Below are 40,480 nucleotides of genomic sequence, written 5' to 3'. Positions count from 1 at the left end.
CCGGTTCGACAAGCGCGACTACATCTTCCGCGGCACCATCGACGTCGCCTCGATCCGCATCTGGCTCCGAGACCCAGTCACATGATCCACGGGACAGGCTCTAGTCGCCGGGCGTGTTCCCCGGCTTCTGCGGGGCGATGGCGAACCGCAGCTCCTCATGGCCCTCGGACGTCGTGACCGGCTGGACGTCGAGGACCATGTCGTCGAGTACCTGGGCGGCGGTCGCCTCCAGGAAGACCGAGACGCCGTCCCCGGAGAGCACCGTGTCCTGCGCCACCGGCTCGGGCGCCAACGACAGCTCCAGACCTTGGTCGGGGCTTGTCGCCGCGATGCGCAGTCCACCACCCTCCGGAAGATCGGCGTTCGCGGTGAGGGACCTGATGGCTTCGGCCGCGGTACTGGTGATTGCCAACATGCCGCTCCACGGTAGGCGCCCCGCCGCGCCCCCGCTGGGTCACGCGGCATCGAACGGTCCAGCTCATCCCGACCCGTGAGTGCCGAACGGTGTTCTCACACCGTTACGCGCTCACAGGGGTTGCAGGCCCAGGGTGCGGGCGGCGAGCTGGGCGAGGTGCATGGGTTCGCGAGTGCCCGCCTGCCGCAGTTGGGTGCGGCAGCTGAAGCCGTCGGCGACCACGACGACCGCGGCGTCCGCGGCTCGCACGGCCGGGAGCAGGACGCGCTCGGCACACGCCATCGAGACCTCGTAGTGGCCCTTCTCGAACCCGAAGTTGCCGGCCAGTCCGCAGCAACCCGAGTCGAGCACCTCGACGTCCGCCCCGAGCGCGGCGAGCACCGCGCCGTCGGCCTCGGTGCCCAGCTCCGCATGCTGGTGGCAGTGCACCTGGACCAGCGCCTTCACCCCGGGCACCGCGACAGCGTGCGACAGCTCGCCGACGTGCTCGGCGAGCAGTTCCGCGAACGTCCGCACCCCGTCAGCCAGCCGCCCGGCCCGGGGTTCGCCGGGCAGCAGCTCCGCTCCGTCGGCCCGCAGCGCCGCCGTGCACGAGGGTTCCAGCCCGACTACCGGCACCCCCGCAGTGAGCCACGGCTCGATGGTGTGCAGGCTCCGGCGCAGCACCGAACGCGCCGCGTCCACCTGACCGGTGGACGTCCAGGTCAACCCGCAGCACACCGCGCGCGGCGGGATCTCGACCCGGTAGCCGAGCGACTCCAGAACCAGCACGGCGTCGACCGCGATCGCCGGGTCGAAGTGGTCGGTGAACGTGTCCGGCCACAGCAACAGCCGACCACGCCGGCCGGAACCGCGACGGCGATGTCGCGCCGCGCGAAAGGCCGCGGTGAACGTGCGCGGCGCGATCGGCGGGATCGACCGCCTCTCGTCGATCCCGCTCAGCTTCTTCACCATCCCGGCCAACGGACCCCGCGCGGCCGCGTTGAGCGCCTCGACCACGCCCGCCGGAAGCCCACCGACCATCCGCAGCCACCGCGGCAGCGCACCCATCGAGTAGTGCGACGCCGGCCGCCGCCGGTTCTGGTAGCGCTGAGCGAGGTATTCGGTCTTGTATGCCGCCATGTCGACCCCGACGGGGCAGTCGCGCTTACAACCTTTGCAGGACAAGCACAGATCCAGCGCCTCCGCGACCTCGGGCGACTCCCAGCCGCCGGTGATCACCTGTCCGTTCGCCATCTCGAACAGCAACCGTGCCCGGCCGCGGGTGGAGTGCATCTCCTCACCGGTCGCCCGGTAGCTGGGGCACATCACCCCGCCCGTCGCCGTCACGCATTTGCCGACGCCGAGGCAGCGCCGGGTCGCCCGCGCGAAGCTGCCCTGGTCGTGGCCGAACGCCAACTGCGGTGCGTCGGTGATGTTCGGCGTCCCGACGAAGATCCGCAGGTCCTCGTCCAGCCTGGCGGGCCGCACGACCCGCCCCGGATTCATCCGGTCGTCGGGATCCCAGATGCCCTTGAACTCGGCGAAGCCCTCGATGATCCGCGATGGATACATCCGCGGCAGCAGTTCGGCGCGAGCCTGGCCGTCGCCGTGCTCGCCCGACAGCGACCCCCCATGCGCGACGACGAGGTCGGCGGCGTCGATGAGGAAACGGCGGAAGGCGGCGATACCGCCGCGGGTGAGCAGGTCGAAGTCGATCCTGACGTGCACACAGCCGTCACCGAAATGCCCGTAGTAGACCCCGCGGCGCCCGTGCGCCGCGAGCAACTCGTCGAACGCGCGCAGGTAGGCGCCGAGCTTCTCCGGCGGCACCGCGGCGTCCTCCCAGCCCGGCCAGGCCTCCCCGCCGTCGGGCAGGCGGGTCACGATGCCCGCACCGTCCTCCCGGATGCGCCACAGCGCCTTCATCACGGCCGGCTCGCTCACCACGACGCTGGTGGCGCCATGCGGTTTCAGCGCCGCGGCGACGGCATGTGCGCCGGCCTCGGCTTCGGCCACCGTCGCGCCGCCGGTCTCGACGTAGAGCCAGCCGCCGCCGGGCGGCAGCGCCCGCGACGCCCGCTCGAGCGGATTGGCGGCGCGCAGCGCCGCGATGAGCCCCGCGTCCATCCCCTCGATCGTCAGCGGCCGGTGCTCACGCACGGTAAGGACATGATCCGCGGCGCAGTAGGCGTCGGGGAAACCCAGCACCGCCAACGCCCGCGCCGGGGGCGACTCGACCAAGCGCACCGTGGCCGCGAGCACCGTCGCGCAGGTGCCCTCGGTTCCGACCAGCGCCTTGGCCAGATCGACCCGTCCGGGCAGCAACTGGTCGAGGTTGTAGCCGGAAACCCGACGCGTCAGGTCGGGGAACCCGGCGCGGACGGCGGGTGCGTACCGTTCGCCCAGCGCCCGCAGCTGGTCCGGGATCGCACCGGTGGATGGGCCTGAGCCCACGGTGAGCCGCTCGCCGCGGTAGGTCAGCACGTCGAGCGCGACGACGTTGTCCACGGTCTTGCCCCAGGCCACCGAATGCGAGCCGCAGGCGTTGTTGCCGATCATCCCGCCGAGCGTGCAGCGATTGTGGGTCGAGGGGTCGGGGCCGAAGGTCAGGCCGTGCGGTCGGACCGCGTCGCGCAGGGCGTCGAGCACGAGACCGGGCTGGACCCGCGCGGTCCGGGCCACCGGGTCGATCTCGAGAATGCCGTGCATATGCCGGACGAAGTCGAGCACGACGGCGGTGTTGACGGCCTGGCCCGCGATCGACGTCCCGGCCCCCCTCGGCAGCACCGGAACGCCGTGTGCCCGGCAGACGGCGAGGGCCGCCTCGACATCGGCGTCGTCGCGGGGGGACACGACGCCGATCGGGACCCGGCGGTAGTTCGACGCGTCCGCCGACCACATCGCGCGGTGGGCGGCGTCGAAACGGACCTCGCCGGCGACGGTGGCGGTGAGGTCTGCGGCCAGGGCTCGGGGGTCGGTGTCAGGCACACTCACGAGATCAGTGTGGTCCGGTCCCCGGCTCGGGGGTGGCGGGCTCGGCGGCCGGCTGCGGGTGGCCGTGCCCATGACCGTGCCCCGCCGCTACCGCACCGGCGCCCGGCATCGGGTCGCCCGCGCGCAGCGGCGCGTCGTGATAGCGGCCCTCATGGGCGAGGATCGGGCGCTGGTCCCCTGCCAGCTCCGGGTACCTGGCCTCGAGCCGCTGTCTGCGTTCCCACTGCCGCTGCATCCCGGTGACGTACTCGCGGTCGCCGTCATAGACCCCGCGCCAGGTCTGCGGCATCTGTTCCTTCGCCAGCCCGGGGTCGGCCTGGCCACCGAGGCTGATCCCCCCGGGGATCTTGCGGGTCTCCCCGCCGCAGTCCGGGCACGGCGGCGCGGCGGCGTCGCGGGAGGTCAGTCGCTCGAAGCGGATCCCGCAGGCACATCGATAGACATAGATCGGCATCGTCGCAGGTCCTTCGACCCTGTGAGTGCGTAACAGTGTTCTAACACTGTTACGCACTCACAGGGGGGTGTCACCAGTTGGAGATGGACTTCGTGAGGATGTCGGCGATGTCGTCCTCGGTCGGGACCTTCGGACAGGTGGCCAGGAGCCGCTGCTGCTTCATCGTCCCGGGGACCAGATCGGGCACGTCGGCCTCGGTGTAGCCGACCGCACCGATCCCGCTGGGGATCCCGATGTCGCGCATCAGCGAGATGAGCACCGACGGCAGCTGCTCGCGCGGGTCGTTCACCTTGTCCGCGCGGGGGTCCATCAGCTCCGCGGCCCGCAGATGCCGCTGCGGGGCGCTGTCGAAGGAGAACCGGAACGCCTCGGGTGCCGTCAGCGAGACCGACTGTCCGTGCGGGACCATCGGCTCGTCCTGCGGATAGCCGGAGGGCCGGTAGTCGCGCACCATCCCGGCGATCGGATAGCCGTTCGCGTGCGGGATGTGCACCCCCGAGTTGCCGAAGCCCATCCCGGCGAACGTCGCGGCCATCATCATGTTCGACCGGGCCTCGACGTCCTCCGACCCGCGGTGCACCGCATCGCGGAAGGACTGCGCGAGCAGCCGCATCGCCTTCTCGCACCACAGGTCCGACACCGGGTTGGAGCCGCAGTAGGTCACCCGCTCCTCGGGCTTCTTGCGGTCGAAGTCCCGGTACCACCTCGCGGTGTAGGACTCCACGGCATGGCAGACGATGTCCATCCCGGCCGACGCGGTGACCTCCGGCGGCAACGACATCGTCAGCAGCGGATCGATCACGGCGAGTGTCGGGCGCAGCCGCCAGTGGCTGATCCCGGTCTTGACCTTCATCGACAGGATGTCGAGCACGCACATCGCGGTGGACTCCGAACCGGTGCCCGCCGTCGTCGGGATCGCGATCAACGGCCTGAGCTGCCCCGGCGGGGTCTTGGCCGCCCCGATCGGCTTGTTGACATAGTCCATCAGGTCGCCGGGGTAGGTCGTGAGCAGGTTGATCGCCTTGGCGGTGTCGATCGAGGACCCGCCGCCGACCGCGACGAACCCGTCCCACGGCCCCTGCGCGCGGGCGTACTCCGTCGCCTTGTTCATCGAGTCGTCGGTCGGCTCGACGTGCACCCCGTCGAAGATCTCCGACTCGATCTCGTAGCGTTTGAGGTTGTCCGCGATGCGCTGCGGCGCCCCGATCGCGTTGATCCCCGGGTCGGTGACGATCAGGACGCGCTTGACCCCGTAGAGGGACATCTCGAACCCGACCTCATCGGCCGCTCCGGCACCGAACTTCAGCGGCGGCGCGCCCCAGGTGAAGATCGTCTCCTCGGTCAGCTCGGCGATGCTCATGTGTAGGAACCCTCCGACAGCGTCCGGATCGTGTGGATCTGGACCGGGTCGTGCCCGAAGATCATCTGCGCGTCCGTCTTCTCCTGAATGCCGCGCAGCTTCTCCACGGAACGGAACCAGTCCTCGAGGTTGTTCACGATCGCGGCGGGGGCGGCGGGCGGGCCGTAGCTGTCCCCCATGTAGACGGCGTCGGAGGTGAAGATCAACGTTCCGGTGTCGGGCAGGTCGACCTGCATCGACAGACAGCCAGGAGTGTGCCCGGGGGTCTCGATCAGCGAGACGCCCGGGAGGAACTCGGCGTCGCCGGAGACCGTCTCGAACTTCAGGCCCTCGTAGTCGGTTTTGAGGTGGGCTCCGTTGAAGAGCCCGTCGAAGCTGGTGGCGAATGCGAGCTCTTTGTCGTTGACCACCAGTCTCGCGGTGGTGTTGTCGAACATCCGCACGTTGCCCGCATGGTCGAAGTGCAGATGCGACAGGACCACATAGTCGATCTCGTCGAGCCCGACGCCCATCGCCGTGAGCCGGGAGTCGAGGTACTCCTCGTCACTGACCGCGTCGTAGGGGAAGAAGTCCTGGAACCCGGTGGGAGCCCAGCGTTGCTCCCAGTCCCGAGGACAGCTGGTGTCCCAGAGGAGCTTTCCCTCGTCGGTCTCCACCAGGACGCAGTGCGTGGGCACCTCCGACCAGACGACCTTGGCGTCCTTCTCCTGCCGTGGCCGGATGGTTCTCCCCGCCTTGAGCAACAACCAGGTCAAGTCTGCGTGCATCGCCCCGCACGGGATGACGGTCACTTTGTTCGCAGTTGCCATCGTGGTCCCTTCAGCGCTGAGGGGTATCCGCGTGTCCGGCACGCGCACCTCGACGGTGGCATGTGGCATGCCACAGGTCAATCGGTAGCAATGCGTAGTTTCAGCAGGAACTCGTCCAGCCAAGATCGACGTCGACGCAGCCGCCCTCGATGCCGGCCTCCTGCGCGATGAGCAGTTCCGCGGTGTGCTGCAGATGCGCCCGCATCGCCTCGGCGGCACCGTCCGCGTCACCCGCCTCGATCGGTCCGAGGATCTTGCCGTGCTCGGCGACGATGTCCTCGAGGCTGCGCGAGGCGCGGGCCGTGGAGACGCCACGACGCAGCACCATGTCACGCAGCCCGTCGACGAAGTCGGCGAGCCGCTGGTTGCCCGACGCCTCCAGCACGACCCGGTGGAACCGCCGATCGTGCTCCATCAGGCGGAACTCGTCGTCGGCCTTCGCGGCACGCTCCATGGCCTGGTGGAGCCGACCCAACTCACGGCGCCCCGCCGCGTCGAGCTGCCCGACCGCCCGCCGGGTGGCCGGCACCTCCAGCAGCAGCCGCAATGCGAAGACCTCCTCGAGGTCGTGCAGCGAGGTCTGCAGGATCCGCACGCCACGGTTGCGCTCGAAGCGCACCATGCCCTGCTGGGCGAGCTTGATCAGCGCCTCGCGGACCGGCGTGCGGGAGACCCCGAGCTGGTTCGCAAGATTGGCGACGGAGTGCAGGCTGCCCGGCGGCAGCTCACCGGTGATCACCGCGGCCCGCAGCGCGTCGAGCACCTGGGCATTGACGGTCGACGACTGCCTGACCTGCTTCATGCTGAACGCCCCGACACGCGGGGAGATTGGCATGCCACATGTCACCGGTCAACCCGCGGTGTCCGGCCCGCTCGCGGGGGCACGCCGACGGCGGAAAGTAGGGTCGGCGCCGTGAGCAACGCTGTTTCCGAGCTGTTCGACCCCGAAGCCTGGAAGGCCGTGCCGGGGTTCGCGTTCACCGACATCACCTACCATCGCGCCGTGTCGACCGGGGCCGTGCGGATCGCCTTCGACCGTCCCGAGGTCCGCAACGCGTTCCGCCCGCACACCGTCGACGAGCTGTACACCGCGCTCGACCACGCCCGGCAGACCTCGGACGTCGGCTGCGTGCTGCTCACCGGCAACGGCCCGTCACCGCGCGACGGCGGCTGGGCGTTCTGCTCCGGCGGCGACCAACGCATCCGTGGCCGCACCGGTTACCAGTACGCGTCCGGGGAGACCGCCGAAACCGTCGATCCGGCGCGCGCCGGGCGACTGCACATCCTCGACTGCCAGCGTCTGATCCGGTTCATGCCCAAGGTCGTCATCGCCGTCGTACCGGGCTGGGCGGCGGGCGGGGGGCACTCCCTGCACGCGGTCGCCGACCTCACCCTGGCCAGCGCGGAGCACGCCCGGTTCAAGCAGACCGACGCCGACGTGGGTTCCTTCGACGGCGGCTACGGCTCGGCCTATCTCGCGCGGCAGGTCGGGCAGAAGTTCGCCCGCGAGATCTTCTTCCTCGGCCGGGCGTACACCGCCGAGCAGATGCACCGGATGGGCGCGGTCAACGCCGTCGTCGCGCACGAGGACCTGGAGAAGGTCGCGCTGGAATGGGCGACGGAGATCAACGGCAAGTCGCCGACCGCGCAGCGGATGCTCAAGTACGCGTTCAACCTGGCCGACGACGGCCTCGTCGGGCAGCAACTGTTCGCCGGCGAGGCGACCCGGCTGGCCTACATGACCGACGAGGCCGTGGAGGGCCGCGACGCGTTCCTGCAGAAGCGCGAGCCGGACTGGTCGCCCTACCCCTGGCACTACTGAGCCGGCGCCACCGTGATCGGCATTCCGGCTCACCAGCACCGGGTCACCGTGATCGACGGTTGGGCGGCCACCGCCGCGCGCGCCGCGGTCGCAGCCGCCGAACCGGTGATCATGGCCCACAGAGGCCGGTCGTGACGGCCCTGAGGCCGGTACCGGTCGATGGCTCACCGCGGGCCACGGCCCGGCTGGCCGACGCCCTGGCCGCCGCGCTGGACGGCACCGGTCCCGCGGTGGTGCCCGTGGCCCGGGGGACGGCTGCGCCGGCGGCGGGACCCGGGCCCGCCGGAGAACCCGCGCCCGGCACGGCGGTGGTGATCGCCACCTCGGGATCCACCGGCCGGCCCAAGCACGTCATGCTCCCCGCCTCGGCACTGGTCGCCTCGGCCCGGGCCACCGAGCACCGCCTCGGCGGCCCGGCACGCTGGCTGCTGGCCCTGCCCGCCGAACACGTCGCGGGCGTGCAGGTGATCGTGCGCGCGGTGCTGGCCGGAGCGCCACCGCTCACACAGGACCTGCGCGACGGCTTCCGGCCGGCCGATTTCGCCGCCGCCACCGCCCGGTTGCCCGGCCCCGCCGCTCGACGCTGCACCAGCCTGGTACCCACCCAGCTGCTCCGGCTGCTCGACGCGGACGGCGCGCCGCTGGAGGCGCTGCGCAGCTACGACGCCGTCCTGGTCGGCGGGGCGGCACTGGACGCCGAACTGCGCGCGCGGGCCGCGGACGCGGGTGTCTCCGTCGTCGCGACCTACGGAATGAGCGAGACCTCGGGCGGCTGCGTGTACGACGGGGTCCCGCTCGACGGCGTCCGGGTGCGGCTCGAAACGGACGGCCGGATCCTGCTCGGCGGCCCCACGCTCGCGAGCGGCTATCTCGGCGACGTGGACGAGACCGCAGCCGCGTTCGTCAACGGCTGGTTCCGCACCGGCGACCTGGGACGCTGGGACGACACGCGGCTCACCGTCCTCGGCCGGGCCGACGACATGATCGTCACCGGCGGGAGCAACATCGCCCCGGCCGCGGTGGAGCGGGTGCTCACCGCTCAACCCGGGGTCGTCGCGGCCTGCGTGGTCGGGCTGCCCGACCCGCAGTGGGGCGAGATCGTCGGTGCGGCGCTGGTGCTGACGGGGCCCGCCGAGCCGGAACGCCTCCGCGCGGCCGTCCGCGCGGACCTGGGACGGGCCGCGGTGCCCCGCAGGATCCGCGTGCTGCCCGAACTGCCGCTGCGCGGCATCGGCAAGCCCGACCGGGCGATCGTCCGGGCGCTGCTGGGCGCCGCGACCGGCGCAAGCGACACCGGCAGCGAGGACGCAACAGACCCGAATCGGTGACCACAAGCGCCACCTCATGGGTGCGCTCACTCTCTGTTGCTTGACCACGACACCGACATGCGGTGTTGTTCGCATCGAGAATCACAGCAATCACTGTGGTCACCTCGGCAACAGATCGCGGGTCATGGGGGGTCCCGAGCATGTGGACAAGACTGCGCACGGCGTTGCTGCTCGCCGTCACAGCCGTTCTGGTCGCCGGTGTCGCGCCGGCCCATGCGGCCGCTCCGGCGCTCACCACCTGGGTGTCGGACCTGCGATCCGGTGAGGCCGCCGGAGTGCGGACCCGCGCGGATGCCGTCGTGCTCGACCAGCGCACGGCCCGGCGCACACCGCCCGGCGCGCTACGCGGGATGGCCGGGCCGACGCGGCTCACCGAGGGCGCCGCGGATCCCGATCCCGCTGCGCTCGCCTCGACCGGTTTCCTCACCCTCGCCCCGCACGCCCTCGTCCGGCCCACCGACCGCGTCGATTCCCTGGTCGCCGCCGACCTGCCGCCGGGCAGCGCGGTGACCGTCGATGTGCGCGGCAGGACCGCGGGCGGGAACTGGACCGAATGGGTTCCCTCGACGGCGACGGCCACCACCTACCGCAACACCGCGGCCACCGCTCAACTCCCGGAACCGGCCAGCGAGGTGCAGAGCAGGCTCGTACTGACCGGAACACCGGATGCCCGGCCGCTGGTGCGCGACCTGCGGCAGACCGCACACCCGACCTCGGAGACCACCGCGCGCCGCGTCCCGCGCACGGCGCTGAGCTACCGGGTCTTCGCCACCCGGGAGGGGCTGGTCGGCGGCACCACGGCCAACGGACACGTGATCACCGAGCGAGACCACTTCGTCGCGCTGCCCTCGCGGCGGGCCCTGTCCCCACGCGGAACCAGCGACTACTCGGTCAAGGTCTGCGCAGCCAACGGCCGCTGCGCGTTCGCCCCGGTCTGGGACGTCGGACCGTGGAACACCCGCGACGACTACTGGAACCCCCCCGACGTCCGGCAGAACTGGGCCGACCTCCCACAGGGGCTCCCCGAGGCGCAGGCCGCCTACCGCAACGGCTACAACGGCGGCAAGGATCAGTTCGGCCGCACGGTTGTCAACCCCGCGGGCATCGACCTCGCGGACGGGCTGTTCTGGGACGCACTCGGCCTCCGCGACAACGCCTGGGTGACTGTGGACTATCTGTGGACCGGCCCGGCCCGGACCTCGGCGGTCACCGCCACGCAGAACGTCCCGGTCCGCGCCGCGCCCAGCCCGGACGCCGAGATCGTCGGGACCGCGGTGCCCAACGCCGGGGTGCCCGTCCACTGCATCCTGGGCACCGGGTCGAAGGCCTGGCTGCGGATCGGCATCGCCCAGTTCGTCCCCGCGAGCGCGGTACCGGGAGCCGGGGCCGCGAGGGCGTGCCCGGCCGCCCGATAGGTTGCGCGGGTGGCCACCCTGGCGCAGTGGGTCGAAGGTGCCCGCCCACGCACCCTTCCGACCGCGATCTCTCCGGTCCTCGTCGGCACCGGCGCCGCCATCGGTAGCGGCACCGTCGCACCGGGACGAGCGCTGCTCGCGCTGGTCGTGGCGGTGTCGCTGGTGATCGCGGTCAACTTCGCCAACGACTACTCCGACGGCATCCGCGGCACCGACGACACCCGAATCGGGCCGCAGCGGCTCGTCGGCTCCAAGGCGGCGGCCCCGGCGCAGGTTCGCTCGGCCGCCTTCGTCGGCTTCGCGGTCGCCGGGCTCGCCGGGCTCACCCTGGTCTCGCTGAGCCGACAGTGGTGGCTGTTGGGCGTCGGGGTCCTCTGCGTCGTCGGCGCCTGGTACTACACCGGCGGCAAACGGCCCTACGGCTACGCGGGACTCGGCGAGGTCGCGGTGTTCGTGTTCTTCGGGCCCGTCGCGGTGCTCGGCACGGTCATCACCCAAAGCGGCGCGCCCGGACCGCTCGCACTCGTCGGCGCCGTCGGCGTCGGGGTGCTGACCTGCGCGGTGCTGGTGGCCAACAACCTGCGCGACATCCCGACCGACGAGATGGCGGGCAAGCGCACTCTCGCCGTCCTGCTCGGTGACACCGATACCCGCAGACTCTATGCGGCGCTCGTCGTCCTTGCGTTCGTCCTGTCGCTGCTGTCGGCACTGCGCAGCCTGCCGATGGCGCTCGGCCTGCTCGCGCTGCCGCTCGCCCTCACCCAGGTGCGCCGTGTTCTCGGCGGGGCGGACGGGCGCACGCTGATCCGGGTGCTGCGCGACACCGGCATCCTGCTGCTGGTGTGGTCAGCCGCGACCGCCGTCGGGCTGGCTTTGGGCTCCGTCGTCGGCGGCCTCGTCTGAGGTCGGCGGCACCTCCCCGCGCAGCCGGGCCCGCAGCGCCGAACGCTCGGCCGAGCGCCGCGCACCGGCGGCGGCGATCGCGGCCTCGAGCCGGTCGCGCAGCCCGCGGAACAGGAACATCGATAGTGGCAGCGCGACGATCAGCGCGATCAGCAGGGCCAGCAGCAGCGGGACGCCCGCGAAGATCAGCAAACTGGCGATGGCGGCGACGAGCGCGAGCCGGGCCAACGTGTAGAGCGCGACGGTCGCGGCCAGCCCTGGCTGGCGCTCCGGCCGGGCACCCGGCGGCTCGGACGCGGGGGGAGACATACCCCGAGGGTACGACCGCGTCCGAATCGGCGCGGCAGGAACCGGTACCACACCCGTCCGATTCGTCCTTTAAAAGCCCTTTACCTTCAGACAACCGTTCGAGTACCTGGGGTCCGAGGTGTCACGATAGCCCGGAAATCAACATATGGAGGCCCGCATGTCGACTCCGACCCAGAACCAGAACGAGCGGCTGCTCACCCCCGGTGAGGTGGCGACGCTGTTCCGCGTCGACCCGAAGACCGTGACCCGTTGGGCCTCGGCCGGGCGGATCGGCTCGATCCGCACGCCCGGTGGACACCGCCGCTTCCGTGAGTCCGAGGTGCGCGGGATGCTCGCCGAACTCACCAGCGAAGCGACCATACCGACGCGGAGCTGATCATCGGTCGAACCGGGGGAAGGGCCCGGAACCGGCCGGGTTCTTGACTCTGCACGTGCCACGCCTGGGCTAACCTCAAGCCCGGAGGTGGTTGTGTTGCTGTTCGTCGTGACGCTTGCCGGTGCTCTGGTCATCGGGTTCTTGTTGTGGAAGGCGATGAACGTCGAACGGCAGAGCAGCCGTCCCGACCTGCGGCACGTGCTGCGGCGGCCGTCCGCGGGCACCGTCCGGTCACGGGCCAGCGGACCGGACGACGACCCCGAGTTCCTGCGTCACCTCGACGAGACCGTCCGGCGCCGGAAGGACCCGCCCACGAGCTGACGTCAGGACGGGAAGCCATCGGCGATCGACGCCGCCAGTTCGAGCAGCGCGATCCGGGTCGCCGGTTCGAGCCGGTCCAGATCGACCTCCGCGCCCTCCTCCAGATGAGCATCGAACGGAATGCGCACGACCGCGCGACAGCGCAACGCGAAGTGTTCGGCCACTCGGTCCAGATCGACCCCGCCCGCCCTCCGGTGCACGCAGTTGATCACCGCGACCGCGTTGGCCACCTGATCGGCGTGCCCGTGGGCGTCCAACCAGTCCATCGTGGCTGACGCGCTGCGGGCGCCGTCGATCGAGCCGGACGACACGATGATCAACTGATCGGCCACGCCGAGCACGCCGTACATGGCCGAATGCATCAGCCCGGTACCGCAGTCAGTGAGCACGATGTTGTAGAAGTGTTCGAGCAGGTTGACGGTGCGCCGGTAGTCGTCCTCGCTGAACGCCTCGGACACCGCGGGATCCTGGTCGCTCGCGAGCACCTCCAGCCGCGAGGGGCCCTGCGAGGTGTAGGCGCGCACGTCGGTGTAGCGGCGCACCCGCTGGGCATCGCGCAGCAGATGCCGCACGGTGGCGCTGGTCTCCAGCGGGATCTTCTGGCTGAGTGTGCCGCGGTCCGGGTTGGCATCGACCGCGACGACCCGGTCGCCGCGCATCGACGCGAAGGTCGCGCCGAGCGTCGCCGTCACCGTGGTCTTGCCGACGCCTCCCTTGAGGCTCAGCATCGCGATCTTGTAGCAGCCCAGCAGGGGTTGGTTGACCCGGGCGGTCAGCTCGCGCTTGCGGATGTCGGCGGGACTCTCGCCCGGATTGACCAGCCGTCCGGACAGCCGGTAGACAACCCGGCGCCACCCCGACTGCGGCGGGCGCTTCGACGGGCGCAGCAACCGCGCCGAGGACAGATCGGCCGCACCGGCGAGGTCGGTCACCCCCATCCGGGCCCGCTGAGCCTCCTGGGCGGCCACGGCGCCCGGATCGATCCATCCCGTGCCGCTGGGCCGCGCCGGCGGGGGCGGCTCGACCGGGGGCGGCGGGGACGCCGGCGAGGCCTGGGCGTCGGGACGCTCAGGCGTGGCGGGGGCGGCTTCCCGGGGCGCCGGTGGATCGGCCTCCCGCTGCGGAGCGAGCGACTCGAGTTCGGCCTCGAGATCCTCGGCGGGCCGCGCGGGGTCCACCGCACCCCAGACCTCACCGGCCGGGCGCACCGGCGCGTCCACGTAGCCGCGGGGGGCGGGCCGCGACTCGAGCTCCGGTTCCGGACGCGGAGCGGGCGGCGCGGGGACCTCACCCCGGGGAGGGTTCGCGGTCGACGGGTCGATCCCCCACCGCTCACGGACGTAACGGCCGACCGAACCGTCCGGAAAGTCCTGCGGCTCTCGCTCGCTCACGAACAGCGACGGTAGTCCGACAGGCGGTCATGGTCGAGATCAGGTCGGCGCGATCAACCGATCCCGGCGTAGGAGTGCAGACCCGCGACCACCATGTTGATGAAGAACAGGTTGAACACCACGACGGCCAGGCCCAGCGAGTTGATCCACGCCGCGCGGGTGGTGCGCCAGCCCGCGGTCGCCCGGGCGTGGAGATAGGCGGCGTAGATGACCCACGCGACGAAGGCGACCGTCTCCTTGGGGTCCCATCCCCAGAACCGGCCCCACGCCGCCTCGGCCCAGATCGCGCCGGCGATCACCGCGAAGGTATAGATCGGGAACGCGACGACGGTCACCCGGTAGGCCAGCCGGTCGAGCGCCGCGGTCGTCGGCAGCTTCGCCACCAGCTCCGCGGCCTTCCCCGAGTTCGCGAGCAGGTACAGCAGGCTCGCGACCCCGGCGACGACCAGCAGCCCGGACGCGATCGTCACCGTCGTGACGTGAATGGCCAGCCAGTAGGACTGCAGGGCGGGTACGACCGGTGCGGCCTGCGCGTACAGCACGGTGCCACCGAGGAACATCAGGATCCATATCGGCGGCAGGACGAACACCCCGGCGGGCCGCAGCGACGGCGACCGGCGGAGCACCACCAGCCAGGTCACCACCGCGGCCAGGCAGATCGCCGCGGTGAACTCGTACATGTTGCCCAGCGGCCAGCGCTCGGTCGCGAGCCCGCGCAGCACGATCGACGCGACGTGCAGCAGCACACCGAGCACGGTGACCGAGACGGCCATTCGCCCGAACCGCTCCGAGCCCGATCTCCCGGCGGGCTCGGTGGCCGCGGCCTCGTCCGCATCACCCGCCCCGACCAGGGCGGGAACCCGCGAGGATTCCCGCGCGGCCACGTACTCCGCGGCGTGCAGCAGGATCGCCAGCGTGTACACCGCGACCGCGGCGAAGAAGAAGCGGTCGCTGAACAGCGCGAGGACCGGATCGATCGGCATCAGGTGTCCCCCGGTTGAGTGTTCGGTGGAAGGTCCGTGGTCGGCGGGTCGAGCAGGTCTGCGCGCAGCCGGTCGAACTCCTCGCCGTAGCCGGCCCGGTCGGTGCGCGCCAGGCCGCCGAGCTCGACGGTGACCGGTCCGGAGCCGTCCGCCCCGGGCGTCACCCGGGCCCAGAACCGGCGCCGCTTGATCGACAGTGAGAGGCCGAGGCCGAGCATCACCGTGACCGCGAACACCAGTACGGCCGTCTGGCCCGGGTCATGGCTGATCTGCAGCGACACCCACTGTCGGACATCGTCGAAGCGCACCGTCGTGCCGTCGTCGAGCGTGACCTGCTCCCCCGGCACGAGATTGGCCCGCGCCACCCGGGTGAGCGCACCGGACTCGACCTTGCCCTGGTCCACCGAGAAGATCGACTGCCCGCGCCCGTCGTCGAGGCCGAGATCCCCGCGCAGCACGTCGACCGCGACCTCTGGGTCGCGCAGGCCGGGGAAGACCGAGGTGACCAGCGCGCCGCCGGAACTCGTCGGCGCGAACAGCCCGGTCACCGCGAGCTGGGAGGTGCGCCGCTGCTCGGGGTCGGTCACCCCGGGACGCTCGAACTTGGTGGCCCCCTCCGACAGCAGCGTGGCCTGGTCGACGGGTTTCCACTGGATCTCGCCGGTGCGCTGCTGACCATCGGGCCAGGTCACGGTGAACCGCGGCGCGTAGCCGTGGCCGAGCAGGTAGACCCGCGAACCGTCGATGCGCAGCGGGTGGTTGACCGCCAGCGGGTAGGGCGTCCACCGGTCGATGTGCCCGGCGGCGAGGTCCGCGGCGGTCTGGTAGCCGATGCCGGCGCGGAAGCTCTCCGGCTGGCCGTTGGGCAGGTAGTCGGCGTCGAAGTCGTCCACCTTGACGCAGAACGGTTCCAGCTGGGTGCCGTCGACGCGCAGCCCGGGGCGGAACGAGTCGTAGCCCAGAATCGAGGTGTTGCAGAACTGGCCGCCCCCGGCCAGCACGATGACCTGGCCCTCGTATCCGACGAGCTTGCCGACCGCGACCCCGATCAGCAGCCCGACCAGGCTCAGATGGAACAGCAGGTTGCCGGCCTCGCGCAGGTAGCCCTTCTCCGCCGAGACCGTGCGCACCCCGCCGGGTTCCTCGCGCACGGCGATCCGCCAGCCGAACCGGCGCCCGGCGCCGAGCCGGTCGCGGATCCGGCCGAGCACGGTCTCGACGTCCGCGTCCAGGACGGCCGACGCGTGGTGCGGCAGCCGCGACAGGTTGCGTGGGGTCGTGACGGGTGCGGCCCGCACCGCGCGCAGCTGCTCGACGGTCCGCGGCAGCACGCAGCCCACCAGCGAGACCATCAGCAGCAGATAGGTCGCGGCGAACCAGGGCGTGGCGAAGACGTCGAAGAACCCCAGGTCGTCGAGGATCGGCGCGAGCCACGGGTAGTCGGCGAAGTACTGGTCGACGAGAGACCGGTTGAGCGATCGCTGCGGCAGAAGCGCCCCCGGCAGCGCCGCGAGCGCCAGCAGGAACAGCAGCACCAGCGCGGTGCGCATGCTGGTGAGCCCGCGCCAGGTGTTGCGGCTCAGCGCCAGCAGCCGGGCAAGGGCGGTCGGAGCCCGGTCCGGCGGCGCGGCACCACCCGGTGCCGCCTCGGGCGGCGATGCGGACGCGGTCGGTGGCGAGCTCATCGGCGGCCCGCTACAGCGCCGGGGTGAAGCCGGCAATGGACACCTGCAACTGCGCGAGCAGACCGCCCCACAGGCCGGTGAACAGCAGCAGGCCGACCCCGACCAGCAGCACCCCACCGCCGATCTGGATCGTCCGGGTGTGCCTGCGCAGCCAGGCATGCGCGCGCACGGCGCTCGACGCGCCCAGGGCGATGATCACGAACGGCGCTCCCAGCCCGGCGCAGTAGGCGAGGGTGAGCAGGACCCCCCGCATCGATCCACCACCCGTCCCGGCGGCGACCGCGACCACCCCGGCCAGCGTCGGGCCGACGCACGGCACCCAGCCGAGGCCGAAGACCGCGCCGAGCAGCGGTGCGCCCCACAGCCCGGCCCGCGGCACCCACTGCACGCGGCGCTCGCGGCGCAGCGCGGGCAGCAGGCCGACGAACGCCAGCCCCATCACGATCATCACCAGCCCGCCCGCACGCTGCAGCACGGCCTCGTTGCGCACCAAGGTGTCGGCCAGCCAGACGACCCCGAGCAGGATCGTGCCGAACACGGCGGTGAACCCGGCGACGAACAGCGCGGCCGCCCCGGCGACCCGGAATCGGCCCGAGCGCCGGAGCTGTGCCTCGGCAACGGTGGCGGGCGGGGCGTCGGCTCCGACGAGACCGGCAAGGTAGGCGAGATATCCGGGGACCAACGGGACCACGCAGGGTGAGGCGAAGCTCACCGCGCCCGCAAGGGCCGCCACCGCGACCGCGGCCAGCAGCGGTCCCGATATCGCGAGGGTGGTCGAAGGGTCCATCGACCACCAGGTTAGGTGGGGCCTGATCCGGCGCGCCCACCGGGTTCTACACGATGTAGTTGAATCCCGTTCATCCGGACGGTTCGGCCGCGAGTCGCTTGACCAGCGGGATCAGCTCGGCCACCCGGATCGTCGTGAGATACACCGCCGCCACCCGGTGCTGGCGGTCGAGCACGATCGTCGACGGGACGGTATTGCGCGGGTAGCCGGACAGCGCGGCGAGCACCCGCCCGGGCGGGTCGTACATCGAGTCGAAGCTCAGACCGCGGTCTCGGACGAAGTCGGTGGCGGCGGCCCGGTCGTCGCGGACGTCGATGCCCATCAGGGCCACCCCGTCGGCCCGGGTCTGGTCGAGCACGAACTCGAGATCGGGCATCTCCTCCCGGCACGGCCCGCACCAGGAGCCCCAGATATTGATCACAAGCACCTTGCCGGTGTGGTCGCCGACGCCGATCGTCCGCCCGGGGTGCAGCAGGCTCTCCCCCGCCAGCTGCGGGAGCGTGCCGCGGGACTCGGGCGGGTCATAGCGGATCTCGGTCTGCCCGCCGGGTGCGACGAACTGGAACTCCCCGCCGACGGCGACGGCGTCCTTTCCCGCCGTCGCGCACCCCGCGAGCAGCAGCAGCGTTGTGACCAACGTCAGCAGCCGGATCATGCGCCGGTCACCGTCGGATCGCTCGCACCGGCCGGTTCGCTGTACCACAGCCCGGTCAGTTCCTGGTCGGTGAACTCGAGCGTGGTCAGCGAGGCCAGCGCGCACTGCCGTCGTCGCGGGTCGTGCCAGAGCCGCTGCCCGAGCAGGAAGCGGCGCAGCGTCCAGATCGGCAGCTGATGCGACACACACACCGCCTCGTGGCCGGCGGCCAGCTCCCGGGCCCGGAGTGCGGCGGCGAGCATCCGGTGGGCGATCCGCAGATAGGGCTCGCCCCAGGACGGGGTGAACGGGTCGGTCAGCAGCGGCCAGTTCCGCGGACGCCGCAGCGCCCCGTCGCCCACCCCGAACGTCTTGCCTTCGAACCGGTTGGCGGCCTCGATGAGCCGGTCCTCGGTGTGGATCTCGACGCCGTGGGTCGCGGCCAGGGGTGCGGCGGTCTCCTGCGCCCGCTGCAGCGGCGAGGCGAGCACGACGGTGATGTCGTTCTCGGCCAGGGCCTTGGCGACCTGCTCCGCCTGCGCGAGGCCGTTGTCGGAGAGCCGGAAACCGGGGAGCCGCCCGTACAACACCCCGTCGGGGTTGTGCACCTCGCCGTGACGCAGCAGATGCACCCGGGTCGTGGTGCTCATGCCGCGGGCCTCGCGGCGGCGGCGGCCTGCGCCGCGGCGGGCAGGGCGTTCGCGATGACCTCGAACGTCTCGTCGTCGAGGGCGGCGGAGACGAACCACGCCTCGAACGCGCTCGGCGGCGGGTACACCCCGCGTTCGAGCAGCGCGTGGAAGAACGCCGGGAACCGGAAGGTCTCGGCCGCCTGCGCACCGGCGTAGTCGTGCACCTGCTCGCCGGTGAAGAACACCGAGAGCAGGTTGCCCGCGTACTGCACGCGGTGCGCGACCCCCGCCGCCGTCAGCGCCTCGTCGATCAGCCCGCCGAGCCGGTGCGCGTTGGCGTCGAGCGCGGCGTACACGGCAGCGTCGGCGTGCCGCAGCGTGGCCAGGCCCGCGGCCACCGCGACAGGGTTCCCCGACAGCGTCCCGGCCTGGTAGACCGGCCCGGCGGGCGCCAGGTGGGCCATCTGTGCCGCGGGCCCGCCGAAGGCGGCCGCGGGCAGCCCGCCCGACATCACCTTCCCGAAGGTGTAGAGGTCTCCGGGCACGCCTTCGAGTCCGTACCAGCCGGCCGGGGAGACCCGAAAGCCCGTCATCACCTCGTCCATCACCAGCAGCGCGCCGTGCTCGCGGGTGATCTCGCGCAGACCCGCGTTGAAGCCCGGCCTGGGCGCGATCGCACCCATGTTGCCCGCGGCGGCCTCGGTGATCACGCAGGCGATCTCGGCGCCGCGTTCGGCGAACACCGCACGGACCGCGTCGAGGTCGTTGTAGGGCAGCACCACGGTGTCGGCGGCCTGGGCCCCGGTGACGCCGGGGCTGGTCGGCAGACCGAGAGTCGCGACCCCCGAGCCCGCCTGGGCCAGCAGGGCGTCGACGTGCCCGTGGTAGCAGCCGGCGAACTTGACGACCACCCGCCGGCCGGTGATACCCCGGGCCAGCCGGATCGCGCTCATCGTCGCCTCGGTTCCGGAGTTCACCAGCCGGACCTGCTCGACGGGCGCGACCCTGGCGATGATCTCCTCAGCGAGCTCGATCTCGGCCGGGGTCGGGGCGCCGAACGACAGCCCCTGGCCCGCCGCCGCGCGCACCGCCTCGACGACGGCCGGGTGCGCATGCCCGAGGATCATCGGGCCCCACGACGAGACCAGATCGACGTAGCGCTCGCCGTCGGCGTCGGTCAGCCACGGCCCGTGGGCCGAGACCATGAACCGCGGCGTGCCGCCGACGGCGTTGAACGCCCGGACCGGGGAGTTGACCCCGCCCGGGATGGCCGCGGTCGCCCGCTCGAACAGCCGGGACGAGGCCTGCGGAACGAGGAACGACGGTGGGGCGGGGGTCGACGGCGAGCTCACGGCCTCCAGTCTCGCAGCCGGTCGGCGGTGTGGGCGGCCGGGCCCCTACCGGCGGGAGGCGGCGAAGTACTGCCTCGACGGCGGCGCGTAGAGCAAGGCCGTACCGCCGGCGCACAGCAGCAACAGCACCAGCAGGATGCCCAGGCTCACCAGGTCGACCCCGCTGCTCATCCCCAGCAGCAGCAGTATCACGAACGGGACCGTCATGACCGTCACGACAACCCTCGCCCAGGCGTGGCCGAGGAAGGCGAACACCGCGAACACCACGTAGAGCAGCGCCACCGCCAGCACGAATCCGCTCAGCACGCGGAGGAACGCGATCACCTGATCGGGGGTGACGCCCGCGTCGGCCATCGCCTGGTCCAGGCCGATCTCCGGCGGCAGACCGGCGAGATTGAGCGGGGCCAGCAGAAGCAGCGCACCGCTCGCGAGGAACGGCAGCGCGCTGAGCGCCAGCAGCACCAGCGACAGCGCGACCGCCGGCGGGCGGGAGACCGGCTGCGCCTGTTCGTCGAGGCCCGCCGGCGCCGCGGCATAGGGGTTGTACGGATACTGCCCGTAGGGCGGCTGGCCGTACGGGGCTCCGTAGGGCTGCTGACCGTACTGAACGCCGTAGGGCTGCTGACCGTACGGGGCGCCGTACGGTTGTTGGCCGTACTGGGACTGGTCGGGAGGCTGGCCGTAGGGCTGCTGACCGTACGGATACTGGCCGTAGGGCGGCTGGTCCGGCGCCCCGTGCTGCGGGTCCTGATTCGCGCCCGGTGGCCAGCCACCCTCGGGCGGCCCCGTCTCGTGCTGCTCGCGGCCCTGACCGGCCGGCTGGTCCGGGTGCTGGCCGGGCTGGCCCTGTGGGTCCGGCGATGTACTCACTGCACCACCGTATGGCTGATCAACCGATGTGTCCAAATGCGCTCGGCGACCAGTATCGAACCGCGGCACCCGCTGCGGAAGCGGTGGTTTCCGGCGCCATCACCAGGGCCTCAACGCCGGTGATGGATGTCCTCCGACATGCGGACCACGGCGTAGTAGAACTCGAGCGTGATCCGGAACAGCGTCAGATAGAACAGGAACGCGATCGCCCCACCGACGACCGCGAGCAGACCGTACGGAAGGGACTCGCTGAAGCCCGCCACGATCACTGCGACATAGGCGAACCCGAGGACCACCGTGCCGAGGATGTAGACGACCTTGACGACCGTGGGCGTCGCGAAGCGGTTGAAGCCGAAATCGAACAGCGCCGAGAAGAACCCCTTGGCCTGGTCCTGGGGTCCCGGCCCGTAACCGGCGGGGGGACCGCCGTAGCCACCGGGCGGCGGGCCACCGGGCGGCGGCCCCGGCGGCTGCTGGGCGTACTGCCCGGGGTAGGGCTGCTGCCAGCCACCGCCGGGCGAGGACCGCGCAGGGTCGTCGGGGGAAGCGGGGTCGTAGCTCATCTCACTCTCCGTCTCCAGCGAGCAGAATGATCGTCCTGGCCGCGTCGCCCAAGAGGTCGGGCGACACCGATCAGCGGAAGTACGCGTGCACGTGCGGACGGAACATCAGGTACAGCGCGACGGCGATCAGAGCCAACTGGGCAACGCTGAGCAGCAGGCTCACGATCGTGTAGAGCCCGCCGTAGACCGCCGCGGCGAGCCCGAACGCGCCGAACAGCCCGATCACCCCGAACACCAGCCCGATACCTCCGAGCACCGCGATCGTGGTGCGCGCCCACTTGCGGCCCGCCCGCATCTGTACGGCGACGAACACCGCCAGCGCGTAGATGATCAAGGTGATGACCAGGGTGGCCACCGAGCTGCCGAGCCCGTAGCCGACGGCGTAGCTGGACAGCACCATCGCGGCGAACACCAGCGCGACGATCGAGGACAGCACCCCGATCGCCAGTGCTCCCATCAGCGCGAGGAACGCCTGGTGCACCTCCTTCGGCGGCCGGGCGTCCGCGTAGGCGGATTTGACCGCGGCGATGCTGAACCCGGCGCCAGGCGGCGGCTGGCTCCCCGGCGCAGGCCCGTACCCCGGCGGCGGCGCGTACCCCGGCGGCGGGCCGTACCCCTGCTCCGGCGCGTACCCCGGCGGCGGCCCGTACCCCGGCGGCGGGCCGTACCCCTGCTCCGGCGCGTACCCCGGCGGCGGCCCGTACCCCGGCGGCGGGCCATAACCGGGCTCGGCGGCTCCCGGCGGGGGAGCCCATGCAGGGGGCGAACCCTGCGGCGGGTAGCCACCGCCCTGCTGCGGGGTGGGCGCCCCGTGCTCCGGTGACGCGTTGTGCGGGGTCTGCCAGTCGGGCTGGCCCTGCCAGCGCGGGTCGGGAGGTGTGGTCACGACGCAGAACGTAGGACGCGGAACCGGTCATGTCCACGAAAGCAGGACAACCGGTCACTGCTGTGATTGGCCCGTTACCTCGGCCACGCCCCCGAAAGCGGGGTGCTGACACCGGCTGCGCACCGACCGGCCGGGGTCAACCCAGGCGTTCGGCGACCTCGGTGGCCCAGTACGTCAGCACGATGTCGGCGCCGGCCCGGCGGATGCCCGTCAACGTCTCGAGGATCGTCCGCTCCCGGTCCAGCCACCCGTTCGCCGCGGCCGCCTCGATCATCGAGTACTCCCCGGAGACCTGGTAGGCGGCCACCGGGACATCGGCGTGCTCGGCGACGACGCGCAGCACGTCGAGATAGGACATCGCCGGCTTCACCATGACCACATCGGCGCCCTCGTCGATGTCGAGCGCCAGCTCGCGCAGCGCCTCCCGGACGTTGGCGCCATCCTGCTGGTAGGTCTTGCGGTCGCCACGCAGCTGCGACTCGACGGCGTCCCGGAACGGCCCGTAGAACGCCGAGGCGTACTTGGCGGTGTAGGCGAGGATGCCGGTATCGGTGTACCCGGCGTCGTCGAGCGCGGCCCGGATCGCGCCCACCTGCCCGTCCATCATCCCGCTGGGGCCGACGAGATGCGCCCCGGCCGCGGCCTGGGCCACGGCCATCTCCGCATAGACGGCGAGCGTGGCGTCGTTGTCGACCCGGCCCCAGGAGTCGAGCAGGCCACAGTGGCCGTGGTCGGTGAACTCGTCGAGACAGGTGTCGGCCATCAACACGGTCGCGTCGCCCACCTCGGCGCGCAGGTCGCGCAGCGCGACGTTGAGCACGCCGCCGGGATCAGTGCCGCCACTGCCGGTGGCGTCCCGTTTCGCCGGGACACCGAAGAGCATCAGCCCACCGACCCCGGCGGCGACCGCCTCGGTCGCGGCCTTGCGCAGGGAGTCGCGGGTGTGCTGGACAACGCCGGGCATCGAGGCGATGGGCACCGGTTCGGCGGCGCCCTCCTTGACGAACATCGGCAGCACGAGTTGCCGCGGACGCAGGTCGGTCTCGGCGACGAGCCTGCGCATCGCGGGCGTGCTCCGCAACCGGCGCGGACGCTGGGTCGGGAACGGCATACGCCCAGCCTACGGCCCGTGAGTGGCGAGCCGCGTCACCGCGGTGCTCGCCACTCACGGGGCGGGTCAGCGCCGGCGGGCCTTGACCTTCCGCGGCGGGGGCAGGGCGCCCTCGGCGCGCAGCCGGGCGGCGTGCGCGGCCAGCGCGTCCACCAGCGTGTGGACCCGGGCCTCCTCCGGCTGCACGTCGACGCGCAGGCCGAACTCGCGTGCCGTCTCCGCGGTGGCCGGGCCGATGCAGGCGACGAGCGTGCGGGCGTGCGGCTTACCCGCGATCCCGACGAGGTTGCGCACCGTCGACGACGAGGTGAAGCAGACCGCGTCGAAACCACCGCTCTTGATCGCCTCACGGATCGGCGCGGGCGGCGGCGCGGCCCGCACCGTGCGGTAGGCGGTCACGTCGTCGATCTCCCAACCGCGCTCGCGCAGCCCGGCCGCGAGGGTTTCGGTGGCGATGTCGGCACGCGGCAGCAGCACCCGGTCGACCGGGTCGAGCACGTCGTCGTACGGCGGGAAGATCTGGAGCAGACCCTCCGACGTGGACTCCTGAGCCTCCTCGATGTTCGGCACCAGCTCAGGCGTGATCCCGAAGCTGCGCACCCGCTCCGCGGTCGCCGTGCCGACGCAGGCGATCTTCACCCCGGAGAAGGCGCGGGCGTCGAGACCGAACTCGGCGAACTTCTCCCACACCGCCCGCACCGCGTTGGTCGAGGTGAACACGACCCACTGGAAGCGGCCGTCGACCAGGCCCTTGACCGCGCGCTCCATCTGGGTGGGCGAGCGCGGCGGTTCGACCGCGATCGTCGGGACCTCCTCGGGGATCGCGCCGTGCACCCGCAGCCGGTCGCTCATCACCCCGGCCTGATCCTTGGTCCGCGGCACCAGGACCCGCCATCCGTACAGCGCCCGCGACTCCCACCATGACAGCTCGGCCCGCCTGCCGACCTCCGGGCCCAGCGTCAGGATCAGCGGGCCCTCGAGCTCGGCCGCGTCGGTGGCCATGGCGGCCAGCGTCGTCTCGACCGTCTTCTGGGTGGCCTCGGTGCCGCGCACGGTGACCGCGACCGGGGTCTGTTCGATGAGCCCGTGCTCGGTCAGCGCGCTCGCCACCTCCGGCAGGTGCGACGGGGCCGCCTGCAGCACGATGGGGCCCGTGGCGGAGGTGAGCCGCGCCCAGTCGACCCCGGCGCGCACATCGGCCTCGACGTGCGCCGACCCCAGGGGCACACCGGCGTAGGCGGGCACCGCGGTCCCGGCCGGGACCCCGGGAACCACGTCGAATGCCACACCGGCCTTGGCGACCGCCATGGCCTCCTGCACGACGGCATCGGCGGTGAGCGGGTCACCACTCACCAGGCGGGCCACCGGACGGCCCGCGGTGGCCTCGGCGACCAGGTCGCGGGCCACGTCGCCGGGCTGGCCGACGGCCGGCCGCACCTCGGCTCCCTCGGCGACGAGAGCGAGGATCGCCTCCGGTACGTCGGGGTCTGTGATCACAAGCGGCGCGCCGGCGAGCACGTCCCGCGCGCGCACGGTCAGCAGCCCGGGGTCACCGGGGCCGCTGCCGACGAAGGCGATCCGACCCGGGGTTGCGGTTGCTCGGTTCATTCGTCAACTCCAGATCCAGCGTTCTGCGGGCGCCCAGCTCTCCCCAGCAGGACCTCGGCGCCCATGTCGAGCAGCTCGGCGGCCAGCGCCGCGCCGAGCTTCTCGGCGTCGTCCATCTCTCCCATCGCGGAGGCGCGCAGCAGCCCGCCATCCGCCGTACCGACCACCGCGCGCAACGAGAGGCGGTCGACCACCCGTCCCTCGTCGCTTCCCCCGGCGGAACCGGGAGCGGTCTCCCAGTCGGACACCACGTCGGCGAGCGCCCCGACCGGGGCGCTGCAACCGGCCTCCAACGTCGCGAGCACCGCCCGCTCGGCGCCGGCCGTGGCCCGCGCCGCCGGATCGTCCAGCGTGCCGGCGAGGAACCGGGCGAGGTCGTGCTCGGCGCTGCCGGGCGCACCCACCCGGCATTCGACGGCCAGCGCACCCTGTGCGGGGGCCGGCACCATCTGCAGCGGGTCGAGCAGCTCGCAGGCCTCGTCCAACCGGCCCAGCCTGCGCAGTCCGGCCGCGGCCAGGACCACGGCGTCGAGCTCGCCCGTATGAACCTTCCGAATCCGGCTGTCGACGTTGCCCCGGATCGGGACGATCTCCAGCCCCAGCCCGAGCGCCCGCAGCTGCGCCGCCCGCCGCGGCGAGCCCGTGCCGACCCGCGACCCCGCCGCAAGCTCGCCGAGCACCCGGCCGTCGCGGGCCACCAGCGCGTCACGCGGATCTTCCCGGACCGGCACCGCGGCCAGCACGAGCCGCGGGTCGGGCGCGGTCGGCAGGTCCTTGTACGAGTGGATCGCGACGTCGACCTCGCCGGCCGCGAGGGCATCGCGCAACGCCGAGACGAACACCCCGACGCCCAGCTCGACGACCGGCGCCGACGACCGGTCGCCCGGGGTGCTGACCGGCACGAGCTCGGCGGGCCGGCCCGCGGCACGGATGCGGTCGGCGACCGTTCCCGCCTGAGCCATCGCGAGTGCGCTGCCGCGGGTGCCGACCCGCAGCGGCTGGTCGTGCGACATCCTGCTCACCGGATGGCCTCCTCGTCGCCGGGCGCGACCTCGGCCGAGATCGGGGCAAGCACGTCGAGCTCGCTCAGCGGAGTGGCGACGGCCGCGGGGGTCTGTGGATCGAGCTCGAACAGCATACGCAGGGCTTGGGCGTAGCTGCCGCCGTCCGGCCCCTCGGCCAGCCGCTTGACCTGCACCGTCGGGGTGTGCAGCAGCTTGTCGACGACGCGCCGGACGGTGCGGCTGAACTCCTCGCGCACGCTCTCGTCGAGGTCGGGCAGCCGGGCCGACAACCGCAGCAGCTCGGCGTCGACGACCTCGCAGGCCCGCCGGCGCAGGGCGGTGACGGTCGGGGTCACCTCGGCGGAGCGCTGTGCCGCGAGGTAGGCCTGTGTCTCCTCGGCGACCATCGCCTTGGCCGTGGCGACGGCGCCCCCGCCGGCACCGCGGCTGAGCCTGCGCTGCAACGTGATGAGATCGACGACGGTGACGCCGGCGACGGTCGCGACGCCGGGATCGACGGCGCGCGGTAGGGCGAGGTCGCAGACCACCAGCGGCCGATCCGGGCGTTCGGCGGTGGCCGCGGCGACCGCGGCGCGCTCGACGACCGCGCCGATCGCTCCGGTACAGGCCACCATCAGGTCGGCGTCCACCAGTTCGCGGGTGAGGTCGGCGAGCCGCCCGGCCCGGGTGGGCGTGCCCTGCTCGGTGCTCTTGTCGGCCAGCCGCTCCGCGCGGTCCAGCGTGCGGTTCAGCACGACGATCTCGGCGGCGCCGGAGCGCCGCAGGTGCGCGGTGGCGAGCGCGCCCATCGCGCCCGCCCCGACGACGACGGCCTTGGTACCGGTGAGGTCCCCGACGGCACGGCCGAGCACCCGGGCCGCGTCGGCGAGCACCTCGGTGACGACGGAGGCGCCGGCCTCGTCGATCCCGGTGCTGGTGTGCACCCGCTTGCCGACCCGCAGCGCGTGCTGGGCCAGCTCGTGCAGCACCCGGCCGACCGAGCCGGCCTCGTCGGCGAGGGCGTACGCGGTCCGCAGCTGGCCGAGGATCTGCGACTCCCCGACGACCATCGAGTCGAGCCCCGCGGCGACCGACAGCAGATGCTGCACCGCGGACGCCGCGTAGTGCACGTAGAGATGCTCGGTGAGCTCGGGTAGCGGCAGGCCGGCGTGCCTGCCGAGCACCGCGGAGACATCGGCGAGGCCGCCGTGGAACGCGTCAACGACCGCGTAGACCTCGATCCGGTTGCACGTCGAGAGCAGGACGACCTCGCTCACGTGCTCGCCGCGCAGCATCTCGTCCAGCAGCTTGGCGACGTCCTCGCTGCTGACAGCGGCCCGTTCCAGCACTTCGACGGGCGCGCTGCGATGCGACATCCCGACCACCAAGACGCTCATTGCACTCCCTCGCTGCGCTCGGGAAGCATCCCACGCAGGCGCTGGTTCATCGACTCGCTCACCGGCCCGCTCATCGCGGCAACACCACCGATCCGTTCGTCCCGGCCTGCACCGACTCGGCTCCGTCCGTGCTGGCGACTCGTCGGCGCGCCACGTGAAACGCGAGGATCTGCAGCTCGACCGCGAGGTCGACCTTGCGCACCTCGACCCGTTCCGGGACCTGGAGCACGACGGGGGCGAAGTTGAGAATGCACTCGACCCCGGCCTCCACCAGCTGGTCGCAGACCGCCTGCGCGGCCGGGCCCGGTGTGGCGATCATGCCGATCGTCACCCCCCGTGCGGCGCAGATCGAGGAGATGTCGCGTACATGATCGACGACGATGTCGTTGATCCGGATGCCGACGATGTGCGGGTCCACGTCGAACATCGCCGTCACGGGGAAGCCCCGGACACCGAAACCGCCGTAGCCTGCCAGCGCCTGACCGAGGTTGCCCACCCCGACCAGCGCGACGGCCTGCTTCTGATCCAGCCCCAGCGTCCGCTCGATCTGGCGGTGCAGCGACACGACCTCGTAGCCGACCCCACGGATGCCGTAGGAGCCGACGTAGGACAGGTCCTTGCGGAGCTTGGCCGAGTTGACGCCGGTGGCCGCGGCGAGCTCCTCGCTGGACACCGTGTCCGCGCCCTGCTCGGCGAGCTCGCCGAGGATACGCAGGTACACGGCCAGCCGCGCGACGGTGGCCTCGGGGATGGAGCGCGCCAGCTTCGCGGCAGTCCGGGCGGCGCCGCCGGCGCGGGCCGAGGAACCTGCGTGCGGTGGCAACGTCACGCTGGCGTCTCCTCGAGTTCGTCCGTCCTTCACGATCCGCGAGAGGGTGCGGGTCGGGCGCAGCAGGCGAGACCCGGGAGTGACCGGGGCCTGTGGCTGGCGTCGAATGAACACGGTAGCCGCTTGTGAAGGCACGCACAAAGTAGCGATCTTGGTCGCAGTCCGGGCCGGGCGGCAGCGCCCTCAAAGGCGACCGGTGGCCGCCCCACATCCGCCGTTCACCGCCTGGTGAGGGCCCTGGAAAAGGGGTCCACCGGGGCTGGGAGCCCCACTCGTGATTCAGGCCGCAGCCGCGGGCCGACCGGGTGTGGCGTTCGTCGCGTTCAGTCGCGAGCGAGCGGAGCCGAGCGCTTCGGCGGCTCCGCTCACCCGGCCGGGACGAGCACCGTGTCGATCACGAAGACCGTGGCGTTGGCAGCGGGGAGGTTGCCGCACACGACGGTCGCGACGTCGCCCTTACCGTCGGTGAAGGTCGGCGCGGCAGCGGTCCCGCCGATCCGCACGGTCCCCCCGGCGAGCTGAGTGGTGCGGCCGGCGGCGACGAGGCCCTCGGCGGTGTAGCGCTCGGGTACCACGTGGTAGGACAGCAGCGCACCCAGTTCGTTGGGGTTCGCCAGCAACGCGGTGAACCGCTCGTTCCCCAACTGCGCCCGCAGCGCCTCGAACGCCGCGTCGGTCGGTGCGACGACGGTGACACCCTGCTGCGCGTCGAGGGCGTCGGCCAGCCCCGGGACGGCGTTGACCGCGGCGGCCAGTCCGGTCAGCAGCGGGTTCGCGGCGATCGCGGCCGCCACCGGCTGTGTGCTCATCGCGGCCGGCGAGCCGGGTTCGTCCCCCTGCGGCAGCCGATCGCACCCGGGACCGAACACGTCGGCGCTCGTCGTCACCCCCTCGCTCGCCGTCGCGGTCCGCGAGGCGGGAACGGGCGCCACGGTCGGGACGGCGGAAGCCGGTGCCGCCCCCGAACCGGCGGGGATGGCGGAGTAGGCCACGAGTCCGCCGACCAGTGCCGCCAGCACGCCGGTCGCCGCCAGTCGATGGCGCATCCGCACAGGTGTTCCTCCTCGGTCCTCGGGTGCCGCCGCAGGCCGGCGCGACGCCAGCCGTGGCGGCCACGACCAGCGGTGCACCCGCTGCCCTGGCCCCGCAGGCGTGCGTGCTCGTCCGCGCGGCCAGCGGCCCGGCGAACTGCGGTCAGCCCGCCAGGGCGGCCCGCAACCGCGCCTCCTCGACCGCCCAGAAACCGTGCTCCCGACCGTCGACCATGATCACCGGAACCCGATCGCCGTACTCGGCGCGCAGCTCGGGCTGGGCATCGACGTCGACCACGGCCCAGCCGATGCCCAGCTCGCCGCAGATCCGTTCGATGTCGGCCGCTGCGGTCCCGCAGGCGGTGCAACCATGGCGGGTCAGCAGGGTGACCCGCGGTTCCTCGGACATGTCCGTCCCCTTCTCGAGCGCGTTCACAGCTGGCGGCGGGCGACCTTGCCGGTCGGCGTCCGCGGCAGCGCGTCGACGAACGTGATCACCGCGGGCACCTTGAACCGGGCCAGCCGGGCGGTGCAGTGAGCGCGGACGTCCTCCTCGGACAGCTCGCTGCCCTCGGCCCGCACGACCACGGCCTTCACGGCCTCACCGCTGCGCTCGTCCGGGATGCCGACGACCGCGGCCTCGACGACCGCGTCGAGCTCACCCAGCACCTGCTCGATCTCACGCGGGTAGACGTTGAAGCCGCTGACGATGACGAGGTCGGACGACCGATCGACCAGGTGCAGGTCGCCGTCGGCGTCGAGATACCCGACGTCGGGGGTGCGGAACCAGCCCTCGCCGTCGGGGCCGCCCCATCCGTCGGGCCAGTACCCGGAGAACAGGTTGGGACCGCGCACCGAGACGAGCCCGGTGTCCTCCGCGGGGTCGGAGAGGTCGTCCTGTTCATCGGGCTCGCGTTCGGACAGCGGAACACCGTCCGAATCGACCAGCCGCAGCTCGACGCCGGGCAACGGCCGGCCGACCGAGCCAGGTTTGGCCGCTCCGCCGACGAGCGTGCTGGTGAGCACCGGTCCGGTCTCGGTCAGTCCGTACCCCTCGAAGATGTCCAGCCCGGTCGCCGCCCGGAAGTCGGCGAGCCAGCCCGCGGGCAGCGGCGCTCCGCCCGAGGTGCACAGCCGGACCCCGGCGAAGGCCTCGCGCAACCGGTCGGCGGGCAGGTCCAGCAGCGCCCGGTACATCGAGGGCACCCCGGCGATCACGCTGGTCCGGTGCCGGACGAGGGTGTCGAGCACCTGCTCCGGCTCGAACCGCTCGGTGAGCACGACGGTCGCTCCCGCCCAGCACACCTGCAGCAGACCGGCGCCGAGGCCGAAGACGTGGAACAGCGGCAGCGTGAGCAACACCCGGTCGACGGGCGTGACCGGGGACGGGCGCACCGCGGCCGCCTGCTCGCGGTTGGCCAGCAGCGCGCGGTGCGACAGCTGGACGCCGCGCGGCACACCGGTCGTGCCCGAGGTATGGATCAGCAGGGCGATCGCCTCGCCACCCCGCGACCGGTCGGATGCGCCGCTCACCGACGAATCCGCACCGCTGCCCGAGGCCGGGTGGACCCTCACGTCCGGCGGCGGCAGCCATCGGCCGGCCAACCCTGGAGCCAGCGCGGTGGCCAACCGCCCGCCGGGCTCGGTGACGATCACGGTGGGGGTGCACTCCCGGGCGATGATCTCCAGCTCGCGCGGCGCGGCGGTCGGCCCGATGGGAACCCCCACGGCATCGGCCCGCAACGCGCCGAACAGGGCGACGCAGAAGGCCGCCCCGTTGCCGAGCAGCACCACGACGCGGTCACCGGGGCCGACGCCCGCCGCGCGCAGCCTGGCTGCCTCGGCCGTCACGGCCGCGTCGAACTCCGCCCAGCTCAGCGTGAGCCCGGCGGTGACGTCGATGATCGCGGGATCGTCGGGGGTCCGCTGGGCGGCCAGCATGACGAGGTCCGCGAGATGCGTGGGGCTGCCGGTCGCCGCGCCGCCGCCCCGGGGCACGGATGCGCTGTCTACGCCATTCACGGCGGGTCTCCTCGGCTCGACAAGGTCGACGGGTGGCGCCGCGAGTGTGTCACGGACCGGGGCGAACGGGTCGCCGTGTGCACCGACCCGACCCCCCGTGCGTGACGACGGGCACGCTGAGGCACCATGACGTTGACCGCGCGTAGTCGGCCGCTCACCGGATCCGACGGCTGACTACCGTAGGAGGTGGCCGGGGCCTTCTCGGCCGTTTGTATGCTCCGCCGCTACACAGGATCTAACGCTCGAACCCCGGGTTCGACGCGAGGACTCACCCAAGGGAGTGGCATGCAGCCCGTTGCCAGCGCACCGCAGGCCTTCACGCCGCCCCTCGCCCCGCACCGGGCCCGTCGGGAGTCATGACCTGACCGATGCGACCGCAACGGCTGCTTCGCACCGGCCCCGCCCGTCCGCGGGCGAATGCGGAGGCACCGGTACCCCCGAGGCCCGCCCCCGGCGGGCCGATGCCATCGCCCCGCCTTCCCCGCGGCGACCACGGCGTCGACGGCCTCGCCGGACCCCCACCGGCCGCGCCGCAGCGGCAGCTCCCGCCGTCGGTCCCCGGCCCGGGACCGCAGGGGACCGGAGGCGCCGCCGCGGCGACTCCCGAGCCCGCCGAGCCCGACACCGGCGGTTCCTGGGCCCTGGTCAAGGCCTGCCAGGCGGGTGACATCTCGGCCTTCAGCGAGCTGTTCGACCGCTACCACGAGGTGGTCTACCGCTACGTGCTGTTCCGGATGGGGGACCGCACGCTCGCCGAGGACATCACCCAGGAGACCTTCGTGCGGGCGCTGCGCCGCATCGGTTCGGTGAGCTACCAGGGCCGCGACATCGGGGCCTGGTTCGTCACCATCGCCCGCAACCTGATCTTCGACCATGTCAAGTCCAGCCGGTTCCGGCTGGAGTCGAGCACCGCCGAGATCGTCGCCTACTCCCCGAGCACCAGCGGTCCCGAGCAGCAGGTGCTCGACAACGCCACCAACGACGAACTGCTGCGCTGCATCGCCAAGCTCAACCCCGACCAGCAGGAATGCATCCAACTGCGGTTCCTCCAGGGCCTGTCCGTCGCGGAGACCGCGCAGCTCATGAACCGCAACGAGGGGGCTGTCAAGGCCCTTCAGCACCGCGCGGTCCGACGACTCGCCCAGCTGCTTCCGGACGGCATCCGATGACGACCAGGAGCATCGCACAGTCGACCCCCGGCGTTACACGAGCGACGAATGAACAACTCGATGCGGTGAACGGTCCGTTTCCCGTAACCGGCGCCCCGTCGCGTCGTTGTCCGGATATACGTCAGCAACGCGCAGTGCTGGACGACGGCGCAGGGATGCAGTGAGGACGGCCAACATGCCCGCGGGACAGGGCGAGGACGAACAGCGGTTCGCCGGGCAGGAGCCGGGGAGACCCCCCGGAGATTCCGCCATGGACGAGTTGGCGCACGAGGTGGCGCTGGCGGCCGCGCTGGACCGCGGCCGACCGTCGCTCTCCCCGGATCCGGATGCGACGGCCCGGATGCGCGCACGGCTCTTCGCCGCGCTCGCCGAGCAGGCCGCCGACCAGCCCCCAGGGCCGCCGGCCCCGGCCGCGTCCCGAGGCGACGCCGCGGCCCCCGCCCGACCGCTGGGCGCCGCGGCGCCTGCGGATGGCGACGAGACCGCCGCCGAGCAGACGACGCAGCTGGCCCCGCTGCGTGCCGTCGACAGGCCCGAGGAGGAGCCCGGACCCGCCACCACGAGCCTTGGCCACGGCATCGCCCGCAGGCGCCGCGGCCGGCACACGATGCCGCGGCGGGCCGACGAGCGGACCCGCCCCGCTGTCCGCGGCCCACGCAGGCGCGTCGGCGTGCTGTCCGCGGCCGCGCTGCTCGTCATGGTCGCCATGGCCGGGAGCGGGGTGTTCGCCAGCCGCGACGCGCTGCCCGGCGATGCGCTGTACGGGATCAAGCGGATCACCGAGTCGACCAGTCTGGCTCTGACCTGGGACGACGAGGCGAAGGCCCGACGTCACCTCGATCTCGCCGCCACTCGGCTCGGCGAGATCGAGCAGCTCGTGGCCCGGCAACGGGCCGCGGCGCCGGACCCGGCGCTGCTGGAGTCCACCATCAGCGAGTTCGAGGCCGCCGCCAGCGAGGGGTCGCGGATGCTGCTCACCGCTCCGCAGGCCACCGGAGCTTGGCTCGTGGACCTGCGGACGTGGGCGGCCACCCAGGCCGCCCGGCTCACCGCGCTGCGCACCGTACTGCCCGCCCCGGCGGTGGCCGAGGCGGACCACTCCCTTGTCCTGCTCGAACGGATGCTGAACCGTGCCGACGCCCTGCGGACCCGGTTGTCCTGCAGCGACGTCATCTCGGGGGCCGTCGACGACCTCGGCCCACTCCCGGCCGAGGGCGCCTGCGTCCCGCGATCCGAAGGCGCCGACTCGGCGGGGTTGGGGGGTACCGTGCACTCGTCGGCGAGCTCGTCGGCCACGACGCCGAGCAGCGATGGGGCCGCGACGCCGAGTCCCGGGCCCACCGAGCGCGACCCCGAGGGCGGTCTGCTGTCCGGCCTCACGCCGGACCAGAACCCGCTCGGTACCGCCCCGGGTATCGCCTCCTCGACCGTGAACTCCACCACCGGGGTCCCGACCACCGGTCCGGCGAGTTCGGGGCCGCTGCTGCCGCCGATCAAGCTGCCACCGCTGCTGCCGGGAATGCCGGGCATCACGATCGGTTGACCTGGGCGGGCACGAGGTTGCCGATCGATCCCACGACCTCGCGTCCGCCCGTGTCGAGGCCGTCGCGGTCGGTCGCATCACGCTCGCGGAGCGTGAGACATCGGTTCCGCCGGTGGGTGGCGACAGTAGGCTGAGGAGGTTCGTCATTCGGCTTATCGGAGGCCTGCAGGTGGTTGGACCCCAGGTGGTTGGACTCCAGGCAGTCGGCGAGGGCACGGACGGCCGCGGGAAACCGGACCATCGCGAGAACGAACGATCCGCGGCGGCCGATGTCGCAGGCTCCCCCATCGTCCGCGACCAGTTCCTCGCGCTCGATCCCGCCCAGCGCGCGGGTGCCGCCGCAGCCGCGGCGGCGCTGGCCGCGGGAGAGTCGGCCGCCCCGGCCGAGACCGCGCCGACCGATCTCACCGCGGCGGCCTTCTTCGACGTCGACAACACGATGATGGTCGGCGCGTCCATCTTCCACTTCGCCCGGGGACTGGCGGCGCGCAAGTTCTTCACCACCGCGGACCTGGCCGGGTTCGCCTGGCAGCAGCTGAAGTTCCGGGTCGGCGGCCGCGAGGACCGCAGCGGCATCGCGGGGCACCGCGACACCGCGCTGTCGTTCGTCGCGGGCCGTCCGGTGGCCGAGGTCGTCGCGCTCGGCGAGGAGATCTACGACGAGCTGATGGCCGATCGGATCTGGGCAGGTACCCGCGCGCTCGCCCAGATGCACCTCGACGCGGGTCAACGGGTCTGGCTGGTCACCGCCACCCCGGTCGAGCTGGCCCTCATCATCGCCCGGCGACTCCAGCTGACCGGTGCACTGGGTACCGTCGCCGAGAGCGTGGACGGCCACTACACCGGTCGGCTCGTCGGCGAGATCCTGCACGGGCCCGCGAAGGCGCACGCGGTCCGGGCGCTGGCTGCCGCGGAGGGCCTCGACCTGCGGCGGTGCACCGCGTACTCGGACTCCGTCAACGACGTCCCGATGTTGTCGGCGGTCGGCACCGCGGTCGCCGTCAACCCCGACTCCGAACTGCGTGACATCGCCAAGGAACGCAGCTGGCAGATTCGCGACTTCCGGACCGGACGCAAGGCCGCCCGGATCGGGGTGCCGACCGTCCTCGGGGCGGGAGCGGTGGTCGGCGCGGTCGCCGCCGGTCTCGCCTACCGTCGACGCTGACGCGCCCGTGAGTGGTGAGTACCGCGGTGGCGTTACTCGCCACTCGCGAGGGCATCAACCCAGGAACGTGTTGCGACGCTGGCTCAGCAGCCGGTACAGCGTGTGCTGGATGTTCTCCCGGACCTGATCGGACAGGTTGAACACCAACATCGGGTCCTCGGCGTCGGTGGGCTGGTAGCCGTCGGTCCGGATCGGCTCACCGAACTCGATGTACCACTTCGACGGCAACGGGATCATCCCCAGCAGACCGAACAGCGGAAACAGCGGCGTCACCGGGAAGTACGGCGCCCCCAGCAACCGGGCCAACGGCTTGATGTCACCGATCTTCGGATAGATCTCCTCCGCGCCGACGATCGAACACGGGATGATCGGAACCCCGGTCCGCAACGCGGCCGAGACGAATCCGCCGCGCCCGAAGCGCTGCAGCTTGTAGCGGTCGTGGAAGGGCTTGCCGATACCTTTGAAACCCTCCGGCCACACCCCGACGAGCTCGCCCGCGGCCAGCAGCCGCTCGGCATCCGGGTTGCAGGCCAGGGTGGCGCCCTGCTTGCGGGTGAGCGCGCCCAGCACCGGGAGCTGGAAGACCAGATCGGCACCGAGCATCCGCAGGTGCCGCCGCGCCGGGTGGTCGTCATGCAAGGCGACCGCGGTCATCAGCGAGTCCAGCGGAACCGTCCCCGAATGGTTCGCCACGACCAGCGCACCGCCCTCCGCGGGCACGTGCTGCGTCCCGATCGTCTCGACCCGGAACCACTTCTGGTACAGCGGACGCAGCACGGGAAGCAGCAGGTGCTCGGTGAGGTCCTGGTCGAAGCCGAACTCGTCGACGTGGTAGTCGCCGGACAGTCTCCGGCGAAGGAAGGCCAGCACGTCCTCCAGCGCGTCCTCCCACTCCGGCACCGGCTCGACCTGCTCCGGCTCGTCAGCGGGCGACGGTTGCTCCAACCGACGCGAGTCGGTGCGGTGCTTGCCGTTGCCGCCGGGAGATCCCGATCGCCACCGGCCTCCGCCCTCCGCGTGCAATGGAATGACGCGTGCTTCTGGCACGGTTGCTCCCTTCGTCCCCCACCTGCTGGTCAACCGTTGCGAGCCGGCCCGAGAGCCCGGGCCGCGGCGCGGACGCCTCGCTCGAGCGACAGGATGTGTTCCGGCCCGACCACGGGTCGCAGTGCCCGGCCACGCACGTAATCGTCGAACGCCTGCGTCGTGGTCCACCGCGGGGTGAACCCGAACTCCTCGCGCAGTCGCCGGGTGTCGACGACGCGGCCGAAGTTGAGAAAACGCATCTGCTCGGGTGAGAAGTCCACGACCCGCGCGGAGCGGAAGAGCTGGCCGATGGGCCCGACCAGCGGGCTCGCGATCGGTAGCGGCACTCGCCCGGCGCGCCGGATCGCCTGGGAGAGCAGCAGCACGCCGTCGGCGGCCACATTGAACACACCCGGCAGCTTCGTGCAGGTGGCCCGCTCGAGGACGGCCAGCCCGTCCTCCTCGTGGAGCAGCTGCACCCGGGCGTCATAGCCGAACACGGTGGGGATGACGGGGAGCGCGAAATAGCGGGTGAGCACCGTGTCGATCCGCGGCCCGATGAAGTTCGCGAAGCGCAGCACGGTGATGCCGACGTCGGGACGACGGCGGGCGAACCCTCGCAGGTAGCCCTCGATCTCGGCGGCGTCCTTGGCGTAGCCGCCCGACGGCATGTCCCGCGCCGTCATCGACTCGTCGAACACCGCCGGGTCGCGTGAGCTGGAACCGTAGACCGCCGTCGTCGACTTGAGCACCACGCGACGCACCCCGGGCGCCTTCTGGCAGGCCGCGAGCAGCTGCATGGTGCCGATGACGTTCATCTCCTTCATCGTCGTCCGCCCACCCGACGATGCGGGGTTCGCCGACAGCGACGCGTGGACCACAGTGTCGACCGCGGCGGTGGAGATGACCTTGGCGATCAGCGGGTTGCGGATGTCAGCCCGGACGAACTCGGCACGTCCCATGCGCCGCAACAGGTCTTTGGGCGGAGGGACGGTGTCGACGCCGAGTACGCGGTCGATATCCGGATTGGCGGCAAGCCTGGCGGCCAGGTGCCCGCCGAGAAACTTGCTGACCCCGGTCACCAGGACGACAGAAGGTGCCAACGAGATGACCTCGCAGGGAGAGCCGGTGCACGGATCCCGAATGCTAGCCCCAGGGGCCGAGCAATGGGACGACCCAAGAAGAACTCACGGCGCCGACCACGCGACGCCGACGCCGGACCGGCCGCTCCCCCCGGAGCGGCCGGTTCGCGTCACTTGCCGAGCTTGCGACGCTGGACCCGAGTCTTGCGGAGCAGCTTGCGGTGCTTCTTCTTCGACATCCGCTTGCGACGCTTCTTGATGACTGAGCCCATGCGTCAGTCCTTCCTGTCATGATGAGCCGGTGGTGCGCACGACCACGGCCGGACCACTCGGGCGGCACAGCGGGCGCGCAGACATCGTGACGATGACTGGCCACGAATCCTACCCGCGGCCCCCGAGCCGGCTGCGTCAGCCGGGCCGGGCGAATCAGCCGGCGTCGAAGTAGGCGTTGCGCAGGTAGTCCTCGACGGCGCGCTTCGGCACCCGGAATGAGCGTCCGACTCTCGCCGCGGGCAGTTCTCCGCCATGAACCAGCCGGTACACGGTCATCTTGGACACCCGCATCATCGCCGCCACCTCTGCCACGGTCAGAAACTGCACCTGGGCCAGGTTGAGCTGCTCGGGCTGCTCGGACGGCATCCAAACACCGCCTTCCCCTGTCTCACCGGCCCATGGGGGTCGGTGTTCCCTCTGAGTTTAGCGGGGCTTCTGTGACTACTCGATACCGCAGTACATCCGGACGTGGGGTATCGGACACGCGTCGGGGTGACAGTCGAGCCGACAATCGGGTTAATTCGGCTGCGTCGAGCGACCCAGCTCCGCCGATCGATCCCTCGCCGCCTCGATCGCGGCGATCAGTGCGGCGCGCACGCCGTGCCGCTCCAGCTCACGGATGGCGGCGATCGTGGTACCGGCCGGAGACGTGACCGCCTCGCGCAGGATGACGGGGTGGTCGCCGGAGTCGCGCAGCATCCGGGCCGCGCCGAACGCGGACTGCACGATGAGATCGGCGGCCACCGAGCGGGGCAGACCGAGCAGGATCCCCGCGTCGATCATCGCCTCGACGAGGAAGAAGAAGTACGCCGGTCCGGAGCCCGAGAGCGCCGTCACGGCGTCCTGCTGGCTCTCCGGGACGCGAACGACCCGCCCGACCGCACCGAGGATCTCCTCGACGACGGCAAGGTGATCGTCCGTGGCGTGGGTGCCCGCCGACAGCGCGCTCATCGCCTCCCCGACCAGCATCGGCGTGTTCGGCATGACCCGCACGACCGGCGTCCCCGCAGGCAACCCGCCCTCGAACAGCGCCGTCGGCAGGCCCGCGCACAGCGACACCACCAGCGTTCCCGGGCGCAGCGCCGCCGACAGCTCAGCCAGCACCGGGGCGATGTCCTGCGGTTTCACCGCGACGACGACCACATCGGCCTTCCCGACGGCAGTCGTGAGGTCGGCGGCCTCGACACCGAGCCGGGCCGTGAGGTCGGCGGCACGATCGGGGTGCCGCTCCGTGAAAGTCAGGTCGGAGGCCGAGCGACCGGCGCTGAGCAGTCCCGCCAACAACGCCTCGCCGATCTTCCCCGCTCCGAGCACCGCGATCCGTCTCATGGTGCGACGGTAGTCCGGCCGGGCCGGCCTCAGCGCGACGAGCCCCGGGGTAAGGGGGCGAGCGCGATCTGCCGGGCCTGGCAGATCAGCCGCCCCGTCGAGTCGAGCACCGTGACGTCCTCGTCGAACCACGAGCCGGCGACCATGACCGACCGCGACTCGCACCGCAACCAGCCCGGCGCCGGATGGCCGCGCAGCAGCGCGGTCAGCTGCACGGTCGGGGCCCAGCCGAGCGAACCACCGACGTTGAACACCGATGGCGGCAGGATGTCGCCCGCGAGCAGCGCGAACAGCACATCGGGGTCCTCGCCGAGCGGACGTGTCCAGCCCCGGATCACCGGCGGGCCCTGCTCGCCACGGACGAAGCCGATCGTCTCCGGGTCGAAACGCACGTCGCAGGCCAAGGCGAGCCCGTTCGAGGCGATCTCGCGCCGACCTGCCGGGTCGACGGCGTCGGCCGGGGGTTCGGCGGGCAGCTCGGGCAGGTCGGCCCAGCGCGGCGCCTCGTCGGGCAGCCGCCCGGCGGTGACGGACGCCGTCAGCATCAGCTGGTCGTTCTGCAGCAGCCGGACCGCCGCCACCGAGGCGGTCCGGCCCCACTTGAGTACCTCGGTGCGCAGCTCCACCGGCCCGCGGTCCGGGGCGCGGAGGAACTCCGCACCGATCACCAGCGGCTCGTGCGGCATCGCCCGGTTGTCGGTGACCTCGCTGTCCAGCCGGGCCAGCGCGGCACGAGCCAGCAGGACCAGCAGCAACCCGCCGTGCGCCTTGTCACCGACCGCCCACAGCGATCCCAGCTCTGCACCGTAGCGGCCGTCCCCGAGCGGAACGAGACCGATGGCCTCGCGGAACGGCCGCGTGCTGTCCTGCCGCAGGACCTCGGACGTCGCGCTGATGACGTCACCTCCCCTTCGCACGGTGCGGCGAGCGCGCCGCCCCGACCATTCGAACCGAGCTTAGATCGCCCGGCGACCACGGCCCGATGAGCCGGGACACAGTGCCCCGAGATGCCGCGACTCATTCGCGGCGGCACCTCGGCCGATGGGGCTACCGGCGGGTAGGGTGGTTCCGCGGTCGGCTGAGGCGAGGGGGTCGGATGACGGAGGCGGCAACGACGCCGGCGCCTCGCGGAGCCCGGCTCTCGCGCAGCGCCAGACGTGCCCAGCTGCTTGTCGCCGCGCGCGACGTGTTCGCCGACCAGGGCTACCACGCGGCCGCCATGGACGACATCGCCGAGAGGGCCGGGGTCAGCAAACCAGTGCTCTACCAGCACTTCCCCGGCAAACTCGAGCTCTACCGCGCGCTGCTGACCACCTACGCCGACGAGCTCGTCGAGCGGGTGCAGGCCGCGATCAACACGAACACCGAGAACCGCGATCGGGTGCACGCCGCCGTCGCGGCGTACTTCGACTTCGTCGCCGGCGAAGGGCAGGCCTATCGGCTGGTGTTCGGATCCGATCTCCGTAGTGAGCCCGAGGCGGCGGCCGTCATCGACGGGGCGCTGACCCGGTGCATCGACGCCGTCGCCGACGTCGTCACCAAGGACGCCGGGCTCGACGTCGACCGCGCCCGGCTGCTGGCCGTCGGCCTGGTGGGGTTGAGCCAGGTCGCGGCGCAGTT

Annotated in this window: 41 protein-coding genes (1 of these 41 only partly in view); 10 read left to right on the top strand and 31 right to left on the bottom strand. The window is 72.1% G+C overall.

From position 1 onward, the window contains the following. Positions 1 to 100: 100 nt before the first annotated feature. The 6 genes from ACFQE5_RS07415 to ACFQE5_RS07390 form a co-directional block, all read right to left on the bottom strand. A complete protein-coding gene (locus tag ACFQE5_RS07415; protein ID WP_379584065.1) occupies positions 101 to 415 on the bottom strand; it encodes an adhesin in 315 nt (104 codons plus the stop codon). 111 nt (positions 416 to 526) lie between these two features. After that, on the bottom strand, positions 527 to 3,463 hold the full coding sequence (locus ACFQE5_RS07410) for an FAD-binding and (Fe-S)-binding domain-containing protein (protein WP_379584064.1): 2,937 nt from the start codon (positions 3,461 to 3,463) through the stop codon (positions 527 to 529). Then, positions 3,396 to 3,845: an FmdB family zinc ribbon protein gene (locus ACFQE5_RS07405; protein ID WP_379584063.1), complete on the bottom strand. Its 450-nt coding sequence runs from the start codon at positions 3,843 to 3,845 to the stop codon at positions 3,396 to 3,398. The genes ACFQE5_RS07410 and ACFQE5_RS07405 overlap by 68 nt, the downstream gene beginning before the upstream one ends. 70 nt (positions 3,846 to 3,915) lie before the next feature. Continuing rightward, entirely contained in the window at positions 3,916 to 5,205 is a 1,290-nt protein-coding gene (locus ACFQE5_RS07400) for a hydroxyacid-oxoacid transhydrogenase (RefSeq protein ID WP_379584062.1), read from the bottom strand. Beyond that, positions 5,202 to 5,972, bottom strand: coding sequence for an N-acyl homoserine lactonase family protein (locus tag ACFQE5_RS07395; protein WP_379584061.1), 771 nt, complete (start codon positions 5,970 to 5,972; stop codon positions 5,202 to 5,204). The genes ACFQE5_RS07400 and ACFQE5_RS07395 overlap by 4 nt, the downstream gene beginning before the upstream one ends. Before the next feature lie 142 nt (positions 5,973 to 6,114). Beyond that, a complete protein-coding gene (locus ACFQE5_RS07390; protein ID WP_379584060.1) occupies positions 6,115 to 6,816 on the bottom strand; it encodes a GntR family transcriptional regulator in 702 nt (233 codons plus the stop codon). A 111-nt stretch (positions 6,817 to 6,927) separates the two neighbouring features. On the opposite strand from ACFQE5_RS07390, the gene ACFQE5_RS07385 reads away from it, so the two are divergent. The 4 genes from ACFQE5_RS07385 to ACFQE5_RS07370 all read left to right on the top strand — a co-directional run bounded on the left by ACFQE5_RS07385 (position 6,928) and on the right by ACFQE5_RS07370 (position 11,482). After that, positions 6,928 to 7,836 carry a 1,4-dihydroxy-2-naphthoyl-CoA synthase gene (locus ACFQE5_RS07385; protein WP_379584059.1) on the top strand — a complete coding sequence of 303 codons (909 nt, stop codon included), beginning with the start codon at positions 6,928 to 6,930 and terminating at the stop codon, positions 7,834 to 7,836. A gap of 140 nt (positions 7,837 to 7,976) precedes the next feature. Further along, positions 7,977 to 9,164, top strand: a complete 1,188-nt coding sequence (gene menE, locus ACFQE5_RS07380) for an o-succinylbenzoate--CoA ligase (RefSeq protein WP_379584080.1) — start codon at positions 7,977 to 7,979, stop codon at positions 9,162 to 9,164. Positions 9,165 to 9,304: 140 nt separating this feature from the next. Then, on the top strand, positions 9,305 to 10,579 hold the full coding sequence (locus tag ACFQE5_RS07375; protein WP_379584058.1) for a hypothetical protein: 1,275 nt from the start codon (positions 9,305 to 9,307) through the stop codon (positions 10,577 to 10,579). A gap of 9 nt (positions 10,580 to 10,588) precedes the next feature. Continuing rightward, complete coding sequence (locus tag ACFQE5_RS07370) at positions 10,589 to 11,482, top strand: 1,4-dihydroxy-2-naphthoate polyprenyltransferase (protein ID WP_379584057.1); 894 nt, start codon at positions 10,589 to 10,591, stop codon at positions 11,480 to 11,482. Here ACFQE5_RS07370 and ACFQE5_RS07365 read toward each other — a convergent pair. Beyond that, the gene (locus ACFQE5_RS07365; protein WP_379584056.1) at positions 11,426 to 11,791 is read right to left on the bottom strand and encodes a DUF4229 domain-containing protein; all 366 of its coding nucleotides are present in this window, start codon (positions 11,789 to 11,791) and stop codon (positions 11,426 to 11,428) included. The genes ACFQE5_RS07370 and ACFQE5_RS07365 overlap by 57 nt on opposite strands. A 157-nt stretch (positions 11,792 to 11,948) precedes the next feature. Here ACFQE5_RS07365 and ACFQE5_RS07360 point away from each other — a divergent pair, with 157 nt between their 5' ends. Both ACFQE5_RS07360 and ACFQE5_RS07355 read left to right on the top strand, forming a co-directional pair. Next, on the top strand, positions 11,949 to 12,167 hold the full coding sequence (locus ACFQE5_RS07360; protein WP_379584055.1) for a BldC family transcriptional regulator: 219 nt from the start codon (positions 11,949 to 11,951) through the stop codon (positions 12,165 to 12,167). An 87-nt stretch (positions 12,168 to 12,254) separates the two neighbouring features. Next, a complete protein-coding gene (locus ACFQE5_RS07355) occupies positions 12,255 to 12,488 on the top strand; it encodes a hypothetical protein (RefSeq protein ID WP_379584054.1) in 234 nt (77 codons plus the stop codon). A 2-nt stretch (positions 12,489 to 12,490) separates the two neighbouring features. On the opposite strand, the gene ACFQE5_RS07350 is transcribed toward ACFQE5_RS07355, so the two are convergent. From ACFQE5_RS07350 to ACFQE5_RS07265, 18 genes are all read right to left on the bottom strand, one after another. Then, the gene (locus ACFQE5_RS07350; protein ID WP_379584053.1) at positions 12,491 to 13,879 is read right to left on the bottom strand and encodes a MinD/ParA family ATP-binding protein; all 1,389 of its coding nucleotides are present in this window, start codon (positions 13,877 to 13,879) and stop codon (positions 12,491 to 12,493) included. Between the two features lie 53 nt (positions 13,880 to 13,932). Then, positions 13,933 to 14,862 (bottom strand): c-type cytochrome biogenesis protein CcsB, encoded by a 930-nt coding sequence (ccsB, locus tag ACFQE5_RS07345; protein ID WP_379584052.1) that lies wholly within the window; start codon positions 14,860 to 14,862, stop codon positions 13,933 to 13,935. Beyond that, entirely contained in the window at positions 14,862 to 16,547 is a 1,686-nt protein-coding gene (resB, locus tag ACFQE5_RS07340; RefSeq protein ID WP_379584051.1) for a cytochrome c biogenesis protein ResB, read from the bottom strand. The genes ccsB and resB overlap by 1 nt, the downstream gene beginning before the upstream one ends. A 10-nt stretch (positions 16,548 to 16,557) precedes the next feature. Continuing rightward, a complete protein-coding gene (locus ACFQE5_RS07335) occupies positions 16,558 to 17,334 on the bottom strand; it encodes a cytochrome c biogenesis CcdA family protein (protein WP_379584050.1) in 777 nt (258 codons plus the stop codon). Between the two features lie 70 nt (positions 17,335 to 17,404). Beyond that, positions 17,405 to 17,989 carry a TlpA family protein disulfide reductase gene (locus ACFQE5_RS07330; protein ID WP_379584049.1) on the bottom strand — a complete coding sequence of 195 codons (585 nt, stop codon included), beginning with the start codon at positions 17,987 to 17,989 and terminating at the stop codon, positions 17,405 to 17,407. Beyond that, positions 17,986 to 18,618, bottom strand: a complete 633-nt coding sequence (locus ACFQE5_RS07325) for a histidine phosphatase family protein (RefSeq protein WP_379584048.1) — start codon at positions 18,616 to 18,618, stop codon at positions 17,986 to 17,988. The genes ACFQE5_RS07330 and ACFQE5_RS07325 overlap by 4 nt, the downstream gene beginning before the upstream one ends. Beyond that, positions 18,615 to 19,952, bottom strand: a complete 1,338-nt coding sequence (gene hemL, locus ACFQE5_RS07320; protein ID WP_379584047.1) for a glutamate-1-semialdehyde 2,1-aminomutase — start codon at positions 19,950 to 19,952, stop codon at positions 18,615 to 18,617. The genes ACFQE5_RS07325 and hemL overlap by 4 nt, the downstream gene beginning before the upstream one ends. 45 nt (positions 19,953 to 19,997) lie before the next feature. Beyond that, a complete protein-coding gene (locus ACFQE5_RS07315) occupies positions 19,998 to 20,822 on the bottom strand; it encodes a hypothetical protein (RefSeq protein ID WP_379584046.1) in 825 nt (274 codons plus the stop codon). 110 nt (positions 20,823 to 20,932) lie between these two features. After that, on the bottom strand, positions 20,933 to 21,385 hold the full coding sequence (locus ACFQE5_RS07310; RefSeq protein ID WP_379584045.1) for a DUF4282 domain-containing protein: 453 nt from the start codon (positions 21,383 to 21,385) through the stop codon (positions 20,933 to 20,935). 70 nt (positions 21,386 to 21,455) lie between these two features. Beyond that, positions 21,456 to 22,271, bottom strand: coding sequence for a hypothetical protein (locus ACFQE5_RS07305; protein ID WP_379584044.1), 816 nt, complete (start codon positions 22,269 to 22,271; stop codon positions 21,456 to 21,458). A gap of 136 nt (positions 22,272 to 22,407) precedes the next feature. Beyond that, entirely contained in the window at positions 22,408 to 23,382 is a 975-nt protein-coding gene (hemB, locus tag ACFQE5_RS07300; protein WP_379584043.1) for a porphobilinogen synthase, read from the bottom strand. 66 nt (positions 23,383 to 23,448) lie between these two features. Then, positions 23,449 to 24,990 (bottom strand): bifunctional uroporphyrinogen-III C-methyltransferase/uroporphyrinogen-III synthase, encoded by a 1,542-nt coding sequence (locus ACFQE5_RS07295; RefSeq protein WP_379584042.1) that lies wholly within the window; start codon positions 24,988 to 24,990, stop codon positions 23,449 to 23,451. Beyond that, positions 24,987 to 26,003, bottom strand: a complete 1,017-nt coding sequence (hemC, locus tag ACFQE5_RS07290; protein ID WP_379584079.1) for a hydroxymethylbilane synthase — start codon at positions 26,001 to 26,003, stop codon at positions 24,987 to 24,989. Before hemC ends, ACFQE5_RS07295 begins: the two co-directional genes overlap by 4 nt. Positions 26,004 to 26,008: 5 nt before the next feature. Then, positions 26,009 to 27,391 carry a glutamyl-tRNA reductase gene (locus tag ACFQE5_RS07285; RefSeq protein ID WP_379584041.1) on the bottom strand — a complete coding sequence of 461 codons (1,383 nt, stop codon included), beginning with the start codon at positions 27,389 to 27,391 and terminating at the stop codon, positions 26,009 to 26,011. A gap of 70 nt (positions 27,392 to 27,461) precedes the next feature. Beyond that, the gene (locus tag ACFQE5_RS07280; protein ID WP_379584040.1) at positions 27,462 to 28,220 is read right to left on the bottom strand and encodes a redox-sensing transcriptional repressor Rex; all 759 of its coding nucleotides are present in this window, start codon (positions 28,218 to 28,220) and stop codon (positions 27,462 to 27,464) included. Between the two features lie 365 nt (positions 28,221 to 28,585). Further along, a complete protein-coding gene (locus ACFQE5_RS07275; RefSeq protein ID WP_379584039.1) occupies positions 28,586 to 29,266 on the bottom strand; it encodes a fasciclin domain-containing protein in 681 nt (226 codons plus the stop codon). Positions 29,267 to 29,414: 148 nt separating this feature from the next. Beyond that, a complete protein-coding gene (locus tag ACFQE5_RS07270; protein WP_379584038.1) occupies positions 29,415 to 29,660 on the bottom strand; it encodes a glutaredoxin family protein in 246 nt (81 codons plus the stop codon). 23 nt (positions 29,661 to 29,683) lie between these two features. Continuing rightward, positions 29,684 to 31,192 (bottom strand): AMP-binding protein, encoded by a 1,509-nt coding sequence (locus ACFQE5_RS07265; protein ID WP_379584078.1) that lies wholly within the window; start codon positions 31,190 to 31,192, stop codon positions 29,684 to 29,686. Between the two features lie 542 nt (positions 31,193 to 31,734). Between ACFQE5_RS07265 and ACFQE5_RS07260 the strand changes: the two genes are divergently transcribed. The 3 genes from ACFQE5_RS07260 (at position 31,735) to ACFQE5_RS07250 (ending at position 35,150) form a co-directional block, all read left to right on the top strand. After that, on the top strand, positions 31,735 to 32,442 hold the full coding sequence (locus ACFQE5_RS07260) for a sigma-70 family RNA polymerase sigma factor (protein WP_379584037.1): 708 nt from the start codon (positions 31,735 to 31,737) through the stop codon (positions 32,440 to 32,442). Between the two features lie 175 nt (positions 32,443 to 32,617). Continuing rightward, on the top strand, positions 32,618 to 33,985 hold the full coding sequence (locus tag ACFQE5_RS07255) for a DUF5667 domain-containing protein (RefSeq protein WP_379584036.1): 1,368 nt from the start codon (positions 32,618 to 32,620) through the stop codon (positions 33,983 to 33,985). Positions 33,986 to 34,271: 286 nt separating this feature from the next. Beyond that, positions 34,272 to 35,150, top strand: a complete 879-nt coding sequence (locus ACFQE5_RS07250) for an HAD family hydrolase (RefSeq protein WP_379584077.1) — start codon at positions 34,272 to 34,274, stop codon at positions 35,148 to 35,150. Between the two features lie 54 nt (positions 35,151 to 35,204). Here the strand turns inward: ACFQE5_RS07250 and ACFQE5_RS07245 are convergent, their stop codons facing one another. The 6 genes from ACFQE5_RS07245 to ACFQE5_RS07220 form a co-directional block, all read right to left on the bottom strand. Further along, positions 35,205 to 36,197 (bottom strand): lysophospholipid acyltransferase family protein, encoded by a 993-nt coding sequence (locus ACFQE5_RS07245; protein WP_379584035.1) that lies wholly within the window; start codon positions 36,195 to 36,197, stop codon positions 35,205 to 35,207. A gap of 29 nt (positions 36,198 to 36,226) precedes the next feature. Beyond that, entirely contained in the window at positions 36,227 to 37,279 is a 1,053-nt protein-coding gene (locus ACFQE5_RS07240) for an NAD-dependent epimerase/dehydratase family protein (RefSeq protein ID WP_379584034.1), read from the bottom strand. 149 nt (positions 37,280 to 37,428) lie between these two features. Next, entirely contained in the window at positions 37,429 to 37,530 is a 102-nt protein-coding gene (locus ACFQE5_RS07235) for a 30S ribosomal protein bS22 (RefSeq protein WP_010241351.1), read from the bottom strand. Between the two features lie 154 nt (positions 37,531 to 37,684). Continuing rightward, a complete protein-coding gene (locus ACFQE5_RS07230) occupies positions 37,685 to 37,897 on the bottom strand; it encodes a helix-turn-helix domain-containing protein (protein ID WP_028929070.1) in 213 nt (70 codons plus the stop codon). Between the two features lie 150 nt (positions 37,898 to 38,047). Then, positions 38,048 to 38,860, bottom strand: coding sequence for a pyrroline-5-carboxylate reductase (gene proC, locus ACFQE5_RS07225; protein ID WP_379584033.1), 813 nt, complete (start codon positions 38,858 to 38,860; stop codon positions 38,048 to 38,050). Positions 38,861 to 38,889: 29 nt separating this feature from the next. Beyond that, positions 38,890 to 39,777 carry a thioesterase family protein gene (locus tag ACFQE5_RS07220; RefSeq protein ID WP_379584032.1) on the bottom strand — a complete coding sequence of 296 codons (888 nt, stop codon included), beginning with the start codon at positions 39,775 to 39,777 and terminating at the stop codon, positions 38,890 to 38,892. Positions 39,778 to 39,956: 179 nt separating this feature from the next. On the opposite strand from ACFQE5_RS07220, the gene ACFQE5_RS07215 reads away from it, so the two are divergent. Then, positions 39,957 to 40,480, top strand: the 5' portion of a protein-coding gene (locus tag ACFQE5_RS07215) for a TetR/AcrR family transcriptional regulator (protein ID WP_379584031.1). It continues 103 nt past the right edge of the window; only the first 524 of its 627 coding nucleotides appear in the window; the start codon lies at positions 39,957 to 39,959; the stop codon falls past the right edge of the window.

Origin of the sequence: Pseudonocardia hispaniensis (assembly GCF_042658695.1) — a bacterium.
Classification (GTDB): domain Bacteria; phylum Actinomycetota; class Actinomycetes; order Mycobacteriales; family Pseudonocardiaceae; genus Pseudonocardia; species Pseudonocardia hispaniensis.
This window is presented reverse-complemented; position numbering and strand designations above follow the sequence as displayed.

What these genes read in the sequence shown, in the direction of transcription:
- ACFQE5_RS07275 (WP_379584039.1), bottom strand. Translation starts at nt 29,266, where the DNA reads ATGCGCCATCGACTGGCGGCGACCGGCGTGCTGGCGGCACTGGTCGGC.
- proC (WP_379584033.1), bottom strand. Translation starts at nt 38,860, where the DNA reads ATGAGACGGATCGCGGTGCTCGGAGCGGGGAAGATCGGCGAGGCGTTG.
- ACFQE5_RS07365 (WP_379584056.1), bottom strand. Translation starts at nt 11,791, where the DNA reads ATGTCTCCCCCCGCGTCCGAGCCGCCGGGTGCCCGGCCGGAGCGCCAG.
- ACFQE5_RS07285 (WP_379584041.1), bottom strand. Translation starts at nt 27,391, where the DNA reads ATGAGCGTCTTGGTGGTCGGGATGTCGCATCGCAGCGCGCCCGTCGAA.
- ACFQE5_RS07395 (WP_379584061.1), bottom strand. Translation starts at nt 5,972, where the DNA reads ATGCACGCAGACTTGACCTGGTTGTTGCTCAAGGCGGGGAGAACCATC.
- ACFQE5_RS07415 (WP_379584065.1), bottom strand. Translation starts at nt 415, where the DNA reads ATGTTGGCAATCACCAGTACCGCGGCCGAAGCCATCAGGTCCCTCACC.
- ACFQE5_RS07400 (WP_379584062.1), bottom strand. Translation starts at nt 5,205, where the DNA reads ATGAGCATCGCCGAGCTGACCGAGGAGACGATCTTCACCTGGGGCGCG.
- ACFQE5_RS07375 (WP_379584058.1), top strand. Translation starts at nt 9,305, where the DNA reads ATGTGGACAAGACTGCGCACGGCGTTGCTGCTCGCCGTCACAGCCGTT.
- ACFQE5_RS07325 (WP_379584048.1), bottom strand. Translation starts at nt 18,618, where the DNA reads ATGAGCACCACGACCCGGGTGCATCTGCTGCGTCACGGCGAGGTGCAC.
- ACFQE5_RS07270 (WP_379584038.1), bottom strand. Translation starts at nt 29,660, where the DNA reads ATGTCCGAGGAACCGCGGGTCACCCTGCTGACCCGCCATGGTTGCACC.
- ACFQE5_RS07255 (WP_379584036.1), top strand. Translation starts at nt 32,618, where the DNA reads ATGCCCGCGGGACAGGGCGAGGACGAACAGCGGTTCGCCGGGCAGGAG.
- hemB (WP_379584043.1), bottom strand. Translation starts at nt 23,382, where the DNA reads ATGCCGTTCCCGACCCAGCGTCCGCGCCGGTTGCGGAGCACGCCCGCG.
- ACFQE5_RS07235 (WP_010241351.1), bottom strand. Translation starts at nt 37,530, where the DNA reads ATGGGCTCAGTCATCAAGAAGCGTCGCAAGCGGATGTCGAAGAAGAAG.
- ACFQE5_RS07360 (WP_379584055.1), top strand. Translation starts at nt 11,949, where the DNA reads ATGTCGACTCCGACCCAGAACCAGAACGAGCGGCTGCTCACCCCCGGT.
- ccsB (WP_379584052.1), bottom strand. Translation starts at nt 14,862, where the DNA reads ATGCCGATCGATCCGGTCCTCGCGCTGTTCAGCGACCGCTTCTTCTTC.
- hemC (WP_379584079.1), bottom strand. Translation starts at nt 26,003, where the DNA reads ATGTCGCACGACCAGCCGCTGCGGGTCGGCACCCGCGGCAGCGCACTC.
- ACFQE5_RS07335 (WP_379584050.1), bottom strand. Translation starts at nt 17,334, where the DNA reads ATGGACCCTTCGACCACCCTCGCGATATCGGGACCGCTGCTGGCCGCG.
- ACFQE5_RS07410 (WP_379584064.1), bottom strand. Translation starts at nt 3,463, where the DNA reads ATGGGCACGGCCACCCGCAGCCGGCCGCCGAGCCCGCCACCCCCGAGC.
- ACFQE5_RS07230 (WP_028929070.1), bottom strand. Translation starts at nt 37,897, where the DNA reads ATGCCGTCCGAGCAGCCCGAGCAGCTCAACCTGGCCCAGGTGCAGTTT.
- ACFQE5_RS07265 (WP_379584078.1), bottom strand. Translation starts at nt 31,192, where the DNA reads ATGCTGGCCGCCCAGCGGACCCCCGACGATCCCGCGATCATCGACGTC.
- resB (WP_379584051.1), bottom strand. Translation starts at nt 16,547, where the DNA reads ATGAGCTCGCCACCGACCGCGTCCGCATCGCCGCCCGAGGCGGCACCG.
- ACFQE5_RS07405 (WP_379584063.1), bottom strand. Translation starts at nt 3,845, where the DNA reads ATGCCGATCTATGTCTATCGATGTGCCTGCGGGATCCGCTTCGAGCGA.
- ACFQE5_RS07390 (WP_379584060.1), bottom strand. Translation starts at nt 6,816, where the DNA reads ATGAAGCAGGTCAGGCAGTCGTCGACCGTCAATGCCCAGGTGCTCGAC.
- ACFQE5_RS07310 (WP_379584045.1), bottom strand. Translation starts at nt 21,385, where the DNA reads ATGAGCTACGACCCCGCTTCCCCCGACGACCCTGCGCGGTCCTCGCCC.
- ACFQE5_RS07260 (WP_379584037.1), top strand. Translation starts at nt 31,735, where the DNA reads ATGCCATCGCCCCGCCTTCCCCGCGGCGACCACGGCGTCGACGGCCTC.
- ACFQE5_RS07295 (WP_379584042.1), bottom strand. Translation starts at nt 24,990, where the DNA reads ATGAACCGAGCAACCGCAACCCCGGGTCGGATCGCCTTCGTCGGCAGC.
- ACFQE5_RS07330 (WP_379584049.1), bottom strand. Translation starts at nt 17,989, where the DNA reads ATGATCCGGCTGCTGACGTTGGTCACAACGCTGCTGCTGCTCGCGGGG.